Annotated in this window: 56 protein-coding genes (2 of these 56 running past the window's edge); 27 read left to right on the top strand and 29 right to left on the bottom strand. The window is 70.6% G+C overall.

Annotated features, from left to right (window positions below):
• The 5 genes from OHT57_RS31780 to OHT57_RS31760 form a co-directional block, all read right to left on the bottom strand.
• A protein-coding gene (locus tag OHT57_RS31780; RefSeq protein ID WP_328753387.1) for a S8 family peptidase crosses the window boundary here: on the bottom strand, positions 1-460 show its 5' portion. Its footprint begins 2,855 nt before the window's first position; only the first 460 of its 3,315 coding nucleotides appear in the window; it begins with the start codon at positions 458-460; its stop codon lies beyond the left edge, outside the window.
• A gap of 212 nt (positions 461-672) precedes the next feature.
• Entirely contained in the window at positions 673-1,356 is a 684-nt protein-coding gene (locus OHT57_RS31775; protein ID WP_328750123.1) for an ABC transporter ATP-binding protein, read from the bottom strand.
• Between the two features lie 218 nt (positions 1,357-1,574).
• On the bottom strand, positions 1,575-3,044 hold the full coding sequence (locus OHT57_RS31770) for an ABC transporter permease (RefSeq protein ID WP_328750121.1): 1,470 nt from the start codon (positions 3,042-3,044) through the stop codon (positions 1,575-1,577).
• Positions 3,045-3,228: 184 nt separating this feature from the next.
• Complete coding sequence (locus tag OHT57_RS31765) at positions 3,229-4,494, bottom strand: L,D-transpeptidase (RefSeq protein ID WP_328750119.1); 1,266 nt, start codon at positions 4,492-4,494, stop codon at positions 3,229-3,231.
• Positions 4,495-4,706: 212 nt separating this feature from the next.
• Positions 4,707-5,051, bottom strand: coding sequence for a hypothetical protein (locus OHT57_RS31760; RefSeq protein ID WP_328750117.1), 345 nt, complete (start codon positions 5,049-5,051; stop codon positions 4,707-4,709).
• 130 nt (positions 5,052-5,181) lie between these two features.
• Here OHT57_RS31760 and OHT57_RS31755 point away from each other — a divergent pair, with 130 nt between their 5' ends.
• Both OHT57_RS31755 and OHT57_RS31750 read left to right on the top strand, forming a co-directional pair.
• The gene (locus tag OHT57_RS31755) at positions 5,182-5,463 is read left to right on the top strand and encodes a hypothetical protein (protein ID WP_328753386.1); all 282 of its coding nucleotides are present in this window, start codon (positions 5,182-5,184) and stop codon (positions 5,461-5,463) included.
• A gap of 42 nt (positions 5,464-5,505) precedes the next feature.
• Positions 5,506-6,288, top strand: a complete 783-nt coding sequence (locus OHT57_RS31750; protein WP_328750115.1) for a hypothetical protein — start codon at positions 5,506-5,508, stop codon at positions 6,286-6,288.
• Positions 6,289-6,336: 48 nt separating this feature from the next.
• Here OHT57_RS31750 and hutH read toward each other — a convergent pair whose 3' ends face one another.
• From hutH to OHT57_RS31735, 3 genes are all read right to left on the bottom strand, one after another.
• Positions 6,337-7,875: a histidine ammonia-lyase gene (gene hutH, locus OHT57_RS31745; protein ID WP_328753385.1), complete on the bottom strand. Its 1,539-nt coding sequence runs from the start codon at positions 7,873-7,875 to the stop codon at positions 6,337-6,339.
• Between the two features lie 81 nt (positions 7,876-7,956).
• Positions 7,957-9,105: a GGDEF domain-containing protein gene (locus OHT57_RS31740; RefSeq protein WP_328750113.1), complete on the bottom strand. Its 1,149-nt coding sequence runs from the start codon at positions 9,103-9,105 to the stop codon at positions 7,957-7,959.
• 272 nt (positions 9,106-9,377) lie between these two features.
• Complete coding sequence (locus OHT57_RS31735; protein ID WP_328750111.1) at positions 9,378-10,196, bottom strand: enoyl-CoA hydratase/isomerase family protein; 819 nt, start codon at positions 10,194-10,196, stop codon at positions 9,378-9,380.
• Between the two features lie 203 nt (positions 10,197-10,399).
• Between OHT57_RS31735 and OHT57_RS31730 the strand changes: the two genes are divergently transcribed.
• On the top strand, positions 10,400-11,047 hold the full coding sequence (locus tag OHT57_RS31730) for a hypothetical protein (protein ID WP_328750109.1): 648 nt from the start codon (positions 10,400-10,402) through the stop codon (positions 11,045-11,047).
• A gap of 13 nt (positions 11,048-11,060) precedes the next feature.
• Here OHT57_RS31730 and OHT57_RS31725 read toward each other — a convergent pair whose 3' ends face one another.
• Positions 11,061-12,152 carry an adenylate/guanylate cyclase domain-containing protein gene (locus OHT57_RS31725; RefSeq protein ID WP_328750107.1) on the bottom strand — a complete coding sequence of 364 codons (1,092 nt, stop codon included), beginning with the start codon at positions 12,150-12,152 and terminating at the stop codon, positions 11,061-11,063.
• Positions 12,153-12,259: 107 nt separating this feature from the next.
• The gene (locus tag OHT57_RS31720; RefSeq protein WP_328750105.1) at positions 12,260-13,123 is read right to left on the bottom strand and encodes a biotin--[acetyl-CoA-carboxylase] ligase; all 864 of its coding nucleotides are present in this window, start codon (positions 13,121-13,123) and stop codon (positions 12,260-12,262) included.
• Between the two features lie 110 nt (positions 13,124-13,233).
• Here OHT57_RS31720 and OHT57_RS31715 point away from each other — a divergent pair, with 110 nt between their 5' ends.
• Together OHT57_RS31715 and OHT57_RS31710 are read left to right on the top strand one after the other, a co-directional pair.
• On the top strand, positions 13,234-14,853 hold the full coding sequence (locus OHT57_RS31715; RefSeq protein WP_328750103.1) for an acyl-CoA carboxylase subunit beta: 1,620 nt from the start codon (positions 13,234-13,236) through the stop codon (positions 14,851-14,853).
• Between the two features lie 17 nt (positions 14,854-14,870).
• Complete coding sequence (locus OHT57_RS31710) at positions 14,871-15,080, top strand: acyl-CoA carboxylase subunit epsilon (protein WP_328750101.1); 210 nt, start codon at positions 14,871-14,873, stop codon at positions 15,078-15,080.
• Here OHT57_RS31710 and OHT57_RS31705 read toward each other — a convergent pair.
• Positions 15,077-16,189, bottom strand: a complete 1,113-nt coding sequence (locus OHT57_RS31705; protein ID WP_328750099.1) for an SGNH/GDSL hydrolase family protein — start codon at positions 16,187-16,189, stop codon at positions 15,077-15,079. The genes OHT57_RS31710 and OHT57_RS31705 overlap by 4 nt on opposite strands.
• 106 nt (positions 16,190-16,295) lie before the next feature.
• Here OHT57_RS31705 and mmpB point away from each other — a divergent pair, with 106 nt between their 5' ends.
• Together mmpB and OHT57_RS31695 are read left to right on the top strand one after the other, a co-directional pair.
• Positions 16,296-16,424: a morphogenic membrane protein MmpB gene (gene mmpB, locus OHT57_RS31700; protein ID WP_328750096.1), complete on the top strand. Its 129-nt coding sequence runs from the start codon at positions 16,296-16,298 to the stop codon at positions 16,422-16,424.
• 18 nt (positions 16,425-16,442) lie between these two features.
• A complete protein-coding gene (locus tag OHT57_RS31695) occupies positions 16,443-17,063 on the top strand; it encodes a Maf family protein (protein ID WP_328750094.1) in 621 nt (206 codons plus the stop codon).
• Here the strand turns inward: OHT57_RS31695 and OHT57_RS31690 are convergent.
• Positions 17,032-17,535 carry a hypothetical protein gene (locus tag OHT57_RS31690; RefSeq protein WP_328750092.1) on the bottom strand — a complete coding sequence of 168 codons (504 nt, stop codon included), beginning with the start codon at positions 17,533-17,535 and terminating at the stop codon, positions 17,032-17,034. The two genes, OHT57_RS31695 and OHT57_RS31690, sit on opposite strands and share 32 nt — an antisense overlap.
• A gap of 363 nt (positions 17,536-17,898) precedes the next feature.
• Between OHT57_RS31690 and OHT57_RS31685 the strand changes: the two genes are divergently transcribed.
• Positions 17,899-19,674, top strand: a complete 1,776-nt coding sequence (locus OHT57_RS31685; RefSeq protein ID WP_328750090.1) for an acetyl/propionyl/methylcrotonyl-CoA carboxylase subunit alpha — start codon at positions 17,899-17,901, stop codon at positions 19,672-19,674.
• A 222-nt stretch (positions 19,675-19,896) separates the two neighbouring features.
• Here the strand turns inward: OHT57_RS31685 and OHT57_RS31680 are convergent, their stop codons facing one another.
• Complete coding sequence (locus OHT57_RS31680; protein WP_328750088.1) at positions 19,897-20,856, bottom strand: DeoR/GlpR family DNA-binding transcription regulator; 960 nt, start codon at positions 20,854-20,856, stop codon at positions 19,897-19,899.
• Positions 20,857-21,022: 166 nt separating this feature from the next.
• The gene (locus OHT57_RS31675; RefSeq protein ID WP_328750086.1) at positions 21,023-22,471 is read right to left on the bottom strand and encodes an NAD(P)H-quinone dehydrogenase; all 1,449 of its coding nucleotides are present in this window, start codon (positions 22,469-22,471) and stop codon (positions 21,023-21,025) included.
• A 96-nt stretch (positions 22,472-22,567) separates the two neighbouring features.
• Here OHT57_RS31675 and OHT57_RS31670 point away from each other — a divergent pair, with 96 nt between their 5' ends.
• From OHT57_RS31670 to OHT57_RS31655, 4 genes are all read left to right on the top strand, one after another.
• The gene (locus OHT57_RS31670; RefSeq protein ID WP_328750084.1) at positions 22,568-23,005 is read left to right on the top strand and encodes a gamma-glutamylcyclotransferase; all 438 of its coding nucleotides are present in this window, start codon (positions 22,568-22,570) and stop codon (positions 23,003-23,005) included.
• Positions 23,006-23,111: 106 nt separating this feature from the next.
• Positions 23,112-23,936 (top strand): purine-nucleoside phosphorylase, encoded by an 825-nt coding sequence (locus OHT57_RS31665; protein ID WP_328750082.1) that lies wholly within the window; start codon positions 23,112-23,114, stop codon positions 23,934-23,936.
• 312 nt (positions 23,937-24,248) lie between these two features.
• Positions 24,249-25,880, top strand: coding sequence for a phospho-sugar mutase (locus OHT57_RS31660; RefSeq protein ID WP_328750080.1), 1,632 nt, complete (start codon positions 24,249-24,251; stop codon positions 25,878-25,880).
• A 241-nt stretch (positions 25,881-26,121) separates the two neighbouring features.
• A complete protein-coding gene (locus OHT57_RS31655) occupies positions 26,122-27,273 on the top strand; it encodes a hypothetical protein (RefSeq protein WP_328750078.1) in 1,152 nt (383 codons plus the stop codon).
• 68 nt (positions 27,274-27,341) lie between these two features.
• On the opposite strand, the gene OHT57_RS31650 is transcribed toward OHT57_RS31655, so the two are convergent.
• Complete coding sequence (locus tag OHT57_RS31650) at positions 27,342-28,001, bottom strand: PH domain-containing protein (RefSeq protein WP_328750076.1); 660 nt, start codon at positions 27,999-28,001, stop codon at positions 27,342-27,344.
• A gap of 146 nt (positions 28,002-28,147) precedes the next feature.
• Here OHT57_RS31650 and deoC point away from each other — a divergent pair, with 146 nt between their 5' ends.
• Genes deoC through OHT57_RS31635 form a run of 3 tightly spaced genes read left to right on the top strand, consistent with a single transcriptional unit; the run spans position 28,148 to position 31,450 of the window.
• Positions 28,148-29,107, top strand: coding sequence for a deoxyribose-phosphate aldolase (gene deoC, locus OHT57_RS31645; RefSeq protein WP_328753382.1), 960 nt, complete (start codon positions 28,148-28,150; stop codon positions 29,105-29,107).
• 5 nt (positions 29,108-29,112) lie between these two features.
• Positions 29,113-30,549 (top strand): aldehyde dehydrogenase family protein, encoded by a 1,437-nt coding sequence (locus tag OHT57_RS31640; protein ID WP_328750074.1) that lies wholly within the window; start codon positions 29,113-29,115, stop codon positions 30,547-30,549.
• A complete protein-coding gene (locus tag OHT57_RS31635) occupies positions 30,542-31,450 on the top strand; it encodes an aldehyde dehydrogenase family protein (RefSeq protein ID WP_328750072.1) in 909 nt (302 codons plus the stop codon). Before OHT57_RS31640 ends, OHT57_RS31635 begins: the two co-directional genes overlap by 8 nt.
• A gap of 103 nt (positions 31,451-31,553) precedes the next feature.
• Here OHT57_RS31635 and OHT57_RS31630 read toward each other — a convergent pair whose 3' ends face one another.
• Complete coding sequence (locus tag OHT57_RS31630; protein ID WP_328750070.1) at positions 31,554-31,949, bottom strand: hypothetical protein; 396 nt, start codon at positions 31,947-31,949, stop codon at positions 31,554-31,556.
• A gap of 162 nt (positions 31,950-32,111) precedes the next feature.
• On the opposite strand from OHT57_RS31630, the gene OHT57_RS31625 reads away from it, so the two are divergent.
• Positions 32,112-32,714 (top strand): uridine kinase, encoded by a 603-nt coding sequence (locus OHT57_RS31625; RefSeq protein ID WP_328753381.1) that lies wholly within the window; start codon positions 32,112-32,114, stop codon positions 32,712-32,714.
• 201 nt (positions 32,715-32,915) lie between these two features.
• Here OHT57_RS31625 and OHT57_RS31620 read toward each other — a convergent pair whose 3' ends face one another.
• Entirely contained in the window at positions 32,916-33,659 is a 744-nt protein-coding gene (locus OHT57_RS31620; protein WP_328750068.1) for a SigE family RNA polymerase sigma factor, read from the bottom strand.
• Positions 33,660-33,912: 253 nt separating this feature from the next.
• Here OHT57_RS31620 and afsQ1 point away from each other — a divergent pair, with 253 nt between their 5' ends.
• From afsQ1 to OHT57_RS31595, 5 genes are all read left to right on the top strand, one after another.
• On the top strand, positions 33,913-34,590 hold the full coding sequence (afsQ1, locus tag OHT57_RS31615; RefSeq protein ID WP_046261189.1) for a two-component system response regulator AfsQ1: 678 nt from the start codon (positions 33,913-33,915) through the stop codon (positions 34,588-34,590).
• Positions 34,587-36,164, top strand: coding sequence for a HAMP domain-containing sensor histidine kinase (locus OHT57_RS31610; protein ID WP_328750065.1), 1,578 nt, complete (start codon positions 34,587-34,589; stop codon positions 36,162-36,164). The genes afsQ1 and OHT57_RS31610 overlap by 4 nt, the downstream gene beginning before the upstream one ends.
• Positions 36,161-36,760 carry a hypothetical protein gene (locus OHT57_RS31605; protein ID WP_328750063.1) on the top strand — a complete coding sequence of 200 codons (600 nt, stop codon included), beginning with the start codon at positions 36,161-36,163 and terminating at the stop codon, positions 36,758-36,760. The genes OHT57_RS31610 and OHT57_RS31605 overlap by 4 nt, the downstream gene beginning before the upstream one ends.
• Before the next feature lie 93 nt (positions 36,761-36,853).
• Positions 36,854-37,402, top strand: coding sequence for a VanZ family protein (locus tag OHT57_RS31600; RefSeq protein ID WP_443053635.1), 549 nt, complete (start codon positions 36,854-36,856; stop codon positions 37,400-37,402).
• Between the two features lie 92 nt (positions 37,403-37,494).
• Complete coding sequence (locus tag OHT57_RS31595; protein WP_328750058.1) at positions 37,495-37,695, top strand: PspC domain-containing protein; 201 nt, start codon at positions 37,495-37,497, stop codon at positions 37,693-37,695.
• An 83-nt stretch (positions 37,696-37,778) separates the two neighbouring features.
• Here the strand turns inward: OHT57_RS31595 and OHT57_RS31590 are convergent, their stop codons facing one another.
• Together OHT57_RS31590 and OHT57_RS31585 are read right to left on the bottom strand one after the other, a co-directional pair.
• Positions 37,779-38,138: an ATP-binding protein gene (locus OHT57_RS31590; RefSeq protein ID WP_328750056.1), complete on the bottom strand. Its 360-nt coding sequence runs from the start codon at positions 38,136-38,138 to the stop codon at positions 37,779-37,781.
• A gap of 137 nt (positions 38,139-38,275) precedes the next feature.
• Positions 38,276-39,439, bottom strand: coding sequence for an adenosine deaminase (locus OHT57_RS31585; RefSeq protein ID WP_328750054.1), 1,164 nt, complete (start codon positions 39,437-39,439; stop codon positions 38,276-38,278).
• Between the two features lie 113 nt (positions 39,440-39,552).
• Between OHT57_RS31585 and OHT57_RS31580 the strand changes: the two genes are divergently transcribed.
• Complete coding sequence (locus tag OHT57_RS31580; RefSeq protein WP_328750052.1) at positions 39,553-40,308, top strand: alpha/beta hydrolase; 756 nt, start codon at positions 39,553-39,555, stop codon at positions 40,306-40,308.
• A gap of 20 nt (positions 40,309-40,328) precedes the next feature.
• Here OHT57_RS31580 and OHT57_RS31575 read toward each other — a convergent pair whose 3' ends face one another.
• Positions 40,329-41,279 carry a LysR family transcriptional regulator gene (locus OHT57_RS31575; protein ID WP_328750050.1) on the bottom strand — a complete coding sequence of 317 codons (951 nt, stop codon included), beginning with the start codon at positions 41,277-41,279 and terminating at the stop codon, positions 40,329-40,331.
• A 63-nt stretch (positions 41,280-41,342) separates the two neighbouring features.
• Here OHT57_RS31575 and OHT57_RS31570 point away from each other — a divergent pair, with 63 nt between their 5' ends.
• Both OHT57_RS31570 and OHT57_RS31565 read left to right on the top strand, forming a co-directional pair.
• Positions 41,343-42,623, top strand: a complete 1,281-nt coding sequence (locus OHT57_RS31570; RefSeq protein ID WP_328750048.1) for an MFS transporter — start codon at positions 41,343-41,345, stop codon at positions 42,621-42,623.
• A 225-nt stretch (positions 42,624-42,848) separates the two neighbouring features.
• Positions 42,849-43,862, top strand: a complete 1,014-nt coding sequence (locus OHT57_RS31565) for a sigma-70 family RNA polymerase sigma factor (protein WP_328750046.1) — start codon at positions 42,849-42,851, stop codon at positions 43,860-43,862.
• On the opposite strand, the gene OHT57_RS31560 is transcribed toward OHT57_RS31565, so the two are convergent.
• Entirely contained in the window at positions 43,746-44,132 is a 387-nt protein-coding gene (locus OHT57_RS31560; protein ID WP_328750044.1) for an STAS domain-containing protein, read from the bottom strand. The two genes, OHT57_RS31565 and OHT57_RS31560, sit on opposite strands and share 117 nt — an antisense overlap.
• Positions 44,133-44,249: 117 nt before the next feature.
• On the opposite strand from OHT57_RS31560, the gene OHT57_RS31555 reads away from it, so the two are divergent.
• Positions 44,250-45,173 carry an AEC family transporter gene (locus tag OHT57_RS31555; protein ID WP_328750042.1) on the top strand — a complete coding sequence of 308 codons (924 nt, stop codon included), beginning with the start codon at positions 44,250-44,252 and terminating at the stop codon, positions 45,171-45,173.
• Positions 45,174-45,308: 135 nt separating this feature from the next.
• Here OHT57_RS31555 and OHT57_RS31550 read toward each other — a convergent pair whose 3' ends face one another.
• The 7 genes from OHT57_RS31550 to OHT57_RS31520 all read right to left on the bottom strand — a co-directional run bounded on the left by OHT57_RS31550 (position 45,309) and on the right by OHT57_RS31520 (position 53,781).
• On the bottom strand, positions 45,309-46,586 hold the full coding sequence (locus OHT57_RS31550) for a thymidine phosphorylase (RefSeq protein WP_328753380.1): 1,278 nt from the start codon (positions 46,584-46,586) through the stop codon (positions 45,309-45,311).
• Between the two features lie 94 nt (positions 46,587-46,680).
• Positions 46,681-47,073: a cytidine deaminase gene (locus OHT57_RS31545; protein WP_328750039.1), complete on the bottom strand. Its 393-nt coding sequence runs from the start codon at positions 47,071-47,073 to the stop codon at positions 46,681-46,683.
• A complete protein-coding gene (locus OHT57_RS31540; RefSeq protein ID WP_328750038.1) occupies positions 47,070-48,356 on the bottom strand; it encodes an ABC transporter permease in 1,287 nt (428 codons plus the stop codon). The genes OHT57_RS31545 and OHT57_RS31540 overlap by 4 nt, the downstream gene beginning before the upstream one ends.
• Positions 48,356-49,483, bottom strand: coding sequence for an ABC transporter permease (locus tag OHT57_RS31535; protein ID WP_328750036.1), 1,128 nt, complete (start codon positions 49,481-49,483; stop codon positions 48,356-48,358). Before OHT57_RS31535 ends, OHT57_RS31540 begins: the two co-directional genes overlap by 1 nt.
• Positions 49,480-51,006: an ABC transporter ATP-binding protein gene (locus OHT57_RS31530; protein WP_328753379.1), complete on the bottom strand. Its 1,527-nt coding sequence runs from the start codon at positions 51,004-51,006 to the stop codon at positions 49,480-49,482. The genes OHT57_RS31535 and OHT57_RS31530 overlap by 4 nt, the downstream gene beginning before the upstream one ends.
• A 201-nt stretch (positions 51,007-51,207) precedes the next feature.
• On the bottom strand, positions 51,208-52,272 hold the full coding sequence (locus tag OHT57_RS31525; RefSeq protein WP_328750034.1) for a BMP family lipoprotein: 1,065 nt from the start codon (positions 52,270-52,272) through the stop codon (positions 51,208-51,210).
• A gap of 288 nt (positions 52,273-52,560) precedes the next feature.
• Positions 52,561-53,781: a M20 family metallopeptidase gene (locus OHT57_RS31520; RefSeq protein ID WP_328753378.1), complete on the bottom strand. Its 1,221-nt coding sequence runs from the start codon at positions 53,779-53,781 to the stop codon at positions 52,561-52,563.
• A gap of 347 nt (positions 53,782-54,128) precedes the next feature.
• On the opposite strand from OHT57_RS31520, the gene OHT57_RS31515 reads away from it, so the two are divergent.
• Positions 54,129-54,359: an MYXO-CTERM sorting domain-containing protein gene (locus tag OHT57_RS31515; RefSeq protein ID WP_328750032.1), complete on the top strand. Its 231-nt coding sequence runs from the start codon at positions 54,129-54,131 to the stop codon at positions 54,357-54,359.
• A 1-nt stretch (position 54,360) separates the two neighbouring features.
• Here the strand turns inward: OHT57_RS31515 and OHT57_RS31510 are convergent, their stop codons facing one another.
• A complete protein-coding gene (locus OHT57_RS31510; RefSeq protein WP_328750030.1) occupies positions 54,361-55,026 on the bottom strand; it encodes a DNA-binding response regulator in 666 nt (221 codons plus the stop codon).
• Between the two features lie 67 nt (positions 55,027-55,093).
• Between OHT57_RS31510 and OHT57_RS31505 the strand changes: the two genes are divergently transcribed.
• A protein-coding gene (locus tag OHT57_RS31505) for an oxidoreductase (protein ID WP_328750028.1) crosses the window boundary here: on the top strand, positions 55,094-55,594 show its 5' portion. 348 nt of this gene lie beyond the right edge of the window; 501 of the gene's 849 nt are visible here — the first part of the coding sequence; the start codon lies at positions 55,094-55,096; its stop codon lies beyond the right edge, outside the window.

The raw sequence follows: 55,594 nt of genomic DNA, 5'->3' as shown, positions 1-55,594 counted from the left end.
TGAGGCTCCGTCGCAGGGTGCCCGCGTCCCGGACGTCGGCCTTGGCCGCCGTGGCGGCGCCCTGGTAGCCGACGATGACCTTCAGTCCCTTCTTCTGGGACGTGCGGGTGGCGGCCTTGTTGAGCTCGGTGATGTCGAAGAGCCGCTGGTCGAGCTTGCCGCCGGCCACCAGCCGGGCCGCGTCCACCGGCAGCACGAGCGTGTGACCGGCGGCCTTGCGGATCTGCACGGGTATGTGTTCGCGACCCTTCGCCCGCTGCAGGCCGACGACCCGGCCCTTGGCGTCGACGGTGACACGGTCACCGGTGATCAGCGTGATGCTGTGCCCGGGCGTGAGCTGCGCCTTGTTCGTCTGCGCGCTCGCCGTCCGCGGCGCGTCCGCCGACGCCGGGCTGGTCATGCCCGCCGCCATCGCCACCGCGGCCGCCGTGGCGATCGTGGCCGCGCATGCCTTTTTCATCTGTCTGCGCAAGATTCCCCCTTGCAGATGGACCGGGTGAATACCCCGTTCACCCGGCCGGGGGTGGTCTCGCACATATGAACGTACGCCCCCCGGAGACCGCAGTATGCCGGGGGATGATCAGCGACCTCAAGGCACAGGTTGCTGACAGCAAGCTCTGTTACACGACTGTCGGATTCACGAACCCCCTCCACACGAACGGAAGTTGAGCCTCAGCTCGGCGCGTTCTCCTTCACCGTGATCCGGCCCTTGCGGATCGTGGCGACGCGCGGTGCCTTCTTCGCGATGGCGGAGTCGTGGGTGACCATGATGAAGGTCAACCCCAGCTCCTTCCACATGCGTTCGAGTACGTCCATGATCTCGTCACGCATCGACTCGTCAAGGTTGCCGGTGGGTTCGTCGGCGAGGAGCACCTTCGGCTGCTTGACAAGGGCACGGGCGATGGCGACGCGCTGCTGCTGGCCGCCGGACATCTCGGAGGGCAGGTGCGCGAGCCGCTCCCCGAGACCGACGGAGGTCAGCGCCTCGGCCGCCCGCTCCCGCCGCTCCTTCCCCTTCACTCCGAGGGGTACGAGGGCGGTCTCGACGTTCTCCTGGGCGTTGAGCGTCGGGATCAGGTTGAAGCTCTGGAAGACGAAGCCGATGTTCTCGCTGCGGACCGTGGTGAGCTTGGCCTCCGACAGCTTGGCCAAGTCGGTGCCGTCGAGCACCACTTCGCCCTCCGTGGGCTTGTCCAGCCCGCCGAGCATCTGCAGGAGGGTGGACTTGCCGCCGCCGGTGGGGCCCTGGATGACGAGACGGTCCCCGTCGGCGATGGTCAGGTCGACACCGGCGAGCGCGTCGACGGTGTCCTTGCCCCGGGTGTAGCGCTTGGTGACGCTTCTGAGTTCGTACATGGTGAGCTCCTGGGGTGGTGGGGTTCGGGTGGTGCGGGTCGTTGTCAGTTGCGGGTGGTGGGGGCTGTTCGCGCGGTCCCCGCGCCCCTTCGGAGCCGGGGTGACCGAGCCCACCCAGGGGCGCGGGGAACTGCGCGGCCAGCCACGACGCTGCCGCAGCCGCGAGACGGCAGAGCGAGGCACATCCGCGGGCGCACCGGTGCCGACGCCGACGCCCGCTACTCGACTCGGCGCAACGCGTCCGCCGGCCGCAGCCGCGACGCCCGCCAGCCGCCGAACGCGCCGGCGATGAGCCCCCCGGCCACAGCCAGTGCCACCGCGATCGCCACGGTCGTCAGACTGACCGGAGCGGTCAGGGCCACGTCCAGCGTCTTGGCGGCCGCCTGCCGACCGGGACCGCCGAAGCCACCGCCGCCGCCCCCGCCGTTGCCGCCACCGCCGCCACCGCCGCCCAACTGCGCCTGCAGCGTGGGGCTGATGGCCGTCACGACGTACGCGCCGGCGAGGCCGAGCCCGATGCCGAGCGCACCGCCGAGCAGCCCGTTCACCATCGCCTCACCGACGACCTGCCGGGTCACCCGGCCCGACTTCCACCCCAGCGCCTTGAGCGTGCCGAACTCCCGCACCCGTCGCGACACCGCGGACGAGGTCAGCAGCCCGGCGACCAGGAAGGCGGCGATCAGGACGGCGATGGACAGCCACTTGCCGACGTTGGTGGCGAGCGAGGACGCCGTGGAGAGGGAGCCGGAGACGGTGTCCGCGAGATCGGCCGAGGTCGTGACGGTCGTACCCGAGATGTTCTTCTGGATCGTCGACTTGACGGCGCCGATCTTCTGGGAGTCGGTCGCCTTGACGTAGATCGTGGTGACCTTGTTCTTCGAGTCACTGAGGGTCTGCGCCTGGGTGAGCGGGATGTACACGTTGGCGGCCGCGTCCCCGCTGTCGGCCGTCGCGACGCCGATCACCTTGAACTTGACGCTCTTGACGGTGACGGTGGAGCCGACCTTGAGCTTCTTCTCCTTGGCGTACGCGGAGTCGAGGACGGCGACCTTGGCGTTGGTCTCGGCCGACGTGAAGGTGCGGCCGCTGGAGATCTTGGAGGAGGTCAGCGGGCCGAGGGCCGGCTTGGTGACGTCGGTGCCGTAGACGGAGTAGTTGTTGACGTCGAAGTTGGCGCCGCCGCCCCGCACTTCACCCTGCGGCTGGCCGGTGCCGCCGCCGTTCTGGCCGCGGCGCTCCCCGGTCCCACCGTTCTGGTTCTGCTGGAACTGGCCGCGGGTGAACTGCCCGCTCACCTTGATGACCTGGAGGCTGAGCCCGCCGGCGGCGTCCGAGACGCCGGTCTGCTTGTCGACCTTGGTGACCGTGGTGGTGGGCAGGGTCTGGAACCCCTGCACCAGCACCCGGTCGGTGCTCTGCTGAGCGTCGGAGCCGTTGTCCTGCGCGTCGAACTGGAAGCGCGGACGCTCGGAGCTGGTGGCGCTCGGCGCGGCGGCGGCCTTGGTGACCGTCATGTCCGTCCCGAGCCCGTACAGCGACTGGAGGACCTTGTCCTGGGCCTTCCCCATGCCGGACGACACGGAGCTGACCACGATGACCAGCGCGATCCCGAGCGCGAGCCCGGAGGCGACGACGAGGGCCGCCTTTCTGCGGCGGCGCAGTTCGCGCCTCAGGTAGGTGAAGAACATGGCCGCAAGCTAGGCACGGCGCGTGATGACTCCATAAGCCCCGTATAAGAGCAGCATGAGAAGGCTGTCCACGAGCCAGGAGAGACCCTGGACGGACCTGTCAGGGAGAGTTCCGGGAGAACACGGAAGGCGGCCACCCCACCGGGTGACCGCCCTCGAAACAACCCGTGTCAGCAGTCGGACCTCAGACCGCCGACCCCGCCTTCCAGTCCGCCCAGTTCAGGTTCCAGCCGTTGAGGCCGTTGTCCGGGGCCACCGTCTTGTCGCCGGTGTTCTTGACGACCACCACGTCGCCGACGATGGAGTGGGTGTAGAACCAGTAGCCCGCCGTGCCGCTGTCGTTGGCGCCCTTGGTGTCGGACAGGCCCACGCAGCCGTGGCTGGTGTTCACGCTGCCGAAGACGGACTTGGCGCCCCAGTAGTTGCCGTGCACGAAGGTGCCGGAGTTGGTGAGGCGGATGGCGTGCGGCACGTCCTTGATGTCGTACTCGCCCTTGCCGTCGTCGTCGGTGAAGCCCACGGTCGCGCCGTTCATGCGCGTCTCCTTGAACTTCTCGGACATCACCATGACGCCTTCGTACGTCTTGTTCTCGGGCGAACCGGCGGAGATCGGGATGGTCTTGATGACCGCGCCATTGTGCGTGATCTTCATCTGCTTGGTCTTGGCGTCGACGTACGACACCTGGTCGCGCCCGATCTTGAACGTGACCGTCTTCTGCTGGACGCCGAAGACGCCGTTGGCACCCTCGACACCGTCGAGCGCGAGCTTCAGCGTGACGGTGGAGTTCTCCTTCCAGTAGGCGTCGGGGCGGAAGTCGATGCGGTTGGGGTTGAACCAGTGACCGACGACCTCCTGACCGCTGCTGGAGGAGACGGTGATGCCCTTCTGGACGGCCGCCTTGTTGGTGATCGCCTTGTTGAAGTTGATCGACACCGGCATGCCCACGCCGACGGTCGAGCCGTCCTCGGGCGTGAAGTTGCCTATGAAGCTGTTGGACGGGGAGACCGTCGTGAACGAGGCGTTCTCGTGGGCGACGAGTCCGGCGGAGTCCTTGGCCTCCGCGGCGACCTTGTAGGTCGTGGACCGCTCCAGCTGCGCGTCGGGCTTCCAGCTCGTCTTGTCGGCGGACAGCTCGCCGGCGACCTTCGTGCCGTCGGCGGTCGTCATCGCCACGTCGGTGAGCGTGCCCTTGCTCACGACGACGGCGGCGGAGTTGTTGATGGAGGCGTTGTCCGAGCCGTCCTTGGGCGTGATCTTGATCTCGGCCTCGGAGCTCTTCTTGGCCGCCGCCTCGTCGGCCCTGGCCTGCGAGGTGTCGCCGCCACCGCCGTTCGACGAGGAGTCGTCACCACTGGAACAGGCCGAGAGCACCAGCACCCCGCCGAGCAGTGCGGACGCGACCGTGAGGCCCCTGCGCCGCTTACTGACCGTCATCACACGCTTCTCCATCGTTGCCGAATCCCCGAATCCCCGAAACCCTGAGAGCCCCGTCAATAAAACCTGAACGCTACGACCGGTTCATCCCGTTCCACCTTTTGAGAAGGTGTGGGGCACACCACTCCTGCTGGGGCGGAGGGTACGTCTGCCGGTGCGTGCGACCACTGAGACGACGAAACCCCGGACGGCGGTTGCCACCCGGGGTCACTGTTTCCCGAGCGTGCTCAGCCGACGGCCTCTTCTTCCTCGTCCGCCTCGACATCATCCTCGTCGAGGTCCCACTCCGGCGAATCCGGGTCGTAGTCGATCTGCTCGCTGCTCCAGGACGCCTGGGCGAGTTCGACCCCCGGCACCTCCCCCACCAGGTCGAACGGGTCCACGAGATAGGCGAGGGCCTCCGCAGTGTCTTCCGTCACAGCACCCTCGGCGTGCGCCCGCTCATCGTCCGGCATGTCCGGATCGTCCGCGATCCGCGCGAGCGCGGCCCGGGCCACGGCCTCGTGGTCGCCGACCTCGACGACGAGTTCCACCCGAAGCCGTACAAAACGTGATGTCTCTTCAGTGCTCATGCCCGGAGCGTAAAGCCCATCGCTCCCGTGACTTTCCTGTGACCCGCGCCTTTCACTAACATCGGCCCACACGGCCAATTCGCCAGCACCACAAGGGGATCGATATTCCGTGTCATCCGTTCGCCGTCCGTTGCTGACCGCCACCGCCGCGGGGACCCTCCTGGGTGCCCTGTGGTTCGTCCCGTCCGCCAACGCGTCCCAGGACAGCCCGGCGAGAACAGAGCCGTCCGTGCAGGCCACGGCACAGGCACGGGTCGCGACCACGAGCGTGGAGACGACCGGGGACGGCACACAGCTCGCCGACACCGGAAGCCCCGACACCACGCCGTACCTGGTCGGTGGCACCCTCTTCCTCACGCTGGGTGCGGGCTTCGTCGTCTATTCGGTGCGCCGGGAACGACTGGGCTTTTAATCCTGCTTGACGATTTCTTGGCGCAACCTTCATAGTCCGCACATGAAGAGAGCATCGAGGGCGCGGATAGGCGCCGCGGCGACCGTGGGCGTGCTGTCACTCGCCCTCATCACGGGGTGCGGCGGAGGTTCGGACGACGACCCGAAGGAGTCCGGGGCGTCCAAGGAGGCCGGGGCATCCTCCTCCCGGAGCACGGCCACCGCGAAGGCGCTCAGCACGGCCGAGCTGGAGAAGCTGCTGCTCGCCAAGGGCGATGCCGCCGGGTACCAGGCCGACGACGGCGACGACACCCTGCCGAAGGCCAAGAGCGAGGTGAAGAGCGACAAGGCCGCGTGCGCCCCGCTCGCCCACGCCATGGCCGGTCTCGCGCCGGGCGACGCGGACGCCAGCGTGAGCAACAGCCTCACGAAGAGCCCCGAGGCCACCGGGTCCCCGGACGCGTCCTCGCTGGAGACCCTCAACGTCGAGATGACCTTCGTGGGCCTGTCCTCCTACGACGGCGACGGCGCCGAGAAGGCCGTCAAGGCCGTCTCCGACGGCATCGCGGCCTGCTCCGGCGGCTTCACCATCTCCGCCGGGGGCGAGACACAGAAGATCACCAAGGTCGCCTCGGAGAGGCCCTCCGGCAAGGGCGACCAGTCCGTCGCGTTCTCCGTCGGCTCCGACATCGACGGCCAGGGCGCTGCCACCTTCAACACCGAGGTGGTCCGCGTCGGCAACACCGTCTCCACGTACTACTCGGTGGACTTCGCCTCGCTCGAGAGCGGCAAGGCGGCCCCGGTGCCGACGGCCGTGATCGACGCCCAGCTGGCCAAGCTCAAGTAACCACCGCAGGGGCCCTGTTCAGCCGTACGCCGAACAGGGCCTGCCTTCCTACCGCAGCGGCCCGGTGACGGCCTCCACCGCCGACACCAGGCGCCCCTCCCGCACGAACACGTCGGCCGCGGCGAGGTCGGGCGCCAGGAACCGGTCGGGACCCGGACCCTCGACACCCGCCTTCCGTACGGCGGTGATGGCGGCCTGGGTCGCCGGCGCCGGAGTGAGCCCCTCGCGCAGCTCGACGGCGCGCGAGGCGGCGTAGAGCTCGACGGCGAGGACCCGGGTGAGGTTGTCGACGGCGGTACGGAGCTTGCGCGCGGCCGACCATCCCATCGAGACGTGGTCCTCCTGCATCGCGGACGACGGGATCGAGTCCGCGGACGCCGGCACGGCCAGCCGCTTCAGCTCACTGACCAGCGCGGCCTGTGTGTACTGGGCGATCATCAGCCCGGAGTCGACACCGGGGTCGTCGGCGAGGAACGGCGGCAGCCCGTGCGAACGGTTCTTGTCGAGCAGCCGGTCCGTCCGCCGCTCGGCGATCGACGCGAGGTCGGCGACGGCGATGGCGAGGAAGTCGAGCACATAAGCCACCGGCGCACCATGGAAGTTGCCGTTGGACTCCACCCGACCGTCAGGCAGCACAACGGGGTTGTCGACCGCCGAGGCCAACTCCCGCTCCGCCACCAGCCGCGCATGGGCCAGGGTGTCCCGCCCGGCCCCGGCGACCTGCGGCGCGCAGCGCACCGAGTAGGCGTCCTGGACCCGGGGCGCGTCGTCCTGGTGGTGCCCGGTGAGCTCCGAACCCGCCAGCACGGCCAGCATGTTGGCGGCGGACGCCCCCTGCCCCGGATGCGGCCGGATGGCGTGCAGCTCGGGAGCGAGCACCTTGTCGGTACCGAGCAGCGCCTCAAGGCTCAACGCGGCTGTGATGTCGGCGGACTTGTACAGCATCTCCAGGTCGGCGAGTGCCATGAAGAGCATCCCGAGCATGCCGTCGGTGCCGTTGAGAAGGGCGAGCCCCTCCTTCTCCCGCAGCTCGACGGGGGCGATCCCGTGCTCGGCGAGCAGCTCACCGGCGGGCCGCACGACACCGTCGGGTCCCTCGGCGTCCCCCTCGCCCATCAGCGTGAGGGCGCAGTGGGACAGCGGCGCGAGGTCACCGGAGCAACCAAGTGAACCGAACTCGTGCACGACCGGCGTGATCCCGGCATTGAGCACATCCGCCATGGTCTGCGCGACCTCGGGCCGCACCCCGGTCCGTCCCGAGCAGACGGTCTTCAGCCGCAGGAACATGAGCGCCCGTACGACCTCCCGCTCCACCCGCGGTCCCATTCCCGCGGCATGCGAGCGGACGATGTTCCGCTGCAGCCGGGCCCGGAGTTCCTGGCTGATGTGCCGGGTCGCGAGGGCGCCGAAGCCGGTGCTGACGCCGTAGACGGGCTCGGGCTTGGCCGCGAGCGCCTCCACGATCCCGCGGGCCGCGGCGAGAGCGGTGACCGCCTCCTCGGAGAGCTCGATCCGGGCACCGCCGCGCGCCACGGCAAGGACGTCGGACGCGGTGACCCCGGACGTCCCCACCACCACAGTGTGCATATCCATATTCAGGAGCGTACGCACTGAATTCCAGGATGTCACTACTGGGACGGGGGTACGCCCCTTACCGCAGGCACCGCCTCAGGGCCGTCGCCCCCGGAACCGGCGACGCTCGGCGCTCTGCCCGGAGGGGGCGGCGTCGGCCAGCCGTACGACCGGATCGTCCAGCCCGCCCCTCCCCGCGACGACCGGCTTCACGGCACGCTCGGCCTTGGCCCGGTACTGGGCGGCATCGGCGAGCCGGAAGAGCCGCCGGGCGGACCGAACGGGCCCGATGGGGTCCTCGGTCGACGCGACCCCGCACGCCACGCCCTCCCCCAGCTCCAGCTCCCCCGCCCTCCGGCAGAGCTCGCCGGCCGCCCTCACCACGTCGTCGGCCGGCGGCCCGACCGCGAGCAGACAGAACTCGTCCCCGCCCAGCCGGGCGGCGAGGGCCCCCGGCAGCATGGCCCCGCACAGCGACAGCACCGAACCGAAACGTTCCAGCAGCCGGTCGCCGACGGCATGCCCACAGGTGTCGTTGACCCGCTTGAGCCCATTGAGATCACACACGACGAGACTGACGACGACCCCCTCCCGCCGGTGCCGTTCCACGGCCTCGTCCAGCCGCACGTCAACGGCACGACGGTTGGCGAGCCCGGTCAACGCGTCCGTGAACGCCAGCCGTCTCGCCTCCTCCAACCGCTCCGCCTGGGCGATACCGGCGGCGACGACAGCGGCCAGCACGGTGGCGAAGTCGGCGTCCTCCCGTCCGAACACGGGATCACCGGCGGGCCGGGCGACATACAGCTCCCCCCAGGCCCGCCCGTTCAGCACGATCGGAGCGACGACACAGCACCCACGGCCCCTCCGGCGCAGCGCGGCGACCCGCTGATGCACATATCCGGGGCGCCCCCCGGCCGCGGGCCCCTCCGCCGTCTCCACCCACGCGTTGGGCTCACCGCCACCGGCCCACCGCTCGTGCAGAAACTCGGTGATCTCCGGGAACTGGTGCACGGGATAGGCCTCACCGTCGGGAAACTCCTCCTCGCCGGCGGCCCGGTCCCCCACGTTCACCAGCACCCTGAGCCGCCCCAGCTCCCGCTCCCACACGGACAGCGCGGCGAAACTCCCGCCCAGCGCCCGGCACGCCCCGGCGGCGGCAGCGCGCCACGCGTCACGCGTGCCGTGGGCCGCCGCCATGCCCTGCGCCAGCGCCACGACCGCGGCCAGCCGGATGTCCTCACCCATCACTCCAGGCTATGGAGGATTCGCCTGAGGGCACGGATATGACTGGGACGTTCGGGTGAACCCCACCACGCCAGACCAGGCGGTCGTACGGCTGCGGGCCGGCGGGGGCTGGTCGCGCAGTTCCCCGCGCCCCTAAAAGCCCGACGCACCCCCCACCCCGGCCCCGACCCACAACGGCGCCGCAGGCGATACAGGGGCGCGGGGAACTGCGCAAAACGCCCGCCCCCACCGAACCCGCACACAAGAACCCGCCCAACCGCCGGAGGCAACCGTCACTCCCCAGGCCACCGCGGCGCGCGCCGCTCGTTGAACGCCGCCACCCCCTCCGCCCGGTCCCCCGAGAACGCCACCGACCGCCACGCCGCGTCCTCCACCTCGAGCCCGGCCCGCACATCCAGCCCGTTCCCGAGACGCAACGCCCGCTTCGCCGCCCGTAGCCCCACCGGCGAGTTCGCGGCGATCCGGGACGCCAGCGACAACGCCTCCGCCCGGTCCTCCCCCGCCGGCACGAGCTGATCCACCAGCCCCAGCCGGTACGCCTCCTCCGCCTCCACCCGCCGCGCCGTGAAGATCAGCTCGGCCGCCCGCGCCGCCCCCACCCGCCGGGGCAGCAGCTGCGTCCCCCCGCCCCCCGGGATCACCCCCACGGACACCTCCGGCAACCCCACCACCGCCGTACGGTCGGCCACGATCAGGTCGCACGACAGCGCCATCTCGAAGCCCCCGCCCAGCGCGAACCCGTGCACCGCGGCGATCGTCGGCACGGGCAGCTCCAGCACCCCCGTGTACGCCCCCCGAGCCACCGGCCGCTGCCGTACCAACTCCGCGTCGCTGAAGGAGTTCCGCTCCTTCAGATCCGCCCCGACGCAGAACGCCCGCTCATGCGTGGAGGTCACCACGACAACCCGCACGCCCTGATCACCCGCAAGTGCGGAACAGGCGGCGGCGACGGACCGCGCCATCTCCGTGGAGACCGCGTTCATCGCCTTGGGCCGGTCGAGCACCAGCTCGGCGACGACCCCCTCCCCGGTCTCCCCGACCTCCCCGTGCCGTCTCACCAGCACGAACTCCCCGAACCGCTCCTCGCCCATGACACCCTCCTGGTTAACGCGGGTTAACAAGAACGCTCCGATCATCGCAGTCCCACCCGCACTGCGAAAGGTTCCCGCCGAACCGCCCGACACCCCCTTCGGGTGACATCCCGCGCAACTCCTGCCCGACCGCCCATGACAGCGCATAACGTGCGCCCCGCCACGGCGCACAGGGGGCGCGGGCATTCAGGGGAGGAACCGGCATGACGACGATCACGGTGACGACAGGGCCGACGGACGGCGACGGCGTCCGTCTCTTCGGCCCGCGCGGCCGCCACCGCAAGCCCCGCCCCCGCAAGGTGCTGCTCGCCGCGGGCGGCCTCGCCCTCGCCGCCGGAGCCCTGAGCCTCGTCCGGATGACCCCCGACACCTCGGGGGGCGGCTTCGGCATGGCGGAGGCGGACCCCCAGGCGGCCCCGGCCCCGGGCACGGACACCGACATGGACGAGAACATCGGCTCCGGCACGGACCGTGCGACGAACGCCGCCGCCACCGTGGGCTCCGTGCCGCAGGCGGGCCCGTCGTCGACGGCGGCGATGGGCGGGGTCTCCGCGACCCCCACACCGGGCGTCCTCCTGGCACCTGCGGGGTCCGCGACCGCCGTACCGCTGCCCCGCGCCGCGGCACCCACGACGATCCCGGAAGCGCCGAACACCCCGGCAGCGGCGGCCCCCACGGCGACCGCCGTACAGCGCCCCGCGGCGACGACCGCCGCCCCTCAACCGCAGCCGGCCCCCACCGCGGACAGGACCACGCCCCCACCGGCGCAGACGCCGACGGCTCAGCCCACCCACGCACCCCAGCCCGGACTGTGTGTGCCGATCGTCGGCCTGTGCGTGCAGCGCGGCTAGCGGTACCGGACCGCTACGGGGCCACGTCCCTGCGGGTGAGCAGCCAGGGCTCGACCACGCCGAGCCCGCGCACCGGCCGCTGCCACATCGGCTGGAGCGCGAAGCGGTAGGTCGGCGGCTCCTCGCCCTCCTTCTCGGCGGTGGCCGCGGCCTCGGCCGCCTCGGCCTCGGAGGCGGGCGCCTCACCGGTGCGGATCAGCTCCTCCGCGAAGGCGCTGTCGACGAGGACGGCGTCCCGGGGAGCTATCGAGGTGAGCCGGGAGGCGAGGTTCACCGTCGTACCGAAGACGTCGCCCATACGGGTGGTCACCGTGCCGAAGGCCATGCCGACGCGCACCTCGGGCATGGTCTCGTCGTTGGCCATGGTCTCGATGAGCCGCAGCGCGATCTCAGCGGCGACGGCCGCGTCGTCCGCGGCGTACAGCACCTCGTCGCCGAGGGTCTTGATGAGCCGCCCGCCGCGCGCGGCGACGAGGTCGGCGGCGGTGGTCTCGAAGGCCTCGACGAGCTCGCCGAGTTCCTCCTCCTCCATGCGACGGGTCAGGCGCGTGAACCCGACGAGGTCGGCGAAGCCGACGCACAGCCGCCGGTCGACCATCTCGTCGTCGTCGGCGGCCTGCACGACCCGGCCGGCCGAGGCGGAGAGCTGGCGGCGCCAGACGTAGACGAGGAACTCCTCCAGTTCGGGCAGGAGCAGCTCGATGATCGGGTAGGTCACCTCGGTGCGGGTCATGCCGGGTTCCGGGGGGTCGGTGAGGCCCTCCAGGAAGGAGTCGATCTGCCACTCGGCCAGCCGGGCGGTGGTCTGCCCGGTGGACCGCGCCACCTGTACGGCCATGGCCTCGCTCAGCAGTCCCGCCTCGACGAGACCGGCGAGGCGGCGCAGCGCGAGGACGTCCGCCTCGGTGAACGCCTTGGCCTGGCCGACGTCGGCGAAGCCCATCGCCCGCCAGAAGCGGGTGGCGAGCTCCATGGAGACGCCGGCGGTGCGGGCCGCCTGAAAGGGGGTGTAGCGCCGCTCGGCGCCGAGGATGAGCTGTTCGAGACGCACGGCGAGCGGATGCGGGGGCACGTCCGCGCCGGAGCCCGTGTCGTCTGCGGTCACGCCTGCTGCCCTTCCGATCTGTCACGGTCAGGTATCGACCGGCCTCAACCATACGGCAGGTGTGCGCCAGCTCACGTCCTCACTCCGTGGGTGGAGCGGAGAGTTCTTCAGGCCGGTCGCAAGTGGACGATGTCGCCCGCTCCCACCGGTTCCTGTACGCCTTCCTGCGTCGCGATCACCAGGCGGCCGTCGCCGTCCACCGCGACCGCCTCGCCGACCAGCGAGCGATCTCCCGGCAGCTCCGCCCGCACCGTCCTGCCCAGCGTCGCGCACCCCGCCGCGTACGTCTCCTGCAGACCGCTCACCGTCGGGTCGCCCGCCGCCGCGCGCCAGCGGTCGTACCACTCCTCCAGGGACCGCAGTACGGCCCGCAGCAGGGGGTCCCGGTCGGTGCTCACCGCCCCGGCCAGCGCCAGCGATCCCGCACCCGGCACCGGCAGCTCGTCCTCGCGGAGGCTGACGTTGATGCCGACGCCGACGACGACGCCGTTCTCGCCGGCGCGCTCGGCGAGGATTCCGCCGGCCTTGCGTTCCTTGCCGCCCACGGTCACCAGCAGGTCGTTGGGCCACTTCAGGGCGGTGTCGACGCCGGCGGACCGGGACAGGCCCGTGGCCACCGCGACCCCGGTGAGCAGCGGCAGCCAGCCCCAGCGGGACACCGGTACGTCGGCCGGGTTCAGCAGGACGGAGAAGAAGAGGCCCGAGCGGGGCGGCGCGGTCCACTGCCTGTCCAGGCGGCCCCGCCCCGCCGTCTGCTCCTCGGCGACGAGGACCGTGCCCTCGGCGGCCTTGCCCGCGCGGGCGCGGGCGACCAGGTCGGAGTTGGTGGAGCCGGTGTCCGTGACCACCTCGATCCCGGACCACAGCCCGCCCTCCCGCACCAGCCCGCGGCGCAGGGCGGCGGCGTTGAGGGGCGGCCGGTCGAGATCCGACCAGCGGCTGTCGTCTCCTGAAACATCTCGCGGCGTCATGCAAGCCACCCTAGGTGTGTGAAACGCCGCACTGCTGATTCGTAGGGGCGCCACTACTCTACGGATGAGTAACCGTCCCCCCTTTTGAGCAGGCAGGGAGCCACGTCCCGATGTCCGAGCCGGAAGAGCGTCACGAGACCCAGCAGTCCACGGGGATCGACATCCACACCACCGCGGGCAAGCTCGCGGACCTCCAGCGCCGTATTGATGAAGCGACGCACGCCGGCTCCGCACGCGCCGTCGAAAAGCAGCACGCCAAGGGCAAGTTGACGGCCCGTGAGCGCATCGAGCTCCTGCTCGACGAGGGGTCCTTCGCCGAGCTGGACGAGTTCGCCCGGCACCGCTCCACCAACTTCGGCCTGGAGGACAACCGCCCCTACGGGGACGGCGTGGTGACCGGTTACGGCACCGTGGACGGGCGTCCGGTGGCCGTGTTCTCCCAGGACTTCACCGTCTTCGGCGGCGCGCTGGGCGAGGTCTACGGCCAGAAGATCGTCAAGGTGATGGACTTCGCGCTGAAGACCGGCTGCCCGGTCATCGGCATCAACGACTCCGGCGGCGCCCGTATCCAGGAGGGGGTCGCCTCCCTCGGGGCGTACGGCGAGATCTTCCGGCGCAACACCCACGCGAGCGGTGTCATCCCGCAGATCTCCCTCGTCGTCGGCCCGTGCGCGGGCGGGGCCGTGTACTCCCCGGCCATCACCGACTTCACCGTCATGGTCGACCAGACCTCGCACATGTTCATCACGGGCCCTGACGTCATCAAGACGGTCACCGGCGAGGACGTCGGGTTCGAGGAGCTGGGCGGCGCCCGCACCCACAACTCGGTGTCCGGTGTGGCGCACCACATGGCCGGGGACGAGAAGGACGCCATCGAGTACGTCAAGCAGCTGCTGTCGTACCTGCCGTCCAACAACCTCTCCGAGGCGCCGGCCTTCCCGGAGGAGGCAGACCTCGCCCTCACCGACGAGGACCGTGAGCTGGACACGCTCGTCCCGGACAGCGCGAACCAGCCGTACGACATGCACACGGTGATCGAACACATCCTGGACGACGCCGAGTTCTTCGAGACGCAGGCGCTGTTCGCCCCGAACATCCTCACCGGCTTCGGCCGGGTCGAGGGCGCCCCGGTGGGGATCGTCGCCAACCAGCCGATGCAGTTCGCCGGCTGTCTCGACATCAAGGCCTCCGAGAAGGCGGCCCGCTTCGTGCGCACCTGTGACGCCTTCAACATCCCGGTCATCACCTTCGTGGACGTGCCGGGCTTCCTCCCCGGCGTCGGCCAGGAGCACGACGGCATCATCCGCCGCGGCGCGAAGCTCATCTACGCCTATGCGGAAGCCACCGTGCCCCTCATCACGGTGATCACCCGCAAGGCCTTCGGCGGCGCCTACGACGTCATGGGCTCCAAGCACCTCGGCGCAGACCTCAACCTCGCCTGGCCCACCGCCCAGATCGCCGTCATGGGCGCCCAGGGCGCGGTCAACATCCTGCACCGCCGCACGATCGCGGAGGCCGACGCGAACGGCGACCTGGAGGCGACCCGGGCGCGCCTCATCCGGGAGTACGAGGACGCCCTCCTCAACCCCTACATCGCGGCCGAGCGCGGCTACGTCGACTCCGTGATCATGCCGTCGGACACCCGACGTCACGTGGTCAGGGGGCTGCGTCAGCTGCGTACCAAGCGCGAGTCGCTGCCGCCCAAGAAGCACGGCAACATCCCCCTCTAGCCCTGCCGGGAGCCGTCATGAACATCAAGGTCGTACGGGGAAACCCCACCCCCGAGGAGCTGGCCGCCGCCCTGGCGGTGGTCCGGGCCCGCGCCGCGGCGGCGACGGACACGCCGTCGGGCGCGGAGGAGACCAGGGCCGCATGGTCGGACCCGTCCCGTATCGCGGGGCGCCGCCTGCCCCAGCCGGGGCCCACGGCATGGACGCGCACGTACTGGCCGTCCTAGAGGACGGCTGACAGCGCTTCGGCCATCACCTCGTATCCGAGATCGTTCGGGTGCAGGTGATCGCCGAAGTCGTACGACGGGTGCAGCCGGTCCGGGTCTGCCGGACCGGCCAGCTCCCGCGCGAGATCCACCACCGCGTCGTACTCGCCGGAGCAGCGCACCCATTCGTCGACCTCGTGCGCGACCTTCGCCGCGTGTTCACCCCAGTGGTCGGAACCGCCGAACGGCAGCAGGGTGCACCCGATCACCCGCAGCCCCCGAGCCTGCCGTATCAACTCCCGGTGCCCGCGGATGAGTTCGGCTGCCTCGACCACCGGTGCCGGCTTGTACGTCGGCTGTTCGTCGGTCTCACTGAACCCGATGTCGTTGAGCCCCAGCAGCACGACGACCGTGTCCACCCCGGCAAGCCCGAGCACATCCCGCCGGAACCGCCGCACCCCCTTCTCCCCGTACCACGCGGAGTCGTTGAGCAGCAGGTTCCCGCCGATACCGGCGTTGAGCACGGGCCGCCCGCTGAGCCTGGCCAGCGCGTCCGACCATCGCCGGTCCGCCCCCGGAGTCGAGCCGAAGCCGTCGGTGACGGAGTCCCCGAACAGCGCTATCCCGTCCGTACGGCCGGAGTCCGTCTCCACGGCGGTCAGGAAGTACCAGGACTCGCTCACCGCGTCGAACCCCTCGCCGCTCACGTCGCCGAGCAGTTCGCCCTCTCCGCGGTAGCCGGTGGTGAAGGCCTGTGCGTGAAAGGTCGCGGGCCCGGTCGCCGCGTCGAAGTACAGCGTGACCGTCACCGACTCCCCCGCGGACACGGCGAGTTCGACCGCGTCGCTGACGAGTTCACCCTGTGCGGGGATCTCGGCGGCGAGCGGGAGCCCGCGCAGTGAACCGGGCTCGACGCCCGCCCCCGACGCGGTACGGCCGACCGTGGCGCCCGCGAGACGGACCGGCGAGGTGCCGTACGCGTGGGAGAGGCGGATCCGCAGTCGGCTGCCCCCGGACGACAGCCGGACGACCTGGCGCACCGACTGGCGCCAGAAGCCCTCCCGGGACCAGTTGGGGGTGAAGCCTTCGCTGGGCAGCTGGGGCGAGGCGGTCCAAGCAGTGGTGAACACGGCATGTGCTCCTCCCGTCGACATTTAATGAAACCACAGTACCGTTTAGAGGAGTTGAGTACGCGTACTCAGGCGCCCTCCACACAATCGCCGCAAGCTGGAACCCATGCTGTGGTCCGACCCCGAGAACGAACCGCCGAAGGAACTTCGCGACATGGAAGTCATGCTTCGGCGCTTGAGCATCTTCATGGCGGTGGCCATGGTGATCGCCATGATTGTGATCGGGCTGCGCTGACCGGACTACGCTGACCGCATGACCGATCAGCCGCGCCGCCGACTCGTGCTCGCCTCCCAGTCCCCCGCCCGGCTGGGCCTGCTGCGCCAGGCCGGCCTCACCCCCGAGGTCATCGTCAGCGGGGTCGACGAGGAAGCCGTCAGCGCCCCCACCCCCGCCGAACTGGCCCTCGCCCTCGCCGAGGCCAAGGCCTCCGTCGTGGCCGCGAGGCCCGACGTCAGGGGTGCACTGGTGATCGGCTGCGACTCGGTGCTCGACCTGGACGGCGAGGCACTGGGCAAACCGGCCGACACCGAGGAGGCGACGGCCCGTTGGAAGGCCATGCGCGGGCGCGCGGGCACACTCCAGACCGGCCACTGCGTCCACGACACCGAGAGCGGCCGGTACGCCTCCGCGGTCGCCTCCACGGTCGTCCGCTTCGGCGAGCCGACCGACGCGGAGATCGCCGCGTACGTCGCCTCCGGCGAACCCCTCTACGTCGCGGGGGCGTTCACCCTGGACGGCCGCTCGGCCCCGTTCATCGAGGGCATCGACGGCGACCACGGCAACGTGATCGGCCTCAGCCTGCCGCTGCTGCGCCGACTGCTGGCCGAACTGGGCGTCGGCATCACGGAGTTGTGGGCGCCGGCGGAGGTGTGAGCGGCGAGCCCTCGTCGCCCCGGCCGTCGCCCCCCGGGGCCATGTTCTCGGGGTCCTCGGGTTCCGCGGCGGCGGGCCGGTCCTGGGCGTCGTAGGTCATCAGCAGCAGCACGATGAGTGCGAGCACGACCATCATGAACAGGAACTGCGGCCGGCCCATCAGGCCCCAGGCGAACGCACCGAGCAGGCCGTGCACCACGGCCATGCTGATCAGCAGGATGCGTCCGAGGCCGGCCGGGCGGCGGTCGCGCACCGCCACGAGCAGCGCGACCACACCGCACAGCGCGAAGAAGAGGCCGAAGACGACCCCGCCGATCTTCGAGGACAGCGACATCGCGTCGGGGTCCAGGCCCGCGAGGGACATGTTCTGGTTGTCGACGACGACGCCCAGGAACCAGTTCAGCGCGGCGATGCCGAATGCCTCCGCGAAGAGGACGACCGCCACGATCCACGCCACCGGCCTGCGTATCACCGGTCCCCACCCACTCTCGAGCCGTGCTCTTGCTACCTGAAGTACGTTCGATACAGCCTGAACGCTACTAACGGGTAAACCGCGGGACAAGGGTTCGGCGGTGGGCAAAGAATCATTGGGCCATTCGTAGGGACTCCACAAAAAAACGGAGTGGTCCGCAGCACGCTCTCACAGAGACCTTGGCCACAGCGGAGGGCTAGGGTTTCCGGGAGGAGCCCTGCCTACCGAGGTGCGACAAGGGATTTCGCGGTCGAGCGAGCCTCGTATCACGCTCCGTGTGGGCAAGCTCACCACAGGGGACGGGTCGAAGAGCCGTGTCGGCAGTCCCTAAACTCGGCTTGTTTCAAGGAGGGAGCCTCAATCGTGCGCAAGGTGCTCATCGCCAACCGTGGCGAAATCGCTGTCCGCGTTGCCCGGGCCTGCCGGGATGCCGGTATCGCGAGCGTGGCCGTGTACGCCGACCCGGACCGGGACGCTCTGCATGTCCGCGCCGCGGATGAGGCGTTCGCCCTGGGCGGTGACACCCCGGCCACCAGCTATCTGGACATCGACAAGGTCCTGGGCGCCGCGCGTGAGGCGGACGCTGACGCCGTCCACCCCGGATACGGCTTCCTGTCCGAGAACGCCGAGTTCGCACAGGCAGTCCTGGACGCGGGCCTGATCTGGATCGGCCCGCCCCCGCAGGCCATCCGCGACCTCGGCGACAAGGTCGCCGCCCGGCACATCGCCCAGCGTGCCGGTGCCCCCCTGGTCGCCGGCACCCCCGACCCGGTCTCCGGGGCGGACGAGGTCGTCGCCTTCGCCGAGGAACACGGCCTGCCGATCGCCATCAAGGCCGCCTTCGGCGGTGGCGGACGCGGCCTGAAGGTCGCCCGCACCCTCGAAGAGGTCCCCGAGCTGTACGACTCCGCCGTGCGCGAGGCCGTCGCCGCGTTCGGGCGCGGTGAGTGCTTCGTCGAGCGCTACCTCGACAAGCCCCGCCACGTGGAGACCCAGTGCCTGGCCGACTCCCACGGCAACGTGGTCGTCGTCTCCACCCGCGACTGCTCCCTGCAGCGCCGCCACCAGAAACTGGTCGAAGAGGCCCCCGCTCCCTTCCTCTCCGACGCCCAGGTCGACGAGCTGTACGCGTCCTCCAAGGCCATCCTCAAGGAGGCCGGCTACGTCGGCGCCGGCACGGTGGAGTTCCTCGTCGGCACCGACGGCACGATCTCCTTCCTGGAGGTCAACACCCGCCTCCAGGTCGAACACCCGGTCACCGAAGAGGTCGCCGGCATCGACCTGGTGCGCGAGATGTTCCGCATCGCCGACGGCGAAGCCCTCGGCTACGGCGACCCCGAACTGCGCGGCCACTCCTTCGAGTTCCGCATCAACGGCGAGGACCCCGGCCGCGGCTTCCTGCCCGCCCCCGGCACCGTCACCCGCTTCGAAGGACCCTCCGGCCCCGGCGTGCGCCTGGACGCCGGCGTCGAGTCCGGCAGCGTCATCGGCCCCGCCTGGGACTCCCTGCTCGCCAAACTCGTCGTCACCGGCGCCACCCGCGAGCAGGCCCTGCAGCGCGCCGCCCGCGCCCTGGCCGAATTCCAGGTCGAGGGCATGGCCACCGCCATCCCCTTCCACCGCAAGGTCGTCACCGACCCCGCGTTCGCCCCCGAACTCACCGGCAGCGCGGACCCCTTCACGGTCCACACCCGCTGGATCGAAACCGAGTTCGTCAACGACATCCCCGCGTTCGCCGCCCCCACCGGCACCGACGAGGCCGACGAGGACACCGACCGCGAGACCATCGTCGTCGAGGTCGGCGGCAAGCGCCTGGAGGTCTCCCTCCCGGTCTCGCTGGGCATGTCCCTGGCCCGCACCGGCCTCGCCGCCGGCGCCAAACCCAAGCGCCGCGCCGCCAAGAAGTCCGGCCCCGCCGCCTCCGGCGACACCCTCGCCTCCCCCATGCAGGGCACCATCGTCAAGATCGCCGTCGAGGAAGGTCAGGACGTCAAGGAAGGCGACCTGATCGTCGTCCTCGAAGCGATGAAAATGGAACAGCCCCTCAACGCGCACAAGTCCGGCACCATCAAGGGCCTGTCCGCCGAAGTCGGTTCGTCCATCACCTCGGGCGCCCCGATCTGCGAGATCAAGGACTGAGCCTCAACGGCCTTTTCCTGTACGGCATTGCGAGGCGCCCGGTGGACTGGAGCAGTCAGTCCACCGGGCGCCTCGTTTCCCCGTCCCCGTGACAGTGGATTTCAGGGTGCCGCGGATCAGGCCGGTGCCATGACGGGACACCGACGCCACAGCGAAAGCGCGCGGCAGTCGCCGGTCACTGTCGACCCGTCAGAACCGTCCGACCAGTCAGTGGCGTACGGCTCACCGCCGGCGCAGGTCCGCCACCCGTGCCCGCTCCGCGCCCGGAGGCTGCTCACCGTGGACGGTGGCTGTGCGGAGGGTCGGGCCGCCCGCGACCTGGCCGCGGCGGGGCCCCGGCAGGGGCATGTCCCGGCGCTGTTGCCGACGCGCCGGGACCTGATCACCCCCCGGCGCTCCCGACGCGCCGGCCACGGCGATCTGCACCCCCTGGTCGGCGAGCGCCTGGAGTTCCGTGCCGGCCCGGTCGTCATGGGCCGGGGGCTCGTCCGTGACAAGGCGGGTGATCACGTCCGTCGGCACGGTCTGGAACATCGTGTCCGTACCGAGCTTGGTGTGGTCGGCGAGGACCACGACCTCCGCGGCGGCCTGCACCAGCGCCCGGTCCACGGATGCCGACAGCATGTTGGACGTGGACAGCCCGCGCTCGGCGGTGAGCCCGCTCCCGGAGATGAAGGCCCGGGAGACCCTGAGCCCTTGGAGCGACTGTTCCGCCCCGGAGCCCACCAGGGCGTAGTTGGTACCGCGCAGGGTGCCGCCGGTCATCACCACTTCCACCCGGTTGGCATGGGCGAGCGCCTGAGCCACCAGCAGGGAGTTGGTCACGACGGTCAGTCCGGGGACCCGGGCGAGCCGGCGTGCCAGTTCCTGTGTGGTCGTACCCGCTCCCACCACGATCGCCTCGCCTTCTTCGACGAGGCTCGCGGCGAGATCGGCGATGGCCGTCTTCTCGGCGGTCGCGAGATGTGATTTCTGCGGAAAGCCGGACTCTCGCGTGAACCCGCCCGGCAATACCGCACCGCCATGTCGGCGGTCGAGGAGTCCTTCTGCCTCCAGTGCGCGCACGTCCCGCCGTACGGTCACTTCTGAGGTCTGGACGACGCGGGCGAGCTCACGGAGCGATACAGCCCCGTTGGCTCGCACCATTTCGAGGATCAATTGGCGACGTTCTGCAGCGAACACGAAACTGACAGTAACGCCAACGACCGTCTGCTTTCAGCTGTTTGCGCCGAATAGCAGAAGATGTTCGCACCGCAGGACCGAAAGTGGTATAGGGCCTAATCTCCCCGCCTATGCCGCGCGAATGGTCGGCAACTCCCTGTGACCAGGCAGGAATCGCTTTCGGCCGTCAGACTTTGCCGGTGTCCTTGCGCGTGTGCAACTGCCGTGCCACCTCGGCGATCGACCCCGAAAGGGAGGGGTAAACGGTGAAGGCGTTCGCGATCTGTTCGACCGTCAGATTGTTGTCGACCGCGATCGAGATGGGATGGATCAGTTCCGAGGCGCGAGGCGCCACGACGACACCGCCGACGATGATTCCCGTACCCGGGCGGCAGAAGATCTTGACGAAGCCGTCGCGGATGCCCTGCATCTTCGCGCGCGGGTTGCGCAGCAGGGGCAGTTTCACGACCCGGGCATCGATCTTCCCGCCGTCGACGTCGGCCTGCGAATAGCCGACGGTGGCGATCTCCGGGTCGGTGAAGACGTTCGACGAGACGGTCTTCAGGTTCAGCGGGGCCACCGCGTCGCCGAGGAAGTGGTACATGGCGATACGCCCCTGCATGGCGGCGACGGAGGCGAGCGCGAACACCCCGGTGACGTCACCGGCGGCGTACACACCCGGAGCCGTGGTCCTGGAGACCTTGTCGGTCCAGATGTGCCCGGACTCGCGCACCCTGACCCCGGCCTCCTCCAGGCCCATCCCCTCACTGTTGGGAATGGCACCGACGGCCATCAGGCAGTGCGACCCGGTGATGACCCGCCCGTCCGCGAGGGTGACCTCGACCCGGTCGCCGACGCGCTTGGCGGATTCGGCGCGGGAGCGCGCCATGACGTTCATGCCACGGCGCCGGAAGACCTCCTCCAGCACCGCCGCCGCATCCGGGTCCTCACCCGGCAGCACCCGGTCCCGCGAGGAGACCAGCGTCACCTTGGACCCGAGCGCCTGGTAGGCGCCGGCGAACTCGGCGCCGGTCACACCGGACCCGACCACGATGAGCTCGTCCGGCAGCTCGGTGAGGTCGTAGACCTGGGTCCAGTTGAGGATGCGCTCCCCGTCGGGCTGGGCGTCGGGCAGCTCACGCGGGTGTCCGCCCGTGGCGATGAGCACGGCATCCGCGACGAGGGTCTCCTCGCTGCCGTCGACGGCCCGCACGACGACCTTGCGCGAACCGTCGAGGGACTGCATGCCCTCCAGACGGCCACGGCCGCGCAGCACCCGGGCACCGGCACGTGTCACGGAGGCGGTGATGTCGTGCGACTGGGCGAGGGCGAGCCGCTTCACACGCCGGTTGACCTTGCCCAGGTCGACCCCGACCACGCGGGCGGCCTGCTCCAGCGGTGGGGTGTCGTCGGCGACGATGATCCCCAGCTCCTCGTACGACGAGTCGAAGGTCGTCATGACCTCGGCCGTCGCGATGAGGGTCTTCGACGGCACGCAGTCGGTCAGCACCGACGCTCCGCCCAGACCGTCGCAGTCGACGACGGTCACCTCCGCGCCGAGCTGGGCCGCCACCAGGGCCGCCTCGTATCCGCCGGGTCCGCCACCGATGATCACGATCCGAGTCACGTACTCCATTGTCCCGTACGACCGGGGGTGCTACGTCCTGGGGGCCTTCCCGAGATGCCACCGTTACGGGAGAGACGCACGGGAAGGCTGCCGTACCCTCGACGCATGTCGCTCTACGCCGCCTACGCCGGCAACCTCGACGCGCGGCTGATGACCCGCCGTGCCCCGCACTCGCCGATGCGCGCCACGGGGTGGCTGAACGGGTGGCGGCTGACCTTCGGGGGCGAGCACATGGGCTGGGAGGGCGCCCTCGCAACGATCGTCGAGGACCCGCTGTCCCAGGTGTTCGTCGCGCTCTACGAGATCGCCCCGCCCGACGAGGACTCCATGGACCGCTGGGAGGGCGTCAGCCTCGACATCTACCGCCGTACACGCGTCCGCGTCCACACCCTGGAGGGTGAGGAGCAGGCCTGGACGTACGTCCTGAACGGCTACGAGGGCGGTCTGCCCTCCGCGCGCTACCTGGGCGAGGTCGCCGACGCCGCGGAATCGGCGGGCGCACCGCACGACTACGTGATGGAACTGCGCAAGCGCCCCTGCTGAAAGGCGCCGCGGTCCCGCCCCCGGTTGGAAACGACAAGGCAACGATCACCGTCCCGTCCGCTCTGCCATCTACGCGCGTAGGCATCTACCGGCTACCCTCAGGCGCGTGAACGCATCTCTTCTTCCGGACGACATCCAGGGCGACCCCCACACCGCCGCGGACGCCGCCGCCACGCGCCTGCGCGAACTGACGGGCGCCGAGACCCACGACGTCGCCCTCGTGATGGGCTCCGGCTGGGCCCCCGCGGTGGACGCGCTCGGTGCACCCGACGCCGAGTTCCCGGTCACCGACCTGCCCGGTTTCCCGCCGCCGGCGGTGGAGGGACACGGCGGCACGATCCGCTCGTACAAGATGGGCGACAAGCGCGCCCTGGTCTTCCTGGGCCGTACGCACTACTACGAGGGCCGCGGTGTCGCCGCCGTCGCGCACGGCGTCCGCACCGCCGTCGCCGCCGGCTGCAAGACGGTGGTCCTCACCAACGGCTGCGGCGGCCTCCGCGAGGGCATGCGGCCCGGCCAGCCGGTCCTGATCAGCGACCACATCAACCTCACGGCGACGTCCCCCATCATCGGCGCGAACTTCGTCGACCTCACGGACCTCTACTCCCCCCGCCTGCGCGCCCTGTGCAAGGAGATCGACGCGAGCCTGGAGGAGGGCGTCTACGCCCAGTTCCCCGGCCCGCACTACGAGACCCCGGCCGAGATCCGCATGGCCCGCGTGATCGGCGCGGACCTGGTGGGCATGTCGACGGTCCTGGAGGCGATCGCCGCGCGTGAGGCGGGTGCGGAGGTACTGGGCATCTCCCTGGTCACCAACCTCGCGGCGGGCATGACGGGCGAGCCGCTGAACCACGAGGAGGTCCTCCAGGCAGGCCGTGACTCGGCAACCCGGATGGGTTCCCTGCTGGCCCAGGTCCTGGACCGCCTCTGAAGGTACGGCGCCGGCCGGCCGCGGCCCGGTGGGGGCTGATCGCGCAGTTCCCCGCGCCCCTAAAAGCCCGACGCACCCGCAGCCGCCGACGGCGCGAAGGGGACGGGGTGGGGGGTGTCCGCCCGCAGCGGCCGGCGTCCGAAACCGAGCACTGCTCAAGGAACCGAGCCGCCGGACCGAGGACGGACACCCCCCACCCCGGCCCCGACCCACAACGACGCCGCAGGCGATACAGGGGCGCGGGGAACTGCGCAAAACGCCCGCCCCCACCGAACCCGCACCATAGAACCCGCCCAACCGCCGGAGGCAACCGTGCACGACGATCTCATCGCCCGGGCCAGGACCTGGCTCGCCGAGGACCCCGACCCGGACACCCGCGACGAGCTCGCCAAGCTCCTCGACGCCGGTGACGTCACCGAGCTCACCGCACGCTTCAGCGGCACCCTCCAGTTCGGCACCGCCGGCCTGCGCGGCGAACTCGGCGCCGGCCCCCAGCGCATGAACCGCGCGGTCGTCATCCGGGCCGCCGCCGGCCTCGCGGCGTACCTCAGGAAGCACGGCAGCGAGGACGGCCTGGTCGTCATCGGCTACGACGCCCGCCACAAGTCCGCCGACTTCGCGAGGGACACGGCGGCCGTGATGACCGGCGCGGGCCTGAGGGCGGCGGTCCTCCCCCGTCCCCTCCCCACCCCCGTGCTGGCGTTCGCCATAAGGCACCTGGGCGCGGTCGCCGGCGTGGAGGTGACCGCGAGCCACAACCCGCCCCGCGACAACGGCTACAAGGTGTACCTCGGCGACGGCTCCCAGATCGTCCCGCCCGCCGACGCGGAGATCGCCGCCGAGATCGACGCGATCGCGAGCCTGCACGACGTCCCCCGCCCGGAGACCGGCTGGCAGACCCTCGACGACGCCGTCCTGGACGCCTACCTGGCCCGCACGGACGCCGTCCTCGCCGCGGACTCCCCGCGCACCGCCCGCACCGTCTACACCGCGATGCACGGCGTCGGCAAGGAGACCCTCCTCGCGGCGTTCGCCCGCGCCGGCTTCCCCGCCCCGGAGCTCGTCGCCGAACAGGCCGACCCCGACCCCGACTTCCCGACCGTCGCCTTCCCCAACCCGGAAGAGCCCGGCGCGATGGACCTGGCCTTCGCGAAGGCCCGCGAGACGGCCCCCGACCTGATCATCGCGAACGACCCGGACGCGGACCGCTGCGCGGTGGCCGTGAGGGCCGACGGCGACTGGCGCATGCTCCGCGGCGACGAGGTCGGCACCCTGCTCGCCGCTCACCTCGTGAGGCGCGGAGCCCAGGGCACGTTCGCCGAGTCGATCGTCTCCTCCTCCCTCCTCGGCCGGATCGCCGAGAAGGCAGGACTCCCCTACGAGGAGACCCTCACGGGCTTCAAGTGGATCGCCCGCGTGGAGGGCCTGCGCTACGGCTACGAGGAGGCCCTCGGCTACTGCGTGGACCCACAGGGCGTGCGCGACAAGGACGGCATCACCGCGGCCCTTCTCATCACGGAGCTGGCCTCCGAGCTCAAGGAACAGGACCGCACGCTCCTGGACCTCCTCGACGACATCGCCGTGGAGCACGGGCTGCACGCCACCGACCAGCTCTCGGTCCGCGTGGAGGACCTGTCGGTCATCGCCACGGCGATGGAGCGACTCCGCGAGCACCCGCCGACGGAACTCGCCGGCCTGCCCGTCACCCGGGCGGAGGACCTCACCCGGGGCACGGACCGGCTCCCGCCCACCGACGGCCTGCGCTACACCCTCACCGGCGCCCGGGTCATCGTCCGCCCGAGCGGCACCGAGCCGAAGCTGAAGTGCTACCTGGAGGTGGTGATCCCGGTGGCCACCCACGCGGAGCTCCCGACGGCCCGCACCGAGGCGGCCGACCTCCTGACCTCCATCAAGCAGGACCTGTCGGCGGCGGCCGGCATCTGAGCCGAGGGGCGGCCCCCGTCCGGGCCGCCCCTCGGCTGTTCAGCCCCTCGCCTTCCGCGCCACGGTCAGATGCCGGTTGATGGCGGCTGGACTTCGTCTCCGCGTTGGCCCATGTACGGGCCCGGAGCACCCCATCGGGTGATTTAGAGATGGCTGTTGACCCCGGCTCCACGGCCTGCCCCGGCGCCCGGGCAACGGTGGACGGGAAGCCGTCCCCGAGCCAGTCCTGGAGCCCGTCACCGTGTCCTCGACCGCCCTCCGGCCGACCCCGCACCGGGCGGCCACCGCCCCTGACGCACCCCGCCGCCGCGTCCCGGCCCTCGCGTGGGCCCTGCTCGCCTACGTCGGCGTACGCGCCCTGGGCCTGGTGGTCCTCGCCCTGTGGGCCCACCGCGGGCACCACGGCGTCTGGCCGATCCTGGCGGCCCAGTGGGACGCCGACTACTACCTGGGCATCGCCGACCACGGCTACGCCCATGCTCTCGGCGGCATGGACGGCGGCAACAACCTCGTCTTCTTCCCGCTGTACCCGGTCCTGGTCAAGGCCGTCGCCGCCGTCACCCCCGGCAGCCGCGCCACCACCGGGCTGTGTCTCGCCGTCGCCGCCTCGCTGGTCGCCGCCTGGGGTGTTTTCGCGGTCGGCGACCGGCTGCACGGCCGCCGCGCCGGCATCCTGCTGACCGTCCTGTGGGCCGCGCTCCCGGTCGGACTCGTGCAGTGGATGGGCTACACCGAGTCCCTGTTCACGGCGTTGGCGGCCTGGGCGCTGTACGCGCTGCTCGCCGACCGCCCGCTCACCGCGGCCTGTCTCGCGGTCCTGGCCGGTCTGACCCGCCCGACGGGCATCGCGGTGGCCGCCGCGGTCACGGTGACGTGCCTGCTCACCCCGCGCCGGCCGCGCGCGCTCGTGGCCGCCGTCCTGGCCCCGCTCGGCTGGTGCGCGTACGTCGGCTGGGTGGGGCTGCGTCTGGGCCGCTGGGACGGTTACTTCGCCGTGCAGCGGACGTGGCGCAACGAGGTGGACGGCGGCGTGGAGACGCTGCGGCAGTTCAGGAGCCTGCTCGTGTACGACTCGGCACCCGAGCTGTTCCTGGTCCTGGTGACGGTCACCCTCATGGTGTCGGTGGGCCTCTTCGCCCTGTCGGTCCGGGACCGGCAGCCCTTGGCGTTGCTGGTGTTCACGGCCGTCACGCTGCTGATCGTGCTGGGCAGCGGCGGCGTCTACTTCCCCCGGGCCCGCTATCTCCTCCCGGCCTTCCCGCTCCTGCTCCCCCTCGCCGTACGCCTGCTGCGGATCCCGCGCCGTCACCGCACGCTCGTCCTGGCGGCGGCGGTGCTGGGTTCGGCGTACTGGGGCGGGTACATGGCGCTGGTCTGGACGGGCCCGCCGTGAGGACAGGCGGGTCCGGAGAAAACTGACGGCCCCGAAGCCGCCCGACGACAGCGGCACTCCCTACGAGGTCACCCGACAGCCACCAGGATCGCCAGGAGCAGCGCCCCGGCCACCGCGGGCCCCGCGATCTCGTACGCCCACCGCACGGTCACCTCCCCCTGGGAGGTCTTGGCCTTGCCCCGCGCCTCCAGCATCGCGCGCAGCTCGTCCATGATCTGGTCGGTCTCGGCCCGGGCGGGGCCCTCCGGTACCGGGGTCCGGCCGCCGAGGGCGTCGGCCTCCATGCCCCCGCCGAACAGCCCGAGGCCCCTGCTCGGACCGCGCCCCGAGGACTGCCGGGCCGTCTGCCGCGCCGCCTTCTTGCGGCCGCGCAGGGAAACCGGGATCGACCACAGCTGGTACTTGGTGCCGGACGTGGCGAGGACCTCGTTGGAGAACCCGGAGCGGAACATCTCGACCTCGCCCCAGGGCACGACGATCACGCGGAAGGGGTTGCGGATGCGCAGGCGGTCGTGGTTCGCGAAGACGGCCGGGCGCAGGGTGAAGGCGACAACCAGCGGTACGACGAGGATCAGGGCGGCGAGGGCCAGCCAGGGGGAGCGGCCGTCACCGGAGAGAACCGCGTCGACGCCGAGCCAGCCGATGATGACGAGAAGGAGAAAGCCGCCGATCAGCGCCAAGGGTGAGCGGTAGATGCGGTCCCTGGATTCCGGGGGTGCGGTCGTCATGTTCGCGATACTAGGCGCCGCTCGGGACGGTGTTCGCGTGCGGGTGCCCCCGCGCCGCCGGCCGGGTGCGGTCCGTTGTGCCCCGATGAATCCATTTCTCCGGGCTATACAGCCGCTACGCGCGTAGATATGCTCGGCTGGTGACCATGCCCACCACTGCATCAGCCGTACATCCGCTCACGGACGTGACCGCGTCCGACAGCACGCTGCGCCGGTTCCTTCACGGGCTGCCCGGCGTGGACGCGGTCGGACTGGAGGCGCGTGCCGCCTCGCTCGGTACGCGTTCCATCAAGACGACCGCGAAGGCGTACGCCATCGACCTCGCCATCTCGATGGTCGACCTGACGACGCTGGAAGGCGCGGACACCCCGGGCAAGGTCCGGGCGCTCGGCGCCAAGGCGGTCCGCCCCGACCCGACCGACCGCACGGCCCCGGCGACGGCGGCCGTCTGCGTCTATCCCGACATGGTGGCCGTCGCGAAGGAGGCCGTCGCCGGTTCCGGCGTCAAGATCGCCTCCGTGGCCACCGCCTTCCCGGCCGGCCGTGCCGCCCTGGACGTGAAGCTCGCCGACGTGCGCGACGCCGTGTCCGCCGGTGCCGACGAGGTCGACATGGTCATCGACCGCGGGGCGTTCCTCTCGGGCCGGTATCTGAAGGTGTACGAGGAGATCGTCGCCGTCCGCGAGGTCTGCGGGACGGCCGCCCGGCTCAAGGTCATCTTCGAGACCGGCGAGCTGTCGACGTACGACAACATCCGCCGCGCGAGCTGGCTCGGCATGCTGGCGGGCGCGGACTTCATCAAGACGTCCACCGGCAAGGTCGCGGTCAACGCCACTCCCCCCAACACCCTCCTCATGCTGGAGGCGGTGCGCGACTTCCGCGCCCAGACCGGGGTGCAGGTGGGTGTGAAGCCGGCCGGCGGCATCCGTACGACCAAGGACGCGGTCAAGTTCCTCGTGCTGGTCAACGAGACCGTCGGCGAGGACTGGCTGGACAACCACTGGTTCCGCTTCGGCGCCTCCTCGCTCCTGAACGACCTGCTGATGCAGCGTCAGAAGCTGGCCACCGGCCGCTACTCCGGCCCCGACTACGTGACGGTGGACTGATCACCATGGCTTCCGTTTTTGAGTACGCCCCGGCGCCCGAGTCCCGCTCGGTCGTCGACATCGCCCCCTCCTACGGCCTGTTCATCGACGGCGAGTTCGTGGAGGCGGCCGAAGGCAAGGTCTTCAAGACCGTCTCGCCGTCCACCGAGGAGGTCCTGTCCGAGATCGCCCAGGCGGGCGAGGCGGACGTCGACCGCGCGGTGGCGGCCGCCCGCAGGGCCTTCGAGAAGTGGTCGGCGCTGCCGGGCTCCGAGCGCGCCAAGTACCTGTTCCGCATCGCCCGGATCATCCAGGAACGCAGCCGCGAGCTGGCCGTCCTGGAGACCCTGGACAACGGCAAGCCCATCAAGGAGACCCGCGACACCGACCTGCCCCTGGTCGCCGCGCACTTCTTCTACTACGCGGGCTGGGCCGACAAGCTGGAGCACGCCGGATTCGGCGCAAGCCCGAAGCCCCTCGGCGTCGCCGGCCAGGTCATCCCCTGGAACTTCCCGCTCCTGATGCTGGCGTGGAAGATCGCCCCGGCCCTCGCCACCGGCAACACGGTGGTGCTGAAGCCCGCGGAGACCACTCCCCTGTCCGCGCTCTTCTTCGCGGACATCTGCCGCCAGGCCGGCCTGCCCAAGGGCGTCGTCAACATCCTTCCGGGCTACGGCGACACTGGGGCCGCGCTCGTCGCGCACCCGGACGTCAACAAGGTGGCCTTCACCGGCTCCACGGGCGTCGGCAAGGAGATCGCGCGGACCGTCGCGGGCACCCGTAAGAAGCTCACCCTGGAACTGGGCGGCAAGGGCGCCAACATCGTCTTCGACGACGCCCCGATCGACCAGGCGGTGGAGGGGATCGTCACCGGCATCTTCTTCAACCAGGGCCAGGTCTGCTGCGCGGGCTCCCGCCTCCTCGTCCAGGAGTCGATCCAGGACGAGCTGCTGGACTCCCTCAAGCGCCGCCTGTCCACCCTTCGCCTGGGCGACCCGCTCGACAAGAACACCGACATCGGCGCGATCAACTCCGCCGAGCAGCTCGCGCGGATCACCTCGCTCGTCGAGAAGGGCACGGCCGAGGGCGCCGAACCCTGGTCGCCGGAGTGTGAACTCCCGTCCTCCGGCTACTGGTTCGCCCCGACGCTCTTCACCAACGTCACCCAGGCGCACACCATCGCCAGGGACGAGATCTTCGGCCCGGTCCTGTCCGTGCTGACCTTCCGCACCCCGGACGAGGCCGTCGCCAAGGCCAACAACACCCAGTACGGCCTCTCGGCGGGCATCTGGACGGAGAAGGGTTCGCGGATCCTGGCGGTGGCGAACAAACTCCGGGCCGGGGTCGTCTGGTCCAACACGTTCAACAAGTTCGACCCGACGTCGCCGTTCGGCGGCTACAAGGAGTCGGGCTTCGGCCGCGAGGGCGGCCGCCACGGCCTGGAGGCGTACCTCGATGTCTGAGAAGAACGAGAAGACCGAGCCGCGTCTGTCGGTCTTCAAGACCTACAAGCTGTACGTCGGGGGCAAGTTCCCGCGTTCCGAGAGCGGCCGGGTGTACGAGGTGACCGACGCAAAGGGCAAGTGGCTGGCGAACGCACCGCAGTCCTCCCGCAAGGACGCCCGTGACGCGGTCGTGGCCGCGCGCAAGGCGGTCGGCGGCTGGTCCGGCGCGACGGCGTACAACCGCGGCCAGGTCCTGTACCGCGTCGCGGAGATGCTGGAGGGCCGCAGGGCGCAGTTCGTCCAGGAGGTGGCCGACGCCGAGGGCCTGTCGAAGGCCAGGGCGGCCGAGCAGGTCGAGGCGGCCGTCGACCGCTGGGTCTGGTACGCGGGCTGGACCGACAAGATCGCCCAGGTGGTGGGCGGCGGCAACCCGGTCGCGGGCCCGTACTTCAACCTGTCCTCCCCGGAGCCGACCGGCGTGGTGGCCGTACTGGCCCCGCAGGAGTCGTCGTTCCTGGGCCTGGTCTCGGTACTGGCCCCGGTGATCGCGACGGGCAACACGGCGATCGTCGTGGCCTCCGAGAGGTCCCCCCTCCCCGCCCTCTCGCTGGGCGAGGTCCTGGCCACCTCGGACGTCCCCGGAGGCGTGGTCAACGTCCTCTCGGGCCGTACGGCGGAGATCGCGCCCACCCTGGCGTCCCACCAGGACGTCAACGCGATCGACCTGGCGGGCGCGGACGAGATCCTGGCCAAGGAGCTGGAGATCGCGGCGGCGGACAACCTGAAGCGCGTCCTGCGTCCACAGCCTGTGGACAACTGGACGGCGACTCCGGGCACCGACCGTCTGACGGCCTTCCTGGAGACGAAGACGGTCTGGCACCCGACGGGTTCGCTGGGCGCGTCGGGCTCGGCGTACTGAGCAGGCCGAAGGCCGCTCGGAGAGGCGCGGGGAACTGCGCGACCAGCCACGGCGCACCCGCCGTCGGCGCCGGTCGGCAGTTCCCCGCCGCTCTCCGCCCACGTCACCCGTTCCCGAGAAGCCCCGCGACCTGCCCCACCACCGGCATCGAACCGATCGACTGCGCCTGAGCGACCGGACCGGTCAGCGCCTGCGTGGCCAGCGGCTGGAAGTCGGCGAGCTGCGTGCCGGCGCCGTTGTCCAGCGGGTCGACTCCCGTCCCCGCCAGCGGGTTGGGCTTGAGACCGGCGACCGGACCGGTCACGTAGCCGACCGTGCCGGTGAGGGACTGCAGCCCGGCCTGGGGGTCGACGTTGCCCAGCGAGGTCGGCCGGGTGTGCACCAGGTCGAGGGCAGGTTCCGCGGCGGAGGCCGCTCCCGCACCGGCGCCGAGCGCCACTCCCGCGGTCGCGAGGGCGACCAGTGCGCGCCGGGCGGTCGGAGTCTCATGTCGGGCCATCGTTTCTGCCACCTTCTCCATACGAGGGGTAATCAGGACGACACGAAGGGTAGTTGAGGTGTGACGCGCGCTTCAAAGCCGACCCGCGGGGTCGATGAACAGCAGGTGAATGCCCCAGACTGGTGACCCGTGAGTCCCCAACCACCCATACCGACCCGAGTCGTGCTGCTCTGCGGCCCCTCCGGCTCCGGCAAGTCCCTCCTCTCGGCCCGGTCCGGTCTTCCGGTCCTCAGGCTCGACGACTTCTACAAGGAGGGCGACGACCCGACGCTGCCGCAGGTAGCGGGGAGCTCCGACATCGACTGGGACCACCCCGGATCGTGGGACGCGGACACCGCGGTGACGGCCATCGTGGAGCTGTGCCGCACGGGCCGTACGAAGATCCCGGTCTACGACATCTCGCTCAGCGCCCGCACCGGCGAGGAGGCGGTCGACATGGGCCGGACCCCGCTGTTCATCGCGGAGGGCATCTTCGCCGCCGAGATCGTCACCCGCTGCCAGGAACTCGGTGTGCTGGCCGACGCGCTGTGCCTGAGCCGGGGTCCGGTGCGCACCTTCCGCCGCCGCTTCCTGCGGGATCTGCGTGAGGGCCGCAAGTCGGTGTCGTTCCTGCTGCGCCGCGGCTGGCGGCTGATGCGTCTGGAGCGCTCGATCATCGCCCGCCAGACCGCGCTGGGCGCCCACCGCTGCGACAAGGACGAGGCGCTGGGCCGCCTCGCCGCCGCGGGAGCGGGCCGCCGTCCGGCGGCGACTCCGGCGCACTGAACACCGACGGCGCCTTCGGCACCGTAGGACACAGAGAAGCAGGACTGGACGGACCCCCCGGTCCTCCAGCCCCGCTTCTTGGTGCTTCCCCCGTGATGGCGCTCCCCCGCGCCACCGTTCCCCGTTGTCCCCGTCCCGGGTACCGGCCCCCCAGCCAGTACCCGGGTCCCCCGTTCCCCCGGTTCCTTGCTTCCCCCACCCTCAGGCGACGAGCTCCCCGAAGGCGTTCTCCTCGTCACGGCCGAAGCTGAGGACCTCGTCCTCGCGCAGCCGGCGGAGTGACCGCCAGATGCTGGACTTCACCGTGCCGACACTGATGTCGAGGATCTCCGCGATCTCCGGGTCGGTGCGGCCCTCGTAGTAACGAAGGACCAGCATCGTGCGCTGGAGTTCGGGGAGCCGGGCGAGCGCCTGCCACAGGACCGCGCGCAGTTCGGTGCCGCGCATCGCGTCCGTGTCGCCGGGCGTCTCCGGCAGTTCCTCGGTCGGGTACTCGTTCAGCTTGCGGCGGCGCCACGCGCTGATGTGCAGGTTGGTCATGGTGCGGCGGAGGTAGCCCCCGACCGCGGCCTTGTCACTGATCCGCTCCCACGCCCGGTACGTCGAGAACAGCGCGCTCTGCAGCAGGTCCTCGGCCTCGAAGCGGTCACCGGTCAGGTGGTACGCGGTGGCGTACAGGGAGGCGCGGCGCTCCTGGACGTAGGCGGTGAACTCCGCCTCCGACAGCGAATGCCGCTCCCCCGTGTCCTCCCTGTACGACGATCCCCCGTGCGCTTCCCCCGTACCGCTGTCAACCACCGACATGTACCCGGTGTGCTGACGCCCAGCGCCGCGAGCGCACCCCCGCCCGCCCACGGCACCGGACTTCTCGGAACCCCGGCCCCCGTTCACGTCGTGGAGACGCGTGATCACTGCGCTAGTGCTGGTGCTGTGCAGCGTGTTCATCTCGCGCCCCCCGTCGTGGACTTCCGGTGTTCGGCTTGCTCAGGTTCCGGTCCGCCGCTGGTGTTCCGCGGTGCTTCCTTGCCTGTGCCGAGAACTCTGCCGCCGCCACTTCATCGCTGTGTCCGCCGACTGTCACAGACCTGTCACAGGGGCCCGTCTCAGGAATTGCACAGGAGGGTCATTGATGAATGCCTTAGGGACTGCCGCGGCCCACAGGTCGAACAGCACCCCCTCCATGGGCCAGAATGAGCCCGTGCCTTCCCTGTTGCTGATCGAGGACGACGACGCCATCCGCACGGCCCTGGAGCTGTCCCTTACGCGCCAGGGCCACCGGGTTGCCACCGCTGCCACCGGTGAGGACGGTCTGAAACTGCTCCGTGAGCAGCGGCCCGACCTGATCGTGCTGGACGTGATGCTGCCCGGCATCGACGGGTTCGAGGTGTGCCGGCGTATCCGGCGCACGGACCAGCTGCCGATCATTCTGCTGACCGCGCGCAGCGACGACATCGACATCGTCGTCGGACTGGAGTCCGGCGCCGACGACTATGTCGTCAAGCCGATCCAGGGGCGGGTGCTGGACGCCCGCATCCGGGCCGTGCTGCGCCGCGGGGAACGCGAGTCGACCGACGCGGCGAGCTTCGGCTCCCTGGTCATCGACCGCGCGGCGATGACCGTCACGAAGAACGGCGAGGACCTGCAGCTCACCCCCACCGAGCTGAGGCTGCTCCTGGAGCTGAGCCGCAGGCCCGGCCAGGCCCTGTCGCGGCAGCAGTTGCTGCGGCTGGTGTGGGAGCACGACTACCTCGGTGACTCGCGCCTGGTGGACGCCTGTGTGCAGCGGCTGCGCGCCAAGGTCGAGGACGTGCCGTCGTCCCCGACGCTGATCCGTACCGTGCGGGGCGTGGGCTACCGGCTGGACACGCCTCAGTGACCGAAGCACAAGGGGGCTTCCGCGACTGGTTCGCGGCTCGCAAGGGTGTGTGGTCAGGGCTGCGCTTCACCAGTCTGCGGCTGCGTCTCGTGGTCGTGTTCGGCCTGGTGGCGCTGACCGCCGCCGTTTCCGCGTCCGGGATCGCGTACTGGCTCAACCGCGAGGCGGTGCTCACCCGCGCCCAGGACGCGGTGCTGCGGGACTTCCAGCAGGAGATGCAGAACCGCGCGGGCGCGCTGCCCGAGCACCCCACACAGGGCGAACTCCAGCAGGCGGCCGGGCAGATGGCGGGCAGCAGCCAGCGCTTCAGCGTGCTGCTGGTCTCCGACGGCACCAAGGGCCGGACGGTGTACGGCAATTCGGGCGCCCTGGACGGTTTCACGCTCCAGGACGTGCCCGTGTCGCTGCGCGAGGCGGTGAACGAGAAGCAGGCCGTCGACTCCGCCAACACGTACGCGTATCACCTGTACTGGCAGCGGGTCGTCAACCACGACACCCCGTACCTGGTCGCCGGTACGAGGGTGATCGGGGGCGGGCCGACCGGTTACATGCTCACGTCCCTGGAGCCGGAGGCCAAGGACCTCAACTCCCTTGCCTGGTCGCTGGGTATCGCCACCGGGCTCGCCCTGATCGGCTCCGCGCTGCTCGCGCAGGCCGCCGCCACGACCGTACTGAAGCCGGTGCAACGGCTCGGGGTCGCCGCGCGCCGGCTCGGCGAGGGCAGGCTGGACACCCGGCTGCAGGTGTCCGGAACGGACGAACTCGCGGATCTGTCACGGACGTTCAACCACGCGGCCGAGGCCCTGGAGAAACGGGTCGACGACATGGCCGCGCGCGACAACGCGTCGCGGAGGTTCGTCGCCGACATGAGTCACGAACTGCGCACCCCTCTCACCGCGATCACCGCCGTGACGGAGATCCTGGAGGAGGAGCTGGAGGCGGAGTCCGGGTCGATGGACCCGATGATCGAGCCCGCCGTGCGCCTGGTGGTCAGCGAGACGCGCCGCCTCAACAGCCTCGTCGAGAACCTCATGGAGGTCACCCGCTTCGACGCGGGCACGGCCCGGCTGGTGCTCGACGACGTGGACCTGGCCGACCAGATCACCGCGTGCATCGACGCGCGGGCGTGGCTGGACGCGGTGGACCTGGACGCCGAGCGCGGCATCCACGCCCGTCTCGACCCGCGCCGCCTCGACGTCATCCTGGCCAACCTGATCGGCAACGCCCTGAAGCACGGCGGCTCCCCGGTGCGGGTCTCGGTGCGTGCCGCGGCCGACGAGGTCGTCATCGGGGTGCGCGACCACGGCCCCGGCATCCCCGAGGACGTCCTCCCGCACGTGTTCGACCGCTTCTACAAGGCCAGCGCCTCCCGCCCTCGCTCCGAGGGCAGCGGCCTCGGCCTCTCGATCGCCCTGGAGAACGCCCACATCCACGGTGGCGGGATCACCGCGGCCAACTCCCCCGAGGGAGGTGCCGTGTTCACCCTGCGCATCCCCCGGGACGCCTCGGAACTGGCCGAGGAACTCCTCGCGGACATGAAGGACGACGCCTCGAAGAAGGGGGACGCCCGATGAACGTACGACGTCTGGCGGCGCTCCTCGTGCTCGCTCCTCTGCTCGCCGGGTGCGGGATCCGTTCCACGGAGGTGCCCACCGACTTCGGGCCCGCGCCCTCCCGGGTGCGGTGTTCGCTGTCCGAACCGGATGTCGCGGCGCAGGCGTCGCAGGGGCTTGCCGTGCAGGTGTTCCTGCTGTGCGGGGCGTCCTTGGTGGCCGTGGACCGGACCTTGCGGGTGCCGGACGGCACGGCGGACTCCGAGCGGCGGGTGCTGGTCGCACAGGGGCTCCTGGACCAGCTCGCCAAGGCCCCGTCGACCGCCGAGCGCGAGGCCGGCTACCAGACGTACATCCGCGGCGCCACGACCGTGAGCGGGCCGCGCCCCAAGGACCCCGAGGACACGCTCCGGCTGAGCACCCCGCCCGCCGAGCTGTCCGCCTACGCCCTCGCCCAGGTCGTGTGCACGTTCTCCGACTCGGCCGCCGCCGAGGGCGACGGTTCGGTGGTCCTCGGCGGCCCCGCGACCCCGCTGCGCCGCTACGAGTGCACCGACGAGGTCCGCTCCCGGCCGGGCAGCACACAGCCCCCGTCGACCGAGGTGACGGGCGGCTGACGCGGGCGCGGCGGGCACGTGTGGCGCAGGCCTCACCCAGGTACCTCGGGGTGTTCCGGAACCGATCGTGCCGAACGTGGCGTCTTGGGGGTCGTGCATCAAGGCTTCGTCGGCGGCAGTGCCGCCCTTCGCGTCCGTGTGGCAGGAGGTGTCCTCCTGGTCACACACCTCGCGTTCGTCGCCTGGTTCACGCTGCGACCCCTGGACGTACCGTGGGTCGTCCCGCCCAACCTGCACCCGCTCGCCGGTATCCGCGCCGACCTCGCCCTCGGCGGGCAGGAGGCGGCCCGCCGTCTCGGTGCGGGCCTCGCGCTGCTCGCGCCGCTGGGCTTCTTGCTCCCGATGGTGCACGGCAGGCTCCACGCCTCCCCGCTCGGCTCCCTGATCCGCACATCCGCCGCGGGGGCCCTGATCTCCCTGGGCATCGCGCTGCTGCAGACCGGGGTCCCCGGCCAGGTCCTCGACATCGACTCGCTGCTCCTGAACACCGCCGGCGTGGCCCTCGCGCACGTCGCGGTGGTGCCGGCGGCCCGCCACTGGATCCGCCGTGGGACGGAGCGCCACCGGCGCACCGCCGCCCGCCAGGAGGAGTCGGCTCAGGGTCTGACCCCGACGATTCCCAGGGTCGGGGTCGCACCGTAGAGCGACGCCTCGATCCGCTCGCCTCCGTAGCGTTGGAACCAGTCGGAAAGGGTCACCCGGACCCGACCACCGACGCTCACGAAGGAGCCGCAATGTCCCGCCTTGCCCGCCCCACCGACGGCCGCATGATCGGCGGAGTGTGTGCCGCGCTGGCACGGCGCTTCGGCACCTCGGCGACCACCATGCGCGTGATCTTCCTGGTGTCCTGTCTGCTGCCGGGTCCGCAGTTCCTGGTCTACATCGCGCTGTGGATCCTGTTCCCCTCGGAGGAGAAGGCGCAGGCCTCCTGGTAACCGCACCCGCACACGTACGCCGGTGGGGCGCACCCCGAGATCTCGGGGTGCGCCCCACCGGCGCGTGCGAGGAGCGGTACGACTCAGCCGAGCGGCAGGCCGTTCAGGCCGGTGCCGCTGCCGCCGGGCAGGACCTTGCCGATCGGCAGGCCGCCGAGGAGACCGGCGACGGGCGCGGTCGGGCCGTCGGCGAGCACCTTCTGGGCGGCGGGCTGCGCGGCGGCGAGACCCGCACCGAGCGCCGGCTGGGCCTGCGCCAGCGCCTCACCGGCACCCGGCAGCGCCTTGGTGACGTTCTCGGTGGGGAGCCCCTGGCTGACGGAGCCGAGCGCCTGAGTGGCGTCCGGGACCGCCGGAGCGGCGTTCGCGGCACCCGCGCCGACGGCGGCGAAGGCGGCACCGAGGGCGGCGACACCGAGGGTCTTGGCAGCAGACTGCTTCATGAAATGCGTCCTCGAAATGGGTTTACGGGGAAGAGCGGCCCACGACCGTAAACATGTGAACCGGTCCACCGCAAACATCGAAATGCGGACGGATTGTGAACACCCGCCCGCATTTCGTGCCGCCGAGTTCCCCCCGGTCAGCCACCCTCGACCACAGAACCGCTGGTGGAGGCGGTCTGCTGGAACAGCCATTCGGACTTCAGCTCGGCGTATCCGGGCTTGATGACGTCACTGATCATCGCGAGTCGTTCATCGAAAGGAATGAACGCTGATTTCATCGCATTGACGGAGAACCACTGCAGATCATCGAGCGTATAACCGAACGCGTCGACAAGGTGCTCGAATTCCCGGCTCATTCCGGTCCCGGACATCAGTCGGTTGTCGGTGTTCACGGTCGCCCTGAAGTGCAGCCGCCGGAGCAGTCCGATCGGGTGCTCGGCGTACGAGGACGCGGCCCCGGTCTGGAGGTTGGAGCTGGGGCACAGCTCCAGCGGGATCCGCTTGTCCCGGACGTACGAGGCGAGCCGGCCGAGCTTGACCGTGCCGTCCTCGTGGACCTGGATGTCGTCGATGATGCGCACACCGTGCCCGAGCCGGTCGGCGCCGCACCACTGCAGGGCCTGCCAGATGGACGGCAGCCCGAAGGCCTCGCCTGCGTGGATGGTGAAGTGGTTGTTCTCGCGCTTGAGGTACTCGAAGGCGTCGAGGTGCCGGGTGGGCGGGAACCCGGCCTCGGCGCCCGCGATGTCGAAGCCCACCACACCCAGGTCCCGGTAGCGGTTGGCGAGTTCGGCGATCTCCAGGGCGCGGGCCGCGTGCCGCATGGCGGTGAGCAGGGCGCCGACGCGGATGCGGTGACCGTTCGCCCTGGCCCTTCGCTCGCCTTCCCGGAAGCCCTCGTTGACGGCCTCGACGACCTCTTCGAGGGTCAGGCCCTTTTCGAGATGCTGTTCGGGGGCGTACCGCACCTCGGCGTAGACGACGCCGTCCTCGGCGAGGTCCTCGGCGCACTCGGCGGCGACCCGGACGAGGGCCTCGCGGGTCTGCATGACGCCGACGGTGTGCGAGAAGGTCTCCAGGTACCGCTCCAGCGAACCGGAGTCGGCGGCCTCGCGGAACCAGACGCCCAGCCGGTCCGCGTCGGTCTCGGGGAGCCCGGAGTACCCGGCCTCCCGGGCGAGGTCGACGACGGTGCCGGGGCGCAGCCCGCCGTCGAGGTGATCGTGCAGCAGAACCTTGGGTGCTCGGCGGATCTGGTCCGAGCTCGGGGCGTTCCCCGTCCGGTCAGTCTGGCTCGTCATTTTCGCACTCTAACGCCTACGCGCGTAGATCACCCGCTGTACGAATCCGCCGATACGTAACGGTGACCGCCCCGCCCCGTGTCGTCCACCCGGCCTTCTGACACTGTTCTGTCATGGCACAGCAAGCGACGCCGGTTCGCAGCGCCCGACTGGGCAGGACACTCGGCCCGGAGCCGGCGGCGGTGAGCGGGGTGGTGCTGCTCCTTCCGGGCGGCGGCGAAACCTCTCTGCGCAGGCCCTCCTCGGTACGACTTCCCTCCGCCATAAGGGCGTTGGGCCGACGACTGACCCGGGCGGGGCACAAGGACGGGCTCGCGGCGCACGTCGTGCACTACCGCTACCGGGGATGGAACGGCGGCGAGGCGCATCTCGCGCACGACGCGACCTGGGCCGCGGACGAGATCGTACGGCGATACGGCGACGTCCCCGTGGCCCTGGTCGGCATCGGCATGGGCGGGCGGGCCGCGTTGCGGGCGGGCGGCCACGAGGCCGTCAACTCCGTTGTGGCGATCGCGCCTTGGCTGCCCGAGGAGGACATGGCGGCCACTCCCGAACCGGTGAAGCAGCTCGTGGGGCGGCGGGTGCTGGTCGTGCACGGCACGAACGACCAGCGCACCGATCCCGAGTTGTCGTTCCGGCTGGCGTCCCGGGCGAAGAAGGCGAACCGGGAGGTGTGCCGGTTCGAGGTGCACTCCGACGGGCACGCGCTGCACCAGTACCGGGCCGAAGTGCAGGCGCTGGCCGAGGACTTCGTGATGGGGGCGCTGTTCGGGCGGGCGTTGTCGCGGCCGGTGCAGGACGCCCTTGCCGCTCCGCCGCCGCTGGGGCTGCGGATGCCGCTCGCCTCCGGGTTCGGGCGTCGACGGTAGGCGGGTCGGGGCCGCACTCCCTAGGGCAGCAGGTTGCCCCTTCTCGACAGCAGGAACTTCTTGAAGGCGGCCACCGGGGGTGTGTCCGGGTGGCCGTCCAGCCAGGCGACGCCGATCTCCCGTGCGGCCCTCGGGGCTGTGACCGTCAACTCCACCACTCCGGGGCGGGGGAAGGCCGGCGGTGGGAGCAGCGCCACCCCGAGTCCCGCCGCCACCAGGCCCCGCAACGTCTCCGCCTCCTCGCCCTCGAAGGCGATCCGCGGCTTGAATCCGGCTTCCTGGCAGAGGTCGTCGGTGATGCGGCGCAGGCCGTAGCCGGGTTCCAGGGTCACGAAGGACTCGTCGGCGGCCTCGGCCAGGCGGACGCGTCTGCGGGCCGCGAGGCGGTGGTCGGCGGGGACCACGAGCCGCAGCTTCTGCTCGTCGAGGCGGCGGGCGACCAGGTCGGGGGCGTCCGGGACCGGGGAGGTCAGGCACAGGTCCAGCTCCCCCGCCCGCAACCGCTCGATCATCGCCTCACCGTAGTTCTGGACCAGGCTGAAGCGGACGCGCGGGTGGTCGGCGCGGAACGCCCGGATGAGACCGGGAACGGTTTCCGAACCCATGGTGTGCAGGAAGCCGAAGGCGACCTTGCCGGTGGCCGGGTCGGCGTCCGCGCGGACCTCGTCGGCGGCGCGCCCGACCTCCGCGAGGGCCCGTTCGACGGAGGCGAGGAAGGTGCGCCCCGCGGGGGTGAGGGAGACCGTGCGGCCGATGCGGGCGAACAGGTCGACACCCAGGTCCTGCTCCAGGCGGACCATCGCGCGGGAGAGCGTCGACTGGGGTACGTCCATCTCCTGCGCGGCGCGGGTGACGTGCTCGGTGCGGGCGACCCCGGCGAAGTAGGCGAGCCGCGGGGCCAGCGACATCACCATGTCTTGTGTGTCACTGGACGGTGACAGACGCGCCTGTGACCTCTGCTGATGCTCCATAGGAACGATTATGGCGAATCCGTGCATTGGACGGATGAGCGGAGCCGTACGTAACTTCGAGGCATGCCTGCCAGTACCGAGGCGCCCACCCGCGTGGGCGCCGTCCCTGTTGTCCCTGCCTCCGCCGCCTCCGTCACCGACTCCCGGCTGACCCCGGGCGGCCCCGGCTACCGCCGGATGAGCTTCGCCCTCTTCCTCGCCGGTGTCGCGACCTTCGCTCTGCTGTACTCCACACAGGCCCTCCTCCCGCTGATCTCCGGCGAGTTCGGGGTGTCGGCGGGCGACGCGAGCTGGACGGTGGCGGCTGCGACGGGCGGACTCGCGCTGTTCGTGCTGCCGATGAGTGCCCTCTCCGAGCGCTTCGGACGCCGTACGGTCATGACGGCCTCGCTGGCGGTCGCGGTGGCCGTCGGGGTCCTGGTCCCCTTCGCGCCCTCGCTGCCCGCCCTGGTCGCGCTGCGGGCCGTGCAGGGGGCGGCCCTGGCCGGGCTGCCCGCCTCCGCGACGGCGTATCTCGCCGAGGAGGTCCGCCCGAAGGCCCTGGTCACGGCGATCGGCCTGTTCGTCGCCGGTAACAGCGTCGGCGGTATGAGCGGCCGGGTCATCACCGGCTGGGTCGCCCAGGAGTGGGGCTGGCGGGTGGCCGTGGGGGTCATCGGCGCGATCGCGGTGGCGTGTGCGGTGGCGTTCCGCCTGCTGCTCCCGGCGCCGAAGCACTTCGTGGCGGGCTCGCTGCGGCCGGGCGTACTGCTCGGCACGGTCCGTGGACACCTGCGCGACCCGCTGCTGCGCCGGCTGTACGCGATCGGCGCCCTGTTCATGACGGTCTTCGGCGGCGTCTACACGGTGATCGGCTACCGCCTGACCGAGGCGCCCTTCTCGCTCCCCCAGGGCATCATCGGCTCGATCTTCCTGGTCTACCTGGTGGGCACGGTGTCCGCGTCGACGGCCGGGCGGTTGGTCGGACGCCTGGGCCGCCGGGGCGCGCTGTACGCGGCGGGCGGGACGACGGCGACGGGGCTGGTCCTGTCCCTGTCCGGCTCCCTGTGGGTCGTCCTGCTCGGCCTGGTCCTGATCACCGGCGGGTTCTTCGCGGGGCACGCGGTGGCGTCCTCGGCGGTCAGCAAGACGGCCACGCACGGGCGCGCCCAAGCTTCGGCGCTCTACCAGTCCGCCTACTACGTCGGCTCCAGCGCGGGCAGCACGGTCGGTGCGGTCGCCTTCCACGCGGGTGGCTGGGGCGGGACCGTGGGGGTCGGGCTGCTGGCGGTGCTCGGCGTGGTGTCGATCACCGTCCTCGGTACGCGCGCGGCGAGGGTCGAGCGGCGGCTCGCGACGGCTTGAGCGGGGCCGCGTCCTTCGGGGGCTGCGCCCTCGAACCCCCGCTCCTCGAACGCCGGAGGGGCTGATTTCAGGGCCGATGGGGGTTCGGGGGCGCAGCCCCAGGGACGGGATGGGGTCTGAGCTGCAGATTTGTTCACTCGGCACGCCATTGTCAGACCCCTGCGGTAGCTTCCAAGTACTGGGCGCAGAGGCGCGACACAGCAGGGCCACAGGGGTGGGTGGACGATGGACGGCACGGCGACGACGACGGACCTCGACGTGAGGCTCGAGAAGCACCGCACCGAGCTGACGGGGTACTGCTACCGCATGCTCGGCTCCTCCTTCGAGGCCGAGGACGCCGTGCAGGACACGATGGTGCGGGCCTGGCGGAACTACGAGAAGTTCGAGGGCCGTTCCAGCCTCCGCTCATGGCTGTACCGGATCGCGACGAACGTCTGCCTGGACATGCTGACGGCGGGCAACAAGCGCGCCCGTCCGATGGACCTCTCGGAGTCGACGCCCCTCACCCAGGCCGCTCTCTCCCCCCGCCCCGATCACACCTGGCTGGAGCCGATGCCGGACAACCGCATCCTGCCGACGGTCGAGGACCCGGCCGATGCGGCGGTCGCGAAGGAGACCGTGCGGCTCGCGTTCATGGCCGCCCTTCAGCAACTGCCGCCCAAGCAGCGTGCGGTGCTGATCCTGCGTGAGGTGCTGGCCTGGAAGGCGAGCGAGGTCGCCGAGCTGCTCGACACCTCCGTCGCCTCGGTCAACAGCGCCCTCCAGCGGGCCCGCGCCACCCTCGCCGAGCGGGAGGAGCACGGCGCCGACGCGGCCGTGTCCGACCCACTGGACGAGGAGCAGCAAAAGCTCCTGGACCGCTATGTGAAGGCGTTCGAGGGGTATGACATGACGGCGCTGACGGCCCTCCTCCACGAGGACGCGATCATGTCGATGCCGCCGTTCGACCTGTGGCTGACGGGCCACGACGACATCACGGGCTTCATGACGACCCTGGGCTCGGCCTGCGAGGGCTCGCGTCTGCTGCCCGTCCAGGTCAACGGGCTGCCGGGGTTCGCCCAGTACAAGCCGGACCCGGAGAAGGGCGGTTACAGCCCGTGGGCGGTGCAGGTGCTCGAGATCTCAGACGGCCGGCTCACCGGGTTCCACTTCTTCCTCGACACCCAGCGCTGGTTCCCCCTGTTCGGTCTGCCCCTCCACCTCGAAGCGGAGGCCGACGAGATCGAGAAGGGCGTGTAGCCCGGGGTCGGGATCGCGCAGCCTGATCCGGCCCCCGGCGCGGCGCGCCGCGAGCTGGAGCCGGGCGAGCAGGTCGACGGTCCCGAGCCCCGGCGGCCCGAGCCCGGCGACATCGCACACCACGACCCCGGTGCCGGACGTCCGCAACAGCGCCCGGACCTCGTCGCTCAGCCCCGTCACCTCGTCCCGGGTGACGGGGCCTGCCAGCATGAGTACGGCGGGTGTCATGGCGTCCACGAGCGGTAGACCGGGCGGGCGGGCGTAACTCATCGGTCACGCAGGATCACGTTGACCTGGGGGCCCTCTGCCCCCGAGGGTTGCCTGTATGCGCCACCCATCAGCATCTCCCTGGCTGTGCCACGCCCTCTTCACCTCCGGGGAGTCTCCGTGCAGGGGGTGCTGACCGGCTTCGCGGTGATCGCGGTCGTCATCGGGGTGGGCTATCTCATCGGGCTGCGTGGTTACCTCGGCGACCAGGGCCGGGAGGTCCTGACCAAGCTGGCGTTCCATGTGGCGTCCCCGGCCCTGCTGTTCACCACGCTGGCGCGGGCCGACCTGTCGGTGATCTTCTCCAGCCGTCTCCTGGTGACGGCACTGAGCACGGCCGCGGCGGCGGGGATCTTCGTGGCGGTGGGTGTCGTACGCGGCTGGGGAGTCGGCCGTACGACGATCGGCGCGCTGTGCTCGTCCTACGTCAACTCGGGCAATCTCGGCATCCCGATCGCGGTGTACGTCCTGGGCGACGCGTCGCTGGTGGCGCCGGTGCTGCTGTTCCAGCTGGTCGGGGTGACCCCGGTGGCGTTGACGGTCCTGGATCTCGCGTCGGGCGAGGGCGACAGGGGCCCCCTGTGGCGGCGGCTGCTGACTCCTCTGCGCAACCCGATCGCGGTCGGCTCGCTGGCCGGGGTCGCGGTCTCGGCGACGGGAGTGCACATCCCGGCCGCGGTGATGGACCCCGTCACCCTCATCGGCGGCATGTCGGTCCCGGCGGTCCTCCTCGCCTTCGGCATCTCCCTGTGCGGCAGCACGATGCCCGGCCGGGGTCCGGACCGGCAGCTCGTCCTGCTCTCGGTCGCGCTGAAGGCGGTGGGGCAGCCGGCGGCGGCCTGGGCGCTGGCGGCCGGTGTCTTCGGCCTCCACGGAGCCCAACTCCTAGACGTGGTGGTGACGTCGGCTCTGCCGGCCGCGCAGAACCTGTACACGTACGCGTCGACCTACGGCGTGGGAGAGCGCCTGGCCAGGGACTCGATCCTGGTGTCGACGGTGTTGTCGGTGCCGGTGCTGGTGGTCGTGGCGGCGTTGTTGGGGTGAGCGAACCCCGCGGTGTCGGCGGTGTCAGCGGTGAGTGCGACGGGCTGGGGAAGAGCTCGTCCATGAGGGCGGCGCACATGCCGAACGGGACCGGCGGTGGTCCACCGATCCCGTTCACCCGCACGAGGGGCCAGGTCAGGCGATGCGCTCCAGCACCACCGGCGACGCCGTGAAAGCCGTACCCGCCGCCGCGATGTCGTAGGAACCCTCGATCGACTTCAGGGCGTACTCGAAGCGTTCCGGGGTGTCGGTGTGGAGGGTCAGGAGGGGCTGGCCCTCCGTCACCGTGTCGCCGGGCTTGGCGTGCATCTCCACGCCCGCGCCCGCCTGAACCGGGTCCTCCTTGCGGGCCCGGCCCGCGCCGAGGCGCCAGGCGGCGACGCCGATGCCGTAGGCGTCGAGCCGGGTCAGGACGCCCGAGGTCGTGGCCCTGATGACGTGCTGCTCGCGGGCCACCGGCAACGAGGCGTCCGGGTCGCCGCCCTGGGCCGCGATCATCCGGCGCCACACGTCCATCGCCGAGCCGTCGGCCAGGGCCTTCGCCGGGTCGACGTCACGGACGCCCGCCGCGGCCAGCATCTCGCGGGCCAGGGCGAGGGTCAGCTCGACCACGTCGGAGGGGCCGCCGCCCGCCAGGACCTCCACCGACTCGCGGATCTCAAGGGCGTTGCCCGCCGTCAGGCCCAGCGGGGTCGACATGTCCGTCAGCAGGGCCACCGTCTTCACGCCGTGGTCCGTGCCCAGGCCGACCATCGTCGACGCCAGCTCGCGGGCGTCCTCGATGGTCTTCATGAAGGCGCCGGTGCCGACCTTCACGTCCAGGACCAGGGACCCCGTCCCCTCCGCGATCTTCTTCGACATGATGGAGGAGGCGATCAGGGGGATCGCCTCGACCGTGCCGGTGACGTCCCGCAGGGCGTACAGCTTCTTGTCGGCGGGGGCCAGGCCGTCGCCCGCAGCGCAGATCACCGCGCCGGTGGTGTCGAGGACGTTCAGCATCTCCTCGTTGGACAGCAGCGCGCGCCAGCCGGGGATCGACTCCAGCTTGTCCAGGGTGCCGCCGGTGTGGCCGAGGCCCCGGCCCGAGAGCTGGGGCACGGCCGCGCCGCAGGCCGCCACCAGGGGCGCAAGCGGCAGCGTGATCTTGTCGCCGACGCCGCCCGTGGAGTGCTTGTCGGCGGTCGGGCGGGACAGCGAGGAGAAGTCCATGCGCTCGCCGGAGGCGATCATCGCGGCCGTCCAGCGGGCGATCTCACGGCGGTTCATGCCGTTGAGCAGGATCGCCATCGCGAGCGCGGACATCTGTTCGTCGGCGACCTCTCCGCGGGTGTACGCGTCGATGACCCAGTCGATCTGCTCGTCGCTGAGTTCACCGCGGTCCCGCTTGGTACGGATCACGGAGATGACATCCATCGACAACAGCGCCATGGCTTTCCTTCCAGAACGTTCAAAGCGACGGCCCCTCCGGGCCATGGGGCATGACCGGCTCGGAGGGGCCGCGCGGGAGTTACTTGGTGAGATGGTCCGGCCCGAAGGCCTGCGGGAGCATCTCCGACAGCGGCAGGATGCCCGCCGGGGTCTCCATGATCAGGTCGGGTCCGCCGAACTCGTACAGCAGCTGGCGGCAGCGGCCGCAGGGGACGAGGACCTCGCCCCGCCCGTCCACGCACGTGAAGTGGGTGAGGCGCCCGCCCCCGGTGTTCTGCAGCTCCGAGACCAGACCGCACTCGGCGCACAGGCCGACGCCGTAGGAGGCGTTCTCGACGTTGCAGCCGGTGATCGTACGGCCGTCGTCGACCAGGGCCGCCACGCCGACCGGGTAGCCGGAGTACGGGGCGTACGCCCGGGACATGGCGGCTCGGGCCGCCGCCCGCAGCGCCTCCCAGTCGATGTCCGTCACTTGCCCTGGCCCTTCCGGTAGCGCATGCCGTCCGCCTTGGGCATCCGCAGGCGCTGCGCGGACAGCGACAGCACCAGCAGTGTGACGACGTACGGGGTGGCGCCCACGAAGTCGCTGGGGACCTCGTCGGTGGTCAGGTACCAGACCAGGACCGCCACGGCCACGACCGCGCTGATCACGCCCTGGACCAGTGCCTTCTTGTACAGCTTCCAGCCGGCCATCGCGATGAGCAGCACGAACAGCAGCAGGAGCAGCGCGTGGACGGTCTCGCCGCCGTTGCGCAGCTGCAGTGCGTCGGAGTAGCCGAACAGGCCCGCGCCCATGGCGAGGCCGCCGGGCCGCCAGTTGCCGAAGATCATGGCGGCGAGACCGATGTAGCCGCGTCCGCCGGTCTGGCCCTCCAGGTAGGTGTGCGAGGTGACGAGCGCCAGGAAGGCGCCGCCGAGGCCGGCGAGGCCACCTGAGACGGCCACGGCCGCGTACTTGTACCGGTAGACGTTGACGCCGAGGGACTCCGCGGCGATCGGGTTCTCACCGCAGGAGCGCAGGCGCAGACCGAACGGGGTGCGCCACAGCAGCCACCAGCTGCCCACGAACAGCGCGATCACCAGGACCGTCACCACGGACAGGTCGGTGACGAAGCCGCCGAGGATGCCGGCGATGTCGGAGATCAGGAACCAGTGGTGGTTCTCGATGGAGTGCAGTCCGCTCGACAGGCCCGGTACGTCGAAGGTGGGCAGCGAGTCCACGGGCGGGGACTGCTTGGGGTTGGCACCCGCGTCGGCCGCCTTGCCCTCGGTGAAGAAGAGCTTGGCGAGGTACTGGGTGGTGCCCACCGCGAGCAGGTTGATCGCGACACCGGAGACGATGTGGTCGACGCCGAAGGTGACGGTCGCGACCGCGTGCACCAGGCCGCCGACGACTCCGAAGCCGATGCCGCACAGCAGGCCGAGCCAGGGGTTGGTCTGCCAGCCGATCCAGCCGGCGCCGAAGGTGCCGAGGATCATCATGCCTTCGAGGCCGATGTTGACGACGCCGGACCGCTCGGACCACAGACCGGCCAGGCCCGCGAGGCCGATCGGCACGGCGAGGCTGAGCGCGGCGGAGACCTGGCCCTCGGAGGTGAGCTGGTCGGAGCCGGAGATGACCCGGACCGCGGCGACGAGCAGCAGCGCGCCGGCGACGATCATCAGGATCTGGCCGACCGAACGGCCCGAACGGGGGCCGGCGTTGTCCGCCTTGGGCGCCGCGGGCGGCGGTGTGTCGGTCATCGTGGCAGTCATCACGCCACCTCCTGCTTCTGGGTCGGGGCCGCGGCCTGGGCGGCGAGCTCGGCGCCGACCCGCTGCTGCTGGCGCTTCAGGCCGTAGCGGCGTACGACCTCATAGGCGATGACGACGCACAGGACGATGACGCCCTGGATGACGCCGAGGATTTCCTTGTCGTAGCCCTCGAACTCGAGGTGGTTGGTGGTGCGCTCCAGGAAGCCCCACAGCAGCGCGCCCAGCGCGATGCCCACCGGGTTGTTGCGGCCGAGCAGCGCGATGGCGATACCCGTGAAGCCGATGCCGGTCGGGAAGTCGTTGCTGAACTGGTGGCTGTCGTTGAGCAGGGTCGGCATGCCGATGAGACCGGCCACCGCGCCCGAGATGACCATGCTGGTGGCGATCATCTTCTTCACGGACACACCGCTCGCGGCGGCGGCCGACTCGGACTGGCCGACGGTGCGCAGGTCGAAGCCGAACCGGGTGCGGCCAAGGACGAACCAGTACGCCACCCCGACGAGCACGGCGATGACGATGAAGCCCCACAGCTCGCCGGCCGCGCCAGTGTCGATCTGGAAGAAGTACGACGACTTCGGCAGCGGCTTGGTGGAGACGACCGTGCCGCCGGCCTGGAGTTCGGCGAGTTTTCCGGGCTGGAGCAGGTAGGCGATGATCGCGGTGGCGATCGAGTTGAGCATGATCGTCGAGATGACCTCGCTGACCCCGCGGGTCACCTTGAGGATGCCCGCGATGGCCGCCCACACGGCGCCGGTGCCCATGGCGCACAGGATGATCAGCGGGATGGAGATCCAGCCGGGCGTGGTCAGTGCGCCGCCGAGGACGGCGGCGAAGAACGCGGCGATCCGGTACTGGCCGTCGACGCCGATGTTGAACAGGTTCATGCGGAAGCCGATGGCCACCGCGACGCCCGCCAGGTAGTACGTCGTCGCCTTGTTGAGGATGTAGACCTGGCTGTCGCTGGCGGTGCCGTAGGTCAGCATGTCGCTGAACGCGGCGCCCGGGTTCTTGCCGGTGGCGAGGATCACCAGGGTGGTGACGACGAGCGCGGCGACGATCGCGAGCAGCGGCGCCGCGAGGCCCAGGAGCAGCCGCTCCCTGTCGATGCGTTGGGTCAGCTTCTTCATCGGGCGTCGTCCTCTGCGTGCTCCAGGTGGCCGGTGGCCGCACCCGTCATGGCGGAGCCGAGCTCCTCGGGGGTGATCGTGGCGGGGTCGGCGTCGGCGACCAGACGGCCGCGGTACATCACCCGCAGGGTGTCGGAGAGGCCGATGAGCTCGTCCAGGTCGGCGGAGATCAGCAGCACGGCCAGGCCCTCGCGGCGGGCCTCGCGGATGTGGTCCCAGATCGCGGCCTGCGCGCCGACGTCCACACCGCGGGTGGGGTGGGCGGCGATGAGCAGCTTGGGCGCGTGGCTCATCTCGCGGCCGACGATCAGCTTCTGCTGGTTGCCGCCGGACAGGGAGGCGGCGGTGACGTCGATGCCGGGGGTACGGACGTCGTACGCCTCGATGATGCGCTCGGTGTCGGTGCGGGCCGCCTTGATGTCGAGCAGCTGGCCGCGGGAGTTGGGCCTCTCGGTGACGTGGCCGAGGATGCGGTTCTCCCACAGCGGGGCTTCCAGGAGCAGGCCGTGGCGGTGACGGTCCTCCGGGATGTAACCGACGCCGGCCTCGCGGCGGCGGCGGGTGGGGACGTGGGAGATGTCGGTGTCGCCCAGCGTGATGACGCCGGCGTCCGGGTCACGGATGCCCATGATCGCCTCGACCAGTTCCGACTGGCCGTTGCCCTCCACGCCGGCGATGCCGAGGACCTCACCCTGGTGGATGGTGAAGGTGATGTCGTCGAGGACGACGCGCTCGACGCCGTCGAGGTCGGTCTGGGCCAGGCGCAGTCCGTCCAGCTTCAGCAGCGGGACGTCGGTGACCGTCGACTCCTCGGTCTCCGGCGTGGGCAGTTCGCTGCCGACCATCAGCTCGGCGAGCTGCTTGGTGGTGGTGCCGGCCGGCTCGACCGTGCCGACGGTGGTGCCGCGGCGGATGACGGTGATCTCGTCGGCCACGGACAGGACTTCGCCCAGCTTGTGGGAGATGAAGATGACCGTGAGGCCCTCGGCCTTCATCCCGCGCAGGTTGTCGAAGAGGGCGTCGACCTCCTGCGGCACGAGGACGGCGGTGGGCTCGTCGAGGATGAGGGTCTTGGCGCCGCGGTAGAGGACCTTGAGGATCTCCACCCGCTGGCGGTCGGCGACGCCGAGCTCCTCCAGCAGGACGTCCGGGCGTACGTTCAGGCCGTACGCGTCGGAGACCTCCTTGATCTTCGCGCGGGCCTTGCCGCCGATGCCGTACAGCTTCTCCGCACCGAGGACGACGTTCTCGAGGACGGTGAGGTTGTCGGCCAGCATGAAGTGCTGGTGCACCATGCCGATGCCGCGGGCGATGGCGTCGGCGGGGTTGCTGAAGGTGACCGTCTCGCCGTTCACCGTGATGGTGCCCTCGTCCGGCTGCTGCATGCCGTAGAGGATCTTCATCAGGGTGGACTTGCCGGCGCCGTTCTCACCGCACAGGGCGTGCACGGTGCCCGTGCGGACGGTGATGTCGATGTCCTTGTTGGCGACGACGCCGGGGAATCGCTTGGTGATGCCGCGCAGTTCGACGGCAGCTGGAGGGCTGGACGCGTTGATGGCGCACTCTCCTCGGGGGAAAGGGGCTGCATAGGGGAGGGCAGGCGTCGGCGACGCTAGCGCGGCAACTCGGTGCTACACGCGTAGAGTTGACACATTGTTATGGCTCGGCGAGGGGGTGGGTGAACGCCCCCTCGCCGAGCCGCGGTTCCCGCGGGAACCGTCAGGTCACGTGGTGGTCTTGACCTTGATGGTGCCGTCGACGATCTTCTTCTTCGCGGCGTCCAGCTGGGTCTGGATGTCGTCGATGAAGCCACCGCTGGTGGCCAGGCCGACACCGCCCTTGGCGAGGGAGTAGATCTGGTTGCCGGTCAGCGGCTTGCCGTCCTTGACGGACTTGATGAAGTCGTAGACGCCGACGTCGACGTTCTTGACCATCGAGGTGAGGATCGACGCCTTGTACTTGCTCAGACCCTGGATGTTGTACTGGTCCGAGTCCACGCCGATGGCCCAGGCGCCCTTGACGCCGGAGACGGCCTCGATCGAGCCGTTGCCGGAGGAGCCGGCGGCGGCGTAGATGACGTCCGCGCCGTTGTCGAGCATGCCGGACGCGGCCTCCTTGCCCTTGTCGGGGCTGGCGAATCCGGAGAAGTCCGAGCCGTGGGTCAGGTACTGGACGTCGACCTTGACCTTGGGGTTGGTGTCCTTGACGCCCTGGGCGTAGCCCGCCTCGAACTTCTTGATCAGCGGGGTGTCCACGCCGCCGATGAAGCCGACGTGGTCCTTCTTTGTCTTCAGCGCCGCGGCGACACCGGCCAGGTAGGAACCCTGCTCCTCGGTGAAGGTGATGCTGTCGACGTTCTTGGCGGTCGCGACCGCGTCGATGAGGCCGAAGTTGACCTTCGGGTACTTGGCGGCGACCTTGTCGACCGAGGTGGCGTAGGAGAAGCCGATGGCGACGATCGGGTTGTAGCCGGCGTCGGCGAGGTCGGTCAGGCGCTGCTCGCGGTCGGCCTCGGTGTCGGAGCTCTTGGCGGTCAGTTCCTTGATGGAACCGCCGAACTCCTTCTCGGCCTTGTCGGCACCGCGCGCGGCGGAGTCGTTGAAGGAGCGGTCGCCACGGCCGCCGACGTCGTAGGCGAGGCCGATCTTGATGCTGCCCTTGCCGCCGTCCGAAGACGAGGAGGAGGACGGGCTGTCGTTCTCGGAGGAGGTGCTGCCACAGGCTGTGGCAGTCAGTGCGAGAGCTGCGGTTGCGATACACGCAGCGGAAAGCTTGGCTACCCGGCGCACGGGAGGCTCCTTCACCTGACCTGAGCGCCTTGTCGGCGCTTCATGTGAGCACCATGCCAGTGCCCGGGCCTGGACGCCCCTGCGGCGTCGGCTTCGCGGCATCGTAACGCGCGTAGATGTCGGAAACAGACCTCTCCCGAAGCCGTTATCGATTCGAGGCAAACACCGTCTGAACTGAGGCTCTACGGGCGTCGCACACCGGGATTTCGATGTGCGCACGATTGGCTTACGAGCATGTTGCGCCGGTCGGCGGAACGGCCTCCGAAGAGGCCGTTCGTCACGCCCGGATCACTTCGCGGCGTCCAGCAGTGCCGCCGCCGTGAACAGTTCGACACCGACCGTGATCGCCGACTCGTCGGCGTCGAAGTCACCCTGGTGCAGGTCGCGCACGGTCCGCTCCCCCGGAGGACGGACCCCGAGCCGCGCCATGGCGCCCGGCACGTGCTCCAGGTACCAGGAGAAGTCCTCCCCGCCGAGGCTCTGCTCGGTGCTCTCCACGGAGTCGGCGCCGCGCCGGGCGGTCATGGCCTCGCGGATCAGCCCGGTGACGTCCGCGTCGTTGACGACGGGCGGGACACCGCGGACGTAGTTGATCTCCGACTTGGCGCCGTGCAGATTGGCGACCTCGTCGATCGCCGCGACGACGATGTCCGGGGCCTGCCGCCAGGTGTCGAGGTCCAGACAGCGCACGGTCCCGGAGAGCTCGGCGTGCTGCGGGATGACATTGGGGGCGTGCCCCGACTCGATCCGCCCCCAGGTCACGGCGAGGCCGGCACGGGTGTCGACCCGCCGGCCGACGACCGCGGGCACGTCGGTGACGACACGGGCGGCGGCGGTGACGAGGTCGGTCGTCAGATGCGGCCGGGCGGTGTGCCCACCGGGACCGTCGAGGGAGATCTCCAGCCGGTCGCAGGCAGAGGTGATCGCACCGGCCTTGAGCCCGATCCGCCCGGCGTCGACCCTCGGGTCGCAGTGCACGGCGAGGATCTTGCCGACGCCCTCCAGCACCCCGCACTCGATGGCGTCGGCGGCACCGCCGGGCAGCACCTCCTCGGCGGGCTGGAAGAGCAGCCGCACGGGCCGCGGCAGCAGTCCCCTCTTCTGGAGGTCGGCGAGGACGAGCCCCGCACCCAGCACCACGGTCGTGTGAACGTCGTGTCCGCACGCGTGTGCCCGGTCGGGCACGGTCGACCGGTACGAGCACTCGGTCTTCATGTCCGGGATGGGCAGGCCGTCGATGTCGGCGCGCAGGGCGAGCATGGGCCGCTCGCCGTCCCACTCCCCGATGTCACAGACGAGGCCGGTCCCGACGGCGAGCACGCGCGGCTTCAGCCCGGCCTTCTCCAGCCGCTCCTTGATCGCCGCGGTGGTGCGGAACTCCTGGTTGCCGAGCTCCGGGTGCATGTGCAAGTCACGCCGGAACAGCACGAGTTCGGCGTGCAGTTCGTCGCTCAGCGCACCGGGAAGCGCGGCTTCCCCGGGAAGATCGACCTCGGCCTCTGGTGACATCAGTTGCTTCACCCTCTTAAGCGTAGGACGCGGGAGTGGCCGACCGACCCTCGATCAACAAAAGTTCAACCTCCAAGAGGAAGAAATTTTGGCCGCTCGACGCATGGGGGTGGATGGAGATGGGTAGGAACCCCGTTTGTCCACGCATACCATGCCTACGCTTTCGCATGCTGATCTGTTCACCTTTCGGAACTCCGCGAGGGTGGAACCGGTGCGGAACGGCAACGGGGTCCCGGAATCATCACCACCGCGCGACGATTGCGCCACGCAGCGCGATCGACCGGCGTGAGCTGGGAAGCCTTCCCCCCATGAACGCGTGCGGATGCGGTGAGGATCAGATTCCCTGGATGCTGACGAAGTTCGGCTTCCTGGGCTCGGCGGCGCTGATCCTGGGAACGCTGGTCATCATGATCGCGGCGGGCTGGCTGCTGTCCTCGCTGGTGTGGCTGGTACGCCGACGCCACGTGCCGGCGCCGCTGGACGAGTCCTCACGGACCCCGCCGGCGGGCCTGGCGGGATTCACCTGGACGGAGGAGCCGCCGAGCGGGGACCGCCCTCGGCCGACTGGTTCTTCCTAGGTCAGCGGGGCAGCCCCAGCTCGCCTGCACGCAGCCCGGCCTGGAAGCGGGAGTCGGCCTCGAGTTCGGCCATCAACTCGGCCACGCGCCGTCGGTAGGTGCGCAGGGAGACGCCGAGCCGTTTGGCCGCCGATGCGTCGGTGAGGCCCGAAGCGAGGGCTTTGAGGATCATGCTGCCGTCGGCGTCGAGGTGCGGGACGTCGCTGCGCAGATAGGTCTCGAGATCGACGGCGGCGTCCCAGATCGCCCGGAACAGCGAGTGGACGCCGTCGACCAGGATCTGTGACGTCGTCACGGTGTACTCGCGGCCGGTGGGGGTCTCCCGGCCGGCAAGGATCATCACCCGCCGGTCGATGAGGATGGTCTCGTGCGGCAGCGGGGATGGGCTGATCCGAACGAGAGCGCCCTTGCTCCGCACCAGCCGCAGGTGCGCGCGGGCCTCCTCGTCGGCGAGTGCCACCGGGCTGAGCAGCTTCCGAGGGGTGAAGGCAGCGGGACCCGCCGCGCGTATCCGGTTCCGCACCGCGGCCCTGGCCCCGGGTTGCGACCAGGTCCTGAGATCCCGGGCGGCGCACAGGAACTCGGTCCGCGCGGACTCGAAGAGATGACCCGCGCGCGCGATCAACTCCTCATCTCCGCGCACTGAGAACACCTCTTCGTTCCGCATCCCGCCAGTCTGGCAGCAAGCTGCCACGAGCTCGGTGGGAGTCATGGCGGCGGACACCATGAGCGTCATGGCGATCAAAACTTTCTCCCTCGGCGGAGAGCTGACGATCAATCGGCTCGGATTCGGCGCGATGCGCCTGGCGATGGGCACCTTCGCCGGTCCTGCGCGAGATCCCGGTACGGGCATCGCGGTGCTCCGCCGGGCCGTGGAACTGGGCGTGAACCACATCGACACGGCCGGCTTCTACGGCAGGGACACGGTGTGGGCCAACGAGCTGATCCGTACGGCACTGGCCCCCTACCGTGACGACCTGGTGATCGCGACGAAGGTGGGGCCGTTGCCCGGGCCGAACGGCGTGCCGAGCGGGCAGGCGACGGCTGATCAGCTGCGCGGCCTGGTCGAGGCGGATCTGCGCTGTCTCGGTCTCGACCGGCTCGACCTGGTCTATCTGCGGGTCGGCGGGATGACCGGGCCGGGTGGCGAGTCGATCGCCGAACGGTTCGCCGTCCTGGCCGCACTCCGCGCGGAGGGGCTGATCCGGCACCTGGGCGTCAGCAACGTCGACGCC

Source organism: Streptomyces sp. NBC_00285 (assembly GCF_036174265.1).
Taxonomy (GTDB): domain Bacteria; phylum Actinomycetota; class Actinomycetes; order Streptomycetales; family Streptomycetaceae; genus Streptomyces.
The sequence above is the reverse complement of the archived record's forward strand: the minus strand, read 5'-3'. Positions and strand labels throughout refer to the sequence as shown.

What these genes read in the sequence shown, in the direction of transcription:
- OHT57_RS31775 (WP_328750123.1), bottom strand. Translation starts at nt 1,356, where the DNA reads ATGTACGAACTCAGAAGCGTCACCAAGCGCTACACCCGGGGCAAGGAC.
- OHT57_RS31770 (WP_328750121.1), bottom strand. Translation starts at nt 3,044, where the DNA reads ATGTTCTTCACCTACCTGAGGCGCGAACTGCGCCGCCGCAGAAAGGCG.
- OHT57_RS31765 (WP_328750119.1), bottom strand. Translation starts at nt 4,494, where the DNA reads ATGGAGAAGCGTGTGATGACGGTCAGTAAGCGGCGCAGGGGCCTCACG.
- OHT57_RS31760 (WP_328750117.1), bottom strand. Translation starts at nt 5,051, where the DNA reads ATGAGCACTGAAGAGACATCACGTTTTGTACGGCTTCGGGTGGAACTC.
- OHT57_RS31750 (WP_328750115.1), top strand. Translation starts at nt 5,506, where the DNA reads ATGAAGAGAGCATCGAGGGCGCGGATAGGCGCCGCGGCGACCGTGGGC.
- hutH (WP_328753385.1), bottom strand. Translation starts at nt 7,875, where the DNA reads ATGCACACTGTGGTGGTGGGGACGTCCGGGGTCACCGCGTCCGACGTC.
- OHT57_RS31740 (WP_328750113.1), bottom strand. Translation starts at nt 9,105, where the DNA reads ATGGGTGAGGACATCCGGCTGGCCGCGGTCGTGGCGCTGGCGCAGGGC.
- OHT57_RS31735 (WP_328750111.1), bottom strand. Translation starts at nt 10,196, where the DNA reads ATGGGCGAGGAGCGGTTCGGGGAGTTCGTGCTGGTGAGACGGCACGGG.
- OHT57_RS31730 (WP_328750109.1), top strand. Translation starts at nt 10,400, where the DNA reads ATGACGACGATCACGGTGACGACAGGGCCGACGGACGGCGACGGCGTC.
- OHT57_RS31720 (WP_328750105.1), bottom strand. Translation starts at nt 13,123, where the DNA reads ATGACGCCGCGAGATGTTTCAGGAGACGACAGCCGCTGGTCGGATCTC.
- OHT57_RS31715 (WP_328750103.1), top strand. Translation starts at nt 13,234, where the DNA reads ATGTCCGAGCCGGAAGAGCGTCACGAGACCCAGCAGTCCACGGGGATC.
- OHT57_RS31710 (WP_328750101.1), top strand. Translation starts at nt 14,871, where the DNA reads ATGAACATCAAGGTCGTACGGGGAAACCCCACCCCCGAGGAGCTGGCC.
- mmpB (WP_328750096.1), top strand. Translation starts at nt 16,296, where the DNA reads ATGCTGTGGTCCGACCCCGAGAACGAACCGCCGAAGGAACTTCGCGAC.
- OHT57_RS31695 (WP_328750094.1), top strand. Translation starts at nt 16,443, where the DNA reads ATGACCGATCAGCCGCGCCGCCGACTCGTGCTCGCCTCCCAGTCCCCC.
- OHT57_RS31675 (WP_328750086.1), bottom strand. Translation starts at nt 22,471, where the DNA reads ATGGAGTACGTGACTCGGATCGTGATCATCGGTGGCGGACCCGGCGGA.
- OHT57_RS31670 (WP_328750084.1), top strand. Translation starts at nt 22,568, where the DNA reads ATGTCGCTCTACGCCGCCTACGCCGGCAACCTCGACGCGCGGCTGATG.
- OHT57_RS31650 (WP_328750076.1), bottom strand. Translation starts at nt 28,001, where the DNA reads ATGACGACCGCACCCCCGGAATCCAGGGACCGCATCTACCGCTCACCC.
- deoC (WP_328753382.1), top strand. Translation starts at nt 28,148, where the DNA reads ATGCCCACCACTGCATCAGCCGTACATCCGCTCACGGACGTGACCGCG.
- OHT57_RS31640 (WP_328750074.1), top strand. Translation starts at nt 29,113, where the DNA reads ATGGCTTCCGTTTTTGAGTACGCCCCGGCGCCCGAGTCCCGCTCGGTC.
- OHT57_RS31635 (WP_328750072.1), top strand. Translation starts at nt 30,542, where the DNA reads ATGTCTGAGAAGAACGAGAAGACCGAGCCGCGTCTGTCGGTCTTCAAG.
- OHT57_RS31630 (WP_328750070.1), bottom strand. Translation starts at nt 31,949, where the DNA reads ATGGCCCGACATGAGACTCCGACCGCCCGGCGCGCACTGGTCGCCCTC.
- OHT57_RS31620 (WP_328750068.1), bottom strand. Translation starts at nt 33,659, where the DNA reads ATGAACACGCTGCACAGCACCAGCACTAGCGCAGTGATCACGCGTCTC.
- OHT57_RS31605 (WP_328750063.1), top strand. Translation starts at nt 36,161, where the DNA reads ATGAACGTACGACGTCTGGCGGCGCTCCTCGTGCTCGCTCCTCTGCTC.
- OHT57_RS31595 (WP_328750058.1), top strand. Translation starts at nt 37,495, where the DNA reads ATGTCCCGCCTTGCCCGCCCCACCGACGGCCGCATGATCGGCGGAGTG.
- OHT57_RS31590 (WP_328750056.1), bottom strand. Translation starts at nt 38,138, where the DNA reads ATGAAGCAGTCTGCTGCCAAGACCCTCGGTGTCGCCGCCCTCGGTGCC.
- OHT57_RS31585 (WP_328750054.1), bottom strand. Translation starts at nt 39,439, where the DNA reads ATGACGAGCCAGACTGACCGGACGGGGAACGCCCCGAGCTCGGACCAG.
- OHT57_RS31580 (WP_328750052.1), top strand. Translation starts at nt 39,553, where the DNA reads ATGGCACAGCAAGCGACGCCGGTTCGCAGCGCCCGACTGGGCAGGACA.
- OHT57_RS31575 (WP_328750050.1), bottom strand. Translation starts at nt 41,279, where the DNA reads ATGGAGCATCAGCAGAGGTCACAGGCGCGTCTGTCACCGTCCAGTGAC.
- OHT57_RS31570 (WP_328750048.1), top strand. Translation starts at nt 41,343, where the DNA reads ATGCCTGCCAGTACCGAGGCGCCCACCCGCGTGGGCGCCGTCCCTGTT.
- OHT57_RS31565 (WP_328750046.1), top strand. Translation starts at nt 42,849, where the DNA reads ATGGACGGCACGGCGACGACGACGGACCTCGACGTGAGGCTCGAGAAG.
- OHT57_RS31560 (WP_328750044.1), bottom strand. Translation starts at nt 44,132, where the DNA reads ATGAGTTACGCCCGCCCGCCCGGTCTACCGCTCGTGGACGCCATGACA.
- OHT57_RS31550 (WP_328753380.1), bottom strand. Translation starts at nt 46,586, where the DNA reads ATGGATGTCATCTCCGTGATCCGTACCAAGCGGGACCGCGGTGAACTC.
- OHT57_RS31540 (WP_328750038.1), bottom strand. Translation starts at nt 48,356, where the DNA reads ATGACTGCCACGATGACCGACACACCGCCGCCCGCGGCGCCCAAGGCG.
- OHT57_RS31535 (WP_328750036.1), bottom strand. Translation starts at nt 49,483, where the DNA reads ATGAAGAAGCTGACCCAACGCATCGACAGGGAGCGGCTGCTCCTGGGC.
- OHT57_RS31520 (WP_328753378.1), bottom strand. Translation starts at nt 53,781, where the DNA reads ATGTCACCAGAGGCCGAGGTCGATCTTCCCGGGGAAGCCGCGCTTCCC.
- OHT57_RS31515 (WP_328750032.1), top strand. Translation starts at nt 54,129, where the DNA reads ATGCTGACGAAGTTCGGCTTCCTGGGCTCGGCGGCGCTGATCCTGGGA.
- OHT57_RS31510 (WP_328750030.1), bottom strand. Translation starts at nt 55,026, where the DNA reads ATGCGGAACGAAGAGGTGTTCTCAGTGCGCGGAGATGAGGAGTTGATC.